The organism is Alphaproteobacteria bacterium (genome assembly GCA_020638555.1).
Taxonomy (GTDB): domain Bacteria; phylum Pseudomonadota; class Alphaproteobacteria; order Bin95; family Bin95; genus JACKII01.
Genome location: JACKII010000001.1, coordinates 1,311,203 through 1,358,451 on the forward strand (window position 1 = coordinate 1,311,203; position 47,249 = coordinate 1,358,451).

The 47,249-nt window shown below is 68.8% G+C and carries 40 protein-coding genes; 21 read left to right on the top strand and 19 right to left on the bottom strand.

Annotated elements, in window-relative coordinates:
• Window positions 1-499 precede the first annotated feature (499 nt).
• From H6844_06010 to H6844_06020, 3 genes are all read left to right on the top strand, one after another.
• The gene (locus H6844_06010; GenBank protein ID MCB9928951.1) at window positions 500-1,114 is read left to right on the top strand and encodes a cupredoxin domain-containing protein; all 615 of its coding nucleotides are present in this window, start codon (window positions 500-502) and stop codon (window positions 1,112-1,114) included.
• A 74-nt stretch (window positions 1,115-1,188) separates the two neighbouring features.
• Window positions 1,189-2,979, top strand: coding sequence for a copper resistance system multicopper oxidase (locus tag H6844_06015; protein MCB9928952.1), 1,791 nt, complete (start codon window positions 1,189-1,191; stop codon window positions 2,977-2,979).
• Between the two features lie 4 nt (window positions 2,980-2,983).
• Window positions 2,984-3,688 carry a copper resistance protein B gene (locus H6844_06020; GenBank protein MCB9928953.1) on the top strand — a complete coding sequence of 235 codons (705 nt, stop codon included), beginning with the start codon at window positions 2,984-2,986 and terminating at the stop codon, window positions 3,686-3,688.
• An 82-nt stretch (window positions 3,689-3,770) separates the two neighbouring features.
• Here H6844_06020 and H6844_06025 read toward each other — a convergent pair whose 3' ends face one another.
• Together H6844_06025 and H6844_06030 are read right to left on the bottom strand one after the other, a co-directional pair.
• Window positions 3,771-4,496, bottom strand: coding sequence for a response regulator transcription factor (locus H6844_06025; GenBank protein ID MCB9928954.1), 726 nt, complete (start codon window positions 4,494-4,496; stop codon window positions 3,771-3,773).
• A gap of 198 nt (window positions 4,497-4,694) precedes the next feature.
• Window positions 4,695-4,982: a DUF1153 domain-containing protein gene (locus H6844_06030; GenBank protein MCB9928955.1), complete on the bottom strand. Its 288-nt coding sequence runs from the start codon at window positions 4,980-4,982 to the stop codon at window positions 4,695-4,697.
• A gap of 318 nt (window positions 4,983-5,300) precedes the next feature.
• On the opposite strand from H6844_06030, the gene dksA reads away from it, so the two are divergent.
• The 4 genes from dksA to alaS all read left to right on the top strand — a co-directional run bounded on the left by dksA (window position 5,301) and on the right by alaS (window position 11,876).
• The gene (gene dksA / locus H6844_06035) at window positions 5,301-5,717 is read left to right on the top strand and encodes an RNA polymerase-binding protein DksA (GenBank protein MCB9928956.1); all 417 of its coding nucleotides are present in this window, start codon (window positions 5,301-5,303) and stop codon (window positions 5,715-5,717) included.
• Window positions 5,718-5,836: 119 nt separating this feature from the next.
• Entirely contained in the window at window positions 5,837-7,708 is a 1,872-nt protein-coding gene (locus tag H6844_06040) for a response regulator (GenBank protein MCB9928957.1), read from the top strand.
• Window positions 7,709-7,929: 221 nt separating this feature from the next.
• A complete protein-coding gene (recA, locus tag H6844_06045; protein MCB9928958.1) occupies window positions 7,930-9,039 on the top strand; it encodes a recombinase RecA in 1,110 nt (369 codons plus the stop codon).
• Between the two features lie 185 nt (window positions 9,040-9,224).
• Window positions 9,225-11,876 carry an alanine--tRNA ligase gene (gene alaS / locus H6844_06050; protein ID MCB9928959.1) on the top strand — a complete coding sequence of 884 codons (2,652 nt, stop codon included), beginning with the start codon at window positions 9,225-9,227 and terminating at the stop codon, window positions 11,874-11,876.
• Window positions 11,877-11,979: 103 nt separating this feature from the next.
• Here the strand turns inward: alaS and H6844_06055 are convergent, their stop codons facing one another.
• From H6844_06055 to H6844_06100, 10 genes are all read right to left on the bottom strand, one after another.
• Window positions 11,980-15,510 carry a cadherin-like domain-containing protein gene (locus H6844_06055; GenBank protein ID MCB9928960.1) on the bottom strand — a complete coding sequence of 1,177 codons (3,531 nt, stop codon included), beginning with the start codon at window positions 15,508-15,510 and terminating at the stop codon, window positions 11,980-11,982.
• Window positions 15,511-16,101: 591 nt separating this feature from the next.
• On the bottom strand, window positions 16,102-17,127 hold the full coding sequence (locus H6844_06060; protein ID MCB9928961.1) for a D-cysteine desulfhydrase family protein: 1,026 nt from the start codon (window positions 17,125-17,127) through the stop codon (window positions 16,102-16,104).
• Window positions 17,127-17,969 (bottom strand): DMT family transporter, encoded by an 843-nt coding sequence (locus tag H6844_06065; protein ID MCB9928962.1) that lies wholly within the window; start codon window positions 17,967-17,969, stop codon window positions 17,127-17,129. The genes H6844_06060 and H6844_06065 overlap by 1 nt, the downstream gene beginning before the upstream one ends.
• A 158-nt stretch (window positions 17,970-18,127) precedes the next feature.
• Window positions 18,128-19,021 carry a sugar kinase gene (locus tag H6844_06070; protein MCB9928963.1) on the bottom strand — a complete coding sequence of 298 codons (894 nt, stop codon included), beginning with the start codon at window positions 19,019-19,021 and terminating at the stop codon, window positions 18,128-18,130.
• Between the two features lie 436 nt (window positions 19,022-19,457).
• Complete coding sequence (locus tag H6844_06075; protein MCB9928964.1) at window positions 19,458-20,075, bottom strand: glutathione S-transferase family protein; 618 nt, start codon at window positions 20,073-20,075, stop codon at window positions 19,458-19,460.
• A 26-nt stretch (window positions 20,076-20,101) separates the two neighbouring features.
• A complete protein-coding gene (gene gtdA, locus H6844_06080) occupies window positions 20,102-21,148 on the bottom strand; it encodes a gentisate 1,2-dioxygenase (protein ID MCB9928965.1) in 1,047 nt (348 codons plus the stop codon).
• Between the two features lie 170 nt (window positions 21,149-21,318).
• Window positions 21,319-24,579: an error-prone DNA polymerase gene (locus H6844_06085; GenBank protein MCB9928966.1), complete on the bottom strand. Its 3,261-nt coding sequence runs from the start codon at window positions 24,577-24,579 to the stop codon at window positions 21,319-21,321.
• Between the two features lie 16 nt (window positions 24,580-24,595).
• On the bottom strand, window positions 24,596-25,021 hold the full coding sequence (locus tag H6844_06090; GenBank protein MCB9928967.1) for a type II toxin-antitoxin system VapC family toxin: 426 nt from the start codon (window positions 25,019-25,021) through the stop codon (window positions 24,596-24,598).
• Window positions 25,018-25,251: a hypothetical protein gene (locus H6844_06095; GenBank protein MCB9928968.1), complete on the bottom strand. Its 234-nt coding sequence runs from the start codon at window positions 25,249-25,251 to the stop codon at window positions 25,018-25,020. The genes H6844_06090 and H6844_06095 overlap by 4 nt, the downstream gene beginning before the upstream one ends.
• Before the next feature lie 38 nt (window positions 25,252-25,289).
• On the bottom strand, window positions 25,290-26,876 hold the full coding sequence (locus tag H6844_06100; protein ID MCB9928969.1) for a DNA polymerase Y family protein: 1,587 nt from the start codon (window positions 26,874-26,876) through the stop codon (window positions 25,290-25,292).
• Between the two features lie 140 nt (window positions 26,877-27,016).
• On the opposite strand from H6844_06100, the gene H6844_06105 reads away from it, so the two are divergent.
• The 5 genes from H6844_06105 (at window position 27,017) to H6844_06125 (ending at window position 32,179) form a co-directional block, all read left to right on the top strand.
• Window positions 27,017-28,057, top strand: a complete 1,041-nt coding sequence (locus tag H6844_06105) for a patatin-like phospholipase family protein (GenBank protein ID MCB9928970.1) — start codon at window positions 27,017-27,019, stop codon at window positions 28,055-28,057.
• Window positions 28,058-28,141: 84 nt separating this feature from the next.
• A complete protein-coding gene (locus tag H6844_06110) occupies window positions 28,142-28,786 on the top strand; it encodes an MBL fold metallo-hydrolase (protein ID MCB9928971.1) in 645 nt (214 codons plus the stop codon).
• A 241-nt stretch (window positions 28,787-29,027) separates the two neighbouring features.
• Window positions 29,028-30,005 carry an amidohydrolase family protein gene (locus H6844_06115; GenBank protein MCB9928972.1) on the top strand — a complete coding sequence of 326 codons (978 nt, stop codon included), beginning with the start codon at window positions 29,028-29,030 and terminating at the stop codon, window positions 30,003-30,005.
• 13 nt (window positions 30,006-30,018) lie between these two features.
• Window positions 30,019-31,179 (top strand): acetylornithine deacetylase, encoded by a 1,161-nt coding sequence (argE, locus tag H6844_06120; protein MCB9928973.1) that lies wholly within the window; start codon window positions 30,019-30,021, stop codon window positions 31,177-31,179.
• 10 nt (window positions 31,180-31,189) lie between these two features.
• On the top strand, window positions 31,190-32,179 hold the full coding sequence (locus tag H6844_06125; GenBank protein ID MCB9928974.1) for a hypothetical protein: 990 nt from the start codon (window positions 31,190-31,192) through the stop codon (window positions 32,177-32,179).
• A 181-nt stretch (window positions 32,180-32,360) separates the two neighbouring features.
• On the opposite strand, the gene H6844_06130 is transcribed toward H6844_06125, so the two are convergent.
• The 4 genes from H6844_06130 to H6844_06145 form a co-directional block, all read right to left on the bottom strand.
• Entirely contained in the window at window positions 32,361-33,347 is a 987-nt protein-coding gene (locus H6844_06130; GenBank protein MCB9928975.1) for an LLM class flavin-dependent oxidoreductase, read from the bottom strand.
• 574 nt (window positions 33,348-33,921) lie between these two features.
• Window positions 33,922-34,860, bottom strand: a complete 939-nt coding sequence (locus H6844_06135; protein MCB9928976.1) for a 2-phospho-L-lactate transferase — start codon at window positions 34,858-34,860, stop codon at window positions 33,922-33,924.
• 130 nt (window positions 34,861-34,990) lie between these two features.
• Window positions 34,991-35,752, bottom strand: a complete 762-nt coding sequence (cofE, locus tag H6844_06140; GenBank protein ID MCB9928977.1) for a coenzyme F420-0:L-glutamate ligase — start codon at window positions 35,750-35,752, stop codon at window positions 34,991-34,993.
• A 215-nt stretch (window positions 35,753-35,967) separates the two neighbouring features.
• Window positions 35,968-37,368 carry a hypothetical protein gene (locus tag H6844_06145; protein ID MCB9928978.1) on the bottom strand — a complete coding sequence of 467 codons (1,401 nt, stop codon included), beginning with the start codon at window positions 37,366-37,368 and terminating at the stop codon, window positions 35,968-35,970.
• Between the two features lie 372 nt (window positions 37,369-37,740).
• On the opposite strand from H6844_06145, the gene H6844_06150 reads away from it, so the two are divergent.
• Genes H6844_06150 through H6844_06160 form a run of 3 tightly spaced genes read left to right on the top strand, consistent with a single transcriptional unit; the run spans window position 37,741 to window position 40,362 of the window.
• On the top strand, window positions 37,741-38,679 hold the full coding sequence (locus tag H6844_06150) for an LLM class flavin-dependent oxidoreductase (GenBank protein ID MCB9928979.1): 939 nt from the start codon (window positions 37,741-37,743) through the stop codon (window positions 38,677-38,679).
• A 4-nt stretch (window positions 38,680-38,683) separates the two neighbouring features.
• The gene (locus tag H6844_06155; GenBank protein MCB9928980.1) at window positions 38,684-39,451 is read left to right on the top strand and encodes an SDR family oxidoreductase; all 768 of its coding nucleotides are present in this window, start codon (window positions 38,684-38,686) and stop codon (window positions 39,449-39,451) included.
• The gene (locus H6844_06160) at window positions 39,448-40,362 is read left to right on the top strand and encodes an NAD(P)-dependent oxidoreductase (protein ID MCB9928981.1); all 915 of its coding nucleotides are present in this window, start codon (window positions 39,448-39,450) and stop codon (window positions 40,360-40,362) included. The genes H6844_06155 and H6844_06160 overlap by 4 nt, the downstream gene beginning before the upstream one ends.
• Window positions 40,363-40,385: 23 nt before the next feature.
• Here H6844_06160 and H6844_06165 read toward each other — a convergent pair whose 3' ends face one another.
• Window positions 40,386-40,586, bottom strand: coding sequence for a hypothetical protein (locus tag H6844_06165; protein ID MCB9928982.1), 201 nt, complete (start codon window positions 40,584-40,586; stop codon window positions 40,386-40,388).
• Window positions 40,587-40,914: 328 nt separating this feature from the next.
• On the opposite strand from H6844_06165, the gene H6844_06170 reads away from it, so the two are divergent.
• Both H6844_06170 and H6844_06175 read left to right on the top strand, forming a co-directional pair.
• Entirely contained in the window at window positions 40,915-41,367 is a 453-nt protein-coding gene (locus tag H6844_06170; protein ID MCB9928983.1) for a host attachment protein, read from the top strand.
• Between the two features lie 119 nt (window positions 41,368-41,486).
• Window positions 41,487-41,885 (top strand): carboxymuconolactone decarboxylase family protein, encoded by a 399-nt coding sequence (locus H6844_06175; protein ID MCB9928984.1) that lies wholly within the window; start codon window positions 41,487-41,489, stop codon window positions 41,883-41,885.
• A 67-nt stretch (window positions 41,886-41,952) separates the two neighbouring features.
• Here H6844_06175 and H6844_06180 read toward each other — a convergent pair whose 3' ends face one another.
• On the bottom strand, window positions 41,953-42,618 hold the full coding sequence (locus H6844_06180) for a hypothetical protein (GenBank protein ID MCB9928985.1): 666 nt from the start codon (window positions 42,616-42,618) through the stop codon (window positions 41,953-41,955).
• 100 nt (window positions 42,619-42,718) lie between these two features.
• Window positions 42,719-43,339, bottom strand: coding sequence for a molybdenum cofactor guanylyltransferase (mobA, locus tag H6844_06185; protein MCB9928986.1), 621 nt, complete (start codon window positions 43,337-43,339; stop codon window positions 42,719-42,721).
• A 151-nt stretch (window positions 43,340-43,490) separates the two neighbouring features.
• Between mobA and moaA the strand changes: the two genes are divergently transcribed.
• The 4 genes from moaA to H6844_06205 all read left to right on the top strand — a co-directional run.
• Window positions 43,491-44,525: a GTP 3',8-cyclase MoaA gene (moaA, locus tag H6844_06190; protein MCB9928987.1), complete on the top strand. Its 1,035-nt coding sequence runs from the start codon at window positions 43,491-43,493 to the stop codon at window positions 44,523-44,525.
• Between the two features lie 8 nt (window positions 44,526-44,533).
• Window positions 44,534-45,301: an NAD kinase gene (locus H6844_06195; GenBank protein ID MCB9928988.1), complete on the top strand. Its 768-nt coding sequence runs from the start codon at window positions 44,534-44,536 to the stop codon at window positions 45,299-45,301.
• Complete coding sequence (locus H6844_06200; GenBank protein ID MCB9928989.1) at window positions 45,298-46,407, top strand: AbrB family transcriptional regulator; 1,110 nt, start codon at window positions 45,298-45,300, stop codon at window positions 46,405-46,407. Before H6844_06195 ends, H6844_06200 begins: the two co-directional genes overlap by 4 nt.
• Window positions 46,408-46,559: 152 nt before the next feature.
• Window positions 46,560-47,249 (top strand): CoA transferase (locus H6844_06205; GenBank protein MCB9928990.1); only part of this gene is annotated, 690 nt, incomplete at its 3' end.

Genomic DNA, 47,249 nt, shown 5'->3' on the forward strand with positions numbered 1-47,249 from the left:
ATGGTTCGCCCCCTTGTGGTCCCTGCCCAGTCTCAGGCGGCTGACCCTGGTCATTGCGATGGCCTTGGCTCTGTGCGTTGCGACCCTGGGCGGCAGCGCCGTTGCCTTCGGTCCGGTCCACCAGGCCGCGGACTGTTGCGATGGCCAGGGCGCCAATGGCGGTTGTGATCGCGGCGGTATGCACCGGGCGGGACACTGGGAGGTCAAGGCGCCGGTTTCCGAACATGATAAGGGCCGCGCGCACGAGTGCGGCGCTCTGGCCGGCCATTGCGGCGGCCCGGCCCTCGGCGCGGGCTCCGTTGCGGCGTCCCACTGCCCGATCGGCAAGGCGAAAGTGGCGCCGGCCGGCGATGGCCCCGCGGCCTCGCGTGTCCTGGACGTCGAGACACCGCCCCCTCGCGTCTAGCGTTTGCAGATGAGGGCTGCCGGCCGCCGGCCGCGCCTTCATTCGCGGTATTCGTCACCCATTCTGCAAATGTTTCGATACGAGGACCCACTTATGGGCAAATCCCCGATATTTTGTGCGCCGCGCATCCTGGCCGTAGCGGCGGTCGCCTCCCTCCTTTCGCTGCCGGCTCTGGCGTCCGGCTCCCATGCCGGCGGGCATGGCGACGGACACGGCGGCGGGCATGGGGGCGGCATGGCCATGCAAGGCCAGCCCGGCGAGGCGGCCAATGTCTCGCGCACCGTGAATGTCGTCATGCACGACAATTCCTACGAGCCGGGCAGCATCTCGGTTAAGCCGGGCGAGACGGTCCGCTTCAAGATCCGCAATGCCGGCGAACTGGTGCACGAGTTCAATATCGGCACCGCCGCCATGCACGCCGATCATCAGGAAGAAATGATGATGATGATGCAGCAGGGCGTGCTCATGCCGGACCATATCGACCGGATGGCGGCCCGGCACATGCAGAAGACCATGGGCCACGGCATGCACAACGATCCGAACAGCGTGCTGCTGGAGCCGGGCCAGTCCGGGGAGGTGATCTGGACCTTCCCGAAGCAGGCCGCGGCCGAGATCGAATTCGGCTGCAACGTGCCGGGCCACTACCAGTCCGGCATGCACGGCCAATTCCGGATGCCGGGCCAACCCCACACGAGCGGCGGTTCCTGACCGCCGGGCGAGGCATTCGGTGCATTGCGCCGGGTGCCCCCTCTCCGATCCAAGCTTCCAACAGAGGATAGACGATGGAGACCATCGGCTTTGTCCGGGCCTGTGCGCTCGGTCTCGGCCTGGTTGCGCTCCCCATGGGCAGCGCTTCCGCCGACACGTACAATCTCACGGTCGACCGGGTGACGGTCGACACCGGCGACTTCACCAAGACCGGCGTCGGCTTCAATGGCCGCGCGACGCCGACCGTCCTGCGCTTCCACGAGGGCGAGGCGGTCACGATCAACGTCACCAACAACCTGTCCGAGGATACCTCGGTCCACTGGCACGGCTTGATCCTGCCGTTCGACCAGGACGGCGTGCCGAAGATCAGCTATCCCGGCATCGCGCCGGGCCAGACCTTCACCTACCGTTTTCCGATCCGCCAGGCCGGCACCTACTGGTTCCACAGCCATAGCGGCTACCAGGAACCGGACGGGGCCTATGGCGCCATCGTCATCGCGCCGAAGGAGGGCGAGCCGGTCCGCTATGACCGGGATTATGTGGTGCAACTGGCCGACGCGCATCCGCACCCGGGCAACCGCATCATGCGCAACCTGAAAATGATGCCGGACTATTACAACCGCCGCCAGCGCACGCTGTTCGACTTCCTGCGCGACTCGGAGGAGAAGGGGCTGGGGCCCGCGCTCGCCGACCGCCGCGCCTGGGGCGAAATGCGGATGATGCCGACGGATATCGAGGATCTCCAGGGCTTCACGCCGCTGATCAACGGCAAGGGGCCGGACCAGAACTGGACCGGCCTGTTCAAGCCGGGCGAGCGGGTGCGGCTGCGCTTCATCAACTCCTCGGCCATGACCTATTTCGACATCCGCATTCCCGGCCTGAAAATGACGGTGGTGCAGGCGGACGGCAACGCTGTCGAGCCCGTGCCCGTCGACGAGTTCCGCATCGCCGTGGCCGAGACCTATGACGTGGTCGTCCAGCCCTCGGACGAGAAGGCCTACACGATCTTTGCCGAATCCATGGGCCGGACGGCCTTTGCCCGCGGCACGCTCGCGCCGCGGCCGGGCATGCGCGCCGCCGTGCCGGCACTGCGCCCGCCGGGGCTCCTGACCATGGCCGATATGGGCATGGCTCATGGCGACATGGCGGGCATGGACCATGGCAGCATGGCCGGAATGGACCATGGCGACATGGCGGGCATGGACCATGGCAGCATGGCCGGAATGGACCATGGCGACATGGGCCAAGGCTCGGACGCCCAGACGCACGCCATGCCGGACGGCAGCCAGATGCCGGGGATGGACCATTCGGGCCATGCCGGGATGGCGGCCGCCGCCAGGCCGGACCCGTTTTATGCGCCGGGCAGCGGCCTCGCCCCGCAGGCGGCGCAGGCCGGTGGCAAGATGCTGTCCTATGCCGACCTGAAGGCGCAGCGCCCGCTCTATGCCTACCGCGAGGCGACGCGCGAGATCGAACTCCGCCTGACCGGCAACATGGAGCGCTATATCTGGTCGATCAACGGCGTGAAATACGAGGACGCCGAGCCGATCCGCCTGCAATACGGCGAGCGCGTGCGCTTCAAATTCGTCAACGAAACCATGATGACCCACCCGATGCACCTGCACGGCATGTGGTCGATCCTCGACAACGGCAACGGCGCGTGGAACCCGGTCAAGCACGTCATCAGCGTCGCGCCCGGCACGACCGTCACCACCGAGACCGAGGTGGATGCGCCCGGCCAATGGGCCTTCCACTGCCATCTTTCCTACCACGCCGACAGCGGCATGTTCCGAAAGGTCGTCGTCGAGGGCGGTCCGGGCAAGGCCCGTTCCACCGCCTCGGCCGCGCCGGTCACCGGAGGCTGAAGCCATGCGGAAAATCTTGTGCACTGCCGCCGGGGCCCTGGCCGTCGCCATGGCCACGGCCCTGCCCGCCATGGCCGAGGAGCCGTTCTGGGGGGTCCAGGCCGAGCAATTGGAGGCCCGGCTGACGGAAGGGTCCGATGTCCTCGCCTGGGATTTCGACGCGCTCTATGGCACGGACGAACTCAAGCTGGTCTGGCGCAGCGAGGCCGAATACGCGACCGCGGACGACCGGTTCGAGAAGCTGGAAAACCAGATCCGTCTGCAAACCCCGATCTCGACCTTTTTCGACGCGGTGGCGGGGTTCCGGGCGGATACGCCGGCCGGGCCGGACCGCTATTCCGGCGTGATCGGCCTTCACGGCCTCGCGCCGCAATGGTTTGAGATCGACCTGGACCTGTTCGTGTCCGACAAGCCGTCGCTGCGGTTCGAGGCGGACTATGAGGCCCTGATCACCAACCGCATCACCCTGACGCCCAGCGTCGAGGTGGACCTGCCGTTCACGGACGACCACAAGCGGGATATCGGCGCCTTCGGCCCCAGGATCGAGGTGGGGGCCAGGCTCAGCTACGACCTGATCGACCGCCTGGTCTCGCCCTATGTCGGCGTTCACTACGAACAGAAGTTCGGCGAAACCGCAAACCTGGCCCGGGCCGCCGGCGAGGATTCCGGCACTGTCTACTTCGTCGTCGGAACCCGGATCCTGTTCTGACCCGAACCCCCGGCGGCGCCTCGCCGCCGGGGTCTTTCCCGGCCCCGCGAATTTCGGGCGCTCCTGCGACCCGGAAACCGCGTCAGGCGGCCGCGCGCGCGGTGGCCTTGGCGTCGGCCTTGTCCGTCTGCGGCGGCGGATCGCGCAGCACATAACCCCGTCCCCAGACGGTTTCGATATAGTTCTCGCCGCCGGTCGCCATGTTTAGCTTCTTGCGCAGCTTGCAGATGAAGACGTCGATGATCTTCACCTCCGGCTCGTCGATGCCGCCATAGAGATGGTTCAGGAACATCTCCTTGGTCAGGGTCGTGCCCTTGCGGATCGAGAGCAGTTCCAGGATCTGGTATTCCTTGCCGGTCAGATGCAGCGGCTGGTCGTCCACCTCGGAGGTGCGGGTGTCGAGATTGACGGCGAGCCGGCCGGTGCGGATCACCGATTCCGAGTGGCCGCGGGCCCGGCGGATGATGGCGTGCACGCGCGCCACCAGTTCCCGCCGGTCGAACGGCTTGGTCAGATAGTCGTCGGCACCGATGCCGAAACCCTTGATCTTGCTGTCCGGCTCGGCCAGACCCGACAGGATGAGGGTCGGTGTGTCCACCTTGGCCGACCGCAGCCGGCGCAACACCTCATAGCCGTCGATATCCGGCAGCAGAATGTCGAGAATGATCAGGTCGTAATCGTAGAGCTTGCCGATTTCGAGACCGTCTTCGCCAAGATCGGTCGTGTCGCACACGAAACCATCCGCCTTCAGGATGGCTTCGACGGTTCGCGCTGTCGCGTTGTCGTCTTCCACAATTAAGACACGCATTCGCCTTACCTCGGTTCGATTCGGTTCTCAAAGTGTCATGCTTAATATCACCTTATCTTTGCATTCTTAACAAGAACTAAATTTTTGGTTGTATTTCTGGATATACAGCGAACGACCGAGGTGCGCGATTTTGTTGTCATTTCGGCCGGTTGGTCGAAGCGACAGAGGGTACTACCCGCATAGGTTGTGGCGAATCGGTTAACCGTCGTTGGCTTGGCGGTACTGGCCGGCCCGCGTCGTGCGCAATCCGGCCAGACCGTAGGCCTCGACCAGGCGTTGCCAGGACGCGATTTCCTCCTGGCTCAGATTGTAGCGCGTGCACGCCTCGTCGAGGGTCAACAGCCCGCCGCGAACCGCCGCCACGACCTCTGCCTTGCGGCGGACGACCCAGCGTTTGGTGTCCGGCGGCGGCAGGGTTTCCAGGGTGAGCGGTTCGCCGGTCGGCCCGATGACGCGGCGTGGCGTTTTGGTGGCTTCGTGCTGCATGGTTGGTCAGAACCCGATTGACGGTGCCATGCCGTCCTGGCTCCCTCCGCTTTGGCCGGACTCTAACGCCGCAGGGTTGCCAAACGCCTAATGTCGGCGGATTTGCGATGAGATATTGGGTGCGGATGTCGTATTATGTTACTGTTAAGAAAAGGGTCCGGCGGATTGCGCTTTCTCCGTGTATGCGTACGGCGGTGCATGTTGCTGATTTCGTGGGCACAAACCGACCAAAACTGCCACAATCAAAGCGTTGACCCGCCGCCCGGAACGCGGTAACAGCCCCGCCTAGGCATTGTACTTTCGGCTAGGGGAGGCCGCATGGAAGTCGTCCTACCGCCGGACTATCAACCGTCCGAGCAGGAAGAGTTCATGAACCCGCTACAGGTGGAGTATTTCCGACAGAAGCTTCAGGAATGGCGCGACCAACTGCTTGAGGAAGCCGAGCAGACGCTGAATTCGCTGCAATCGGACAGCCTGGCCCAGCCGGACTGGACCGATCGGGCGTCGATGGAAACCGACCGGGCGCTGGAACTGCGCACCCGGGATCGGGCGCGCAAGTTGATCGTCAAGATCAACGAGGCGCTGAACCGGGTCGAGGATGGGTCTTACGGCTTTTGCGAGGAAACCGCACAGCCCATCGGCATCAAACGGCTGATGGCGCGGCCGATCGCGACGCTCAGCATCGAGGCGCAGGAACGGCACGAACGGATGGAGCGCTCGCACCGCAACGATTGATGCCGGTCAGCCCGAGGCGGCCGGCATTTTTGCGGTGTGGGTCTTCACGGTTTGTCAACCAAAACGGGTATGATTAAGGTGTTACGCACCTTTCCCTGCCCGAAGGTTGCGCCATCGCCATGCCGCAAACGCCTCTTTCCGCACGATCGGCGCCCGGCTCGCTGGAAGCGACCCGGGCGGTTCGCCGCGCCCTGACGGCCGGGATGGCCGGCGCGGTGCTGGCCGGTCTTTCGGCCGCCGCGCTTGCGGCCGGTGGACCTGTTGCGGTCGGTGCCGCCGGCGGTGCGGCCGGTGTCGTCCTGGCGCTGCTTGGCGGCGGCCGGGCCTGGAAGCGCGTCGGCGACCGCCCGCCGCCTGCCCCGCCGGTTGACGGCCATGCGCCGGTCATTCCCCGCCCGCCGGCCCCGAACCGCTTGGCGCCGGGCACCGGACCCTCCCAGCCGATCCCCTCGCTTTCCCCGTCCTCGCTTCCCCCGTCCTCGCCCCAATTGTCGCCGCCGGCACTGCGCGGCCTGTTCGAGGACGGCCCGATCGGCATCGCGGTCCTGGCCGACGACGGGCGGGTGGTCGAGAGCAATGCCGCCTTCCGCGACCTCGCCATGGACCGGAGCCCGGGAAATGAGGCCGGCAAGGCGGACGGCCGCAGCGGCGGCGCGATCTGCGACCGCATGGCCGCGCAGTCGGGTGAGGGCCTGGCCGAGCGCCTGACCGATCCCGCTCCCGGCAGTCTCGACGTGACCTTTGGTCGGGAGGACGAACGCTGCGGCACCCTGTTTCTCGGCCCGCCGGAAAGCGGGCGCCGGGTGCTGCACCTGATCGAGACCACCCACCAGAAAAAGCTGGAAGTGCAGTTCGCCCAGTCGCAGCGCATGCTGGCCGTGGGCAAGCTTGCGGGCGGTATTGCCCACGATTTCAACAACCTGCTGACCGCGATGACCGGGTTTTGCGATCTTCTGCTGTTGCGGCACACGCCGGGCGACCCGTCGTTTGCCGACATCATGCAGATCAAGCAGAACGCCAACCGGGCCGCCAATCTGGTGCGCCAGCTCCTGGCGTTCTCGCGCCAGCAGACCCTGCAACCGCGGGTGCTGACCCTGGCGGACGTGATCGCCGACCTTTCCAGCTTGTTGCGCCGCCTGATCGGGGCCGGCATCACGCTGCGGGTCGAGCACGGGGCTTCGGTCGCGCCGGTCCGCGTCGACCGGGTTCAGCTCGAACAGGTGCTGATCAATCTCGCCGTCAACGCCCGCGATGCGATGGCGGGGCAGGGCGAACTCACCATCAGCAGCCGCGACGTCCGGCCTGACCAGGTCAACGACCCTCCGCGCCAGCCGCCGCTACCGGCCGGACGCTGGGTCCTGATCGAGGTGCGGGACAGCGGCACCGGCATTCCGGCCCGGCATCTCGACCGCATATTCGAGCCCTTCTTCACCACCAAGCCGGTGGGGGAGGGCACCGGGCTCGGCCTGTCGACCGTCTATGGCATCGTCAAGCAGACCGACGGCTATATCTATGCGGAGAACGCGCCGGAGGGCGGTGCGGTCGTCAGCGTCTACCTGCCGGCCCATGACGGCGCGGCCGAAGCGGTCGATGCGGCCGCGTCGAACCCGTCCGACCTCACCGGCCAGGGCGCGGTGCTGTTGGTGGAGGACGAGGACCCGGTGCGCCTGTTCGCGGCCCGCGCGCTGCGCAGCAAGGGCTATCGCGTCACCGAGGCGCGGACGGGGCTGGCCGCCGTCGCGCTGTTGGAGCAGGCGACGGAGCCGTTCGACCTGCTCATCACCGACGTGGTCATGCCCGAAATGGACGGCCCGGCCCTGATCGAGCGGGTGCGCGCGAACTGGCCGCAAACGCGCGTGATCTGCATCAGCGGCTATGCCGAGGGCGCGTTCCGCGACAAGCTGAGCGAATTCGACGATGTGCGTTTCCTGGCAAAGCCGTTCAGCCTCCAGGAACTGGCGGGCAAGGTGAAGGACGTGCTGGCCGCGTGACGTCGGCCACGGCGATTGCGATTCGCCGGCGGTGATTTGGCGGGTCTTCGGCGCACGCCGTTTCATTCCCGTTTCATCCCGGAATAGGCCAATATATTGCTATTAAATCCTAATTTCTGGTGTGAAAATGGTGTATACAAAGAACATTGCGCGAAAGAACAAAATGTGCACAATGGGGCGTTGCCAACGCGCCGCGGCGCGTGCGATGATGGAGGTAGTGGATGACCGATACAGTTCTACGTTTGGTTGAGAGCCGCGACATGGATAAGAAAAAGGCATTGGATGCCGCGCTGAGCCAGATCGAGCGGGCCTTCGGCAAGGGCTCGATCATGCGCCTCGGCGACAACGACAAGAAGATCGAGATCGAAGCGGTGTCTTCCGGCTCGATCGGCCTTGACATCGGGCTTGGCATCGGCGGCTTTCCCCGTGGTCGCGTGGTCGAGATTTTCGGGCCGGAAAGCTCCGGCAAGACCACGCTCGCCCTGCATCTGGTGGCGGAGGCGCAGAAGGCCGGCGGGTCGGCGGCCTTTGTCGATGCGGAGCACGCGCTGGACCCCGGCTACGCCCGGAAGCTGGGCGTCAATCTCGGCGAATTGCTGATCTCGCAACCGGATACGGGCGAACAGGCGCTGGAAATCGCCGATACGCTGGTGCGCTCCGGCGCGCTGGACGTGGTGGTGATCGACAGCGTCGCCGCCCTGGTGCCGCGGGCGGAACTGGAAGGCGAGATGGGCGATTCCCTGCCCGGCCTCCAGGCCCGGCTCATGAGCCAGGCGCTGCGCAAACTGACCGCCTCGATCAACAAGTCGCGCACCATCGTCGTCTTCATCAATCAGATCCGCATGAAGATCGGCGTCATGTTCGGCAATCCCGAAACGACCACCGGCGGCAATGCGCTGAAATTCTATGCCTCGGTCCGCCTCGATATCCGCCGCATCGGCCAGATCAAGGACCGGGACGAGGTCGTCGGCAACCAGACCCGGGTCAAGGTGGTGAAGAACAAGATGGCGCCGCCGTTCAAGGTGGTCGAGTTCGACATCATGTATGGCGAAGGCATCTCCAAGACCGGCGAACTGCTGGATCTGGGCGTGTCCGCCGGCATTGTCGAGAAGTCGGGCGCCTGGTTCTCCTGCGAGGGCAAGCGGCTCGGCCAGGGGCGGGAAAACGCCAAGAACTTCCTGCGTGAGAATCCCGATATCGCCGGCCTGATTGAAAAGCGCATCCGCGCCAATGCCGGCCTGGTGGTCGACAAAATGCTGACCGGCGAGCCCGAAGGCGACGAGGGCGACGGCGACGGTGCCGAGGCGGCGGCGGGTGGCTCCCTGGTCTGAGGGGCGGCGCCGGCGGTCGTAAGGGGCGCGCGAGCGCGAGCCGGCGGCGGTCCGGCCTGCGCCTGCGCCAGTGGTCGCCTGGACACAAACCCGCTTGCGCGATAAGGGAAGGCTTGCGGCACGGCACCCCGTCGGCGACGGTGTGACGCGCTGCCAGCAATTTCGAACAACAGGCCCAGGCACCCATGGCGACGACCAGCGACATCCGCGCGACCTTCCTCAACTATTTTGCCAAGAACGGGCACGAAATCGTGGATTCGAGCCCGCTGGTGCCGCGCAACGATCCAACCCTGCTGTTCACCAATGCCGGCATGGTGCAGTTCAAGAACGTGTTCACCGGCGTCGAACATCGGCCCTATGCCCGCGCTACCACCTCCCAGAAATGCGTGCGCGCGGGCGGCAAGCACAACGACCTGGAAAATGTCGGCTACACCGCCCGCCATCACACCTTTTTCGAGATGCTGGGCAATTTCTCGTTCGGCGACTATTTCAAGGATGCCGCGATCGAGTTCGCCTGGAACCTGGTGACCGGCGAATTCGGCCTGCCCAAGCAGAAGCTGCTGGTCACCGTTTATTCCGAGGACGAAGAGGCGGCGCGGCTCTGGAAGCGGATTGCCGGCCTCTCCGAAGACCGCATCATCCGCATTCCCACCAGCGACAATTTCTGGGCCATGGGCGACACCGGCCCCTGCGGTCCGTGCTCCGAAATCTTCTATGACCACGGGCCGGAGATCTGGGGCGGCCCGCCCGGCTCGCCGGAGGAAGACGGCGACCGTTTCATCGAGATCTGGAACCTGGTCTTCATGCAGTACGAGCAGGTGACCAAGGAGCAGCGGGTCGACCTGCCGCGACCGTCCATCGACACCGGCATGGGTCTGGAACGCATCGCCGCCGTGCTGCAGGGCAAGCACAACAATTACGACATCGACCTGTTCCGCGCCCTGATCCTGGCCTCGGCCGAGGCGACCGGCGTCGATCCGGACGGGCCGCAGGCGGCCTCGCACCGGGTTATCGCCGACCATCTGCGCGCCGCGAGCTTTCTGATTGCCGACGGCGTCCTGCCCTCGAACGAGGGCCGGGGCTATGTGCTGCGCCGCATCATGCGCCGCGGCATGCGCCACGCCCATCTGCTGGGCGCGCAGGACCCGCTATTGTACCGGCTGGTGCCGGAACTGGTGCGCCAGATGGGTACCGCCTTCCCGGAACTGGTTCGCGCCCGGCCGCTCATCACCGAAACGCTGAAGCTGGAGGAAGAGCGCTTCAAGCAGACGCTCGGCCGCGGCCTGCGCCTGCTGGAGCAGGAGACCGACAGCCTCGGCGCCGGCGACCGGCTCTCCGGCGATGTCGCCTTCCGCCTGTACGACACCTATGGCTTTCCGCTCGACCTGACCCAGGACGTGCTGCGCGCGCGCGAGATCGCGGTCGACACCGATGGGTTCGACGCCGCCATGGAACGGCAGCGGGCCGAGGCACGGGCCGCCTGGGCCGGCTCCGGCGAGGCGGCGGACGAGGCGATCTGGTTCGACCTGCGCCAGGAACTGGGCGCGACCGACTTTCTCGGCTATGGCACGACCGAGGCCGAGGGCGTGGTGGTCGCCCTGGTGGCCGACGGCCAGCGGGTCGAGCGGGCGGAGGCGGGCCGGCAGGTGGCGATCCTCACCAACCAGACCCCGTTCTATGGCGAGTCCGGCGGCCAGGTCGGCGACACCGGCCGCATTGTCGGCGAGGATGGGCGCGCCACCGTGCGCGAGACCCAGAAAAGGCTGGGCGACCTGTTCGTTCACCTCGCGACGGTGGAGGAGGGGACGCTGGCCGTCGGCGATGCGGTCGCGCTCAGCGTGGATACGGCCCGGCGCAACGCCATCCGCCGCAACCACTCGGCCACCCACCTGCTGCACGCAGCGCTGCGCCGCGCCCTCGGCGATCATGTCGCCCAGCGCGGCTCGCTGGTGACGCCGGATCGGCTGCGCTTCGACATCTCCCACCCCAAGCCGGTCGACGCCGACGAACTCGCCCGGATCGAGGCGGAGGTGAACGAGCGCGTGCGCCTGAACGCGCCGGTCACCACCCGCCTGTTGCCGACGGAGCAGGCGATCGAGGCCGGCGCCATGGCGCTGTTCGGCGAGAAATACGGCGACGAGGTGCGGGTGGTCACCATGGGCGGCGACGACCCGGACGACGCCGACCGGCCCTATTCGGTGGAACTCTGCGGCGGCACCCATGTGCACCAGACCGGCGACATCGGTGCGTTCCTGGTGGTGAACGAGGGGGCGGTGGCCGCCGGCGTGCGCCGGTTGGAAGCGCTGACCGGCCAGGCCGCCCAGGCCTATACGGCGGAGCGGCTGCGCCTGCTGGAGCAGGCGGCGCAGCAACTGCGCACCACGCCGGACCATGTTGCCGAGCGCATCGCGGCCCTGCTGGACGAGCGCCGCAAGCTGGAACGCGAAATCGGCGACCTGCGTCGCCAGCTCGCCACCGGTGGCGGCGGCGCCAAGCCGGAGGTGCAGGAGGTCGCCGGCATGAAGTTCGCCGCCCGCAAGCTGGCGGACGTGCCGGCCAAGGATCTGCGCGGCATGGCCGACGAGGTGAAGAAGCAACTGGGCTCCGGCGTCGTCGCCATCGTCACCGTGGTCGAGGGCAAGGGCTCGCTGGTGGTCGGCGTCACCGACGACCTGAAGGACACGGTCAGCGCGGTCGACCTGGTGCGGGCCGGCGCGGCCGCCATGGGCGGCAAGGGCGGCGGCGGCCGTCCCGACCTGGCCCAGGCCGGCGGCCCGGATGGCGCCAAGGCGGACGATGCGCTGGCTGCTATCGCTGCCGCCATGGGCGGGGCCTGACCGGCTCTTTCCCCCGTCCGAGCGCGGTCATCGCAACGAAAACGCCCGCCCCTGGCACCAGGGGCGGGCGTTTTGCCTTGCCGTGTTTCAGGCCGGCGCGGCGTTAATGAAACAGGCCCAGATCGTCGACGATGACGCCGCCCGAGGCCGTGATCACGACATGGTCGACATTGTCGAACATCGCATCGCTCAGGTGCAGGCCGGTTTCCTTGTGGTCCTGGATGCGCACGGTTTCCGAGCCGACCAGCGTGCCGTTGTCATAGCCTTCGATCAGCAGGTCGACCCTCTTGCCGCTGACGGCGGTGAAGAAGCCGCTGTCGAAGTCGAAATGGGCGCTATCGCTGCGGGCGAAGCTGAAACTGTCGCCGACGCTTTCGCCGGCGAACGAGCCGCTGACCACGCCGGTCTGGCGGTTGGTCAGCACCAGGTTCGTGAAGACGAACCCGTCCTGGTCGGCGCTGCCGCCCTCGAAGTCGATCACCGTGGCGATCGGCGCCGGCGGCGGGGTGCCGGCGCCGGCAATGTCGACGGTGACCGTCGCCATGTCGCTGCCGCCATGGCCGTCGCTGATCTGGTAGGTGAAGCTGTCGGTTGCGGTCTGGCCGTCATAGAGGCTGTCGAAGGCGCCGTTCGGGTCGTAGCTGAAGCTGCCGCTGGGGTCGAACAGCACCAGCGCGCCGGAGGCCAGGGTGACGCTGCCGTCGGTGTCGCCCTCGACCGAGACCAGGGCGAGCGGGTCGCCGTCCGGATCGCTGTCCGCACCGAAGCCGTTGTCGGCCAGCAGGTTGCCGGAGACCGTCGCGGTTTCGGTCGTGGTGAAGGCGTCGCTGTGGGCGACCGGGGGCGTGTTGCCGCCGGGCAGGATCTCCGTGTGGGTGGTGAAGGCCAGGTTGTCCGCGTAGATCTCGCCCCTGGCGCTGATCTCGACCCGGTCGATGGAATCGAACGCGGTCGAGAATGCGCGGTCGGCACTGCGGTTGCCGAACGCGTTGAAGCTGTCGGTGCCCACCAGAACGCCGTCGTCATAGGCAGCAATGTCGACGCGCACCCGGCCGCCGGCGGAGATGAAGGACGCCGCGTCGAAGTCGAAGTCGGCGCCGCCGGCGGTGATGACGAACTGGCCGTCGGCACCGGTCGCGCCATAGGCCGCGCCCGAGAGCGCCGTGCCGGCAACCACGGTCAGGCCGGCGAAGATCAGATTGTGTTCGCCGGCATAGCCGCCGGCGGGCACGCCCTCGAAATCGATCAGCACGGGCTCCGCGACCGTCTGGGGCGAGACACCGGCGATGGTCAGGGCGACCGTGGCGCTGTCGCTGCCGCCCTGGCCGTCCACCACGGTGTAGGTGAAGCCGTCGCTGGCGCTCTGGCCGGTTACCAGCGCATCGAACGCGCCGTTGGTGTCGTAGCTGAACGTGCCGTCCGCGTTCACGGTCAGCAGCGCGCCGGACGCGAGGGCGATGGTGCTGCCGACGGCCGCCGCACTGCCGTTCACCGCCGCCACGGCGAGAACGCCGCCATCGGCGTCGCTGTCGTTCGCCAGCACATTGCCGGCAATCGGGCCGGCCTCGTCGCCGGAAAACGCGTCGTTGACCGCGACCGGGGCCTGGTTGTCGAAGGCGCCGTTGATGGTGATGGAAACGGTCGCCTGGTCGCTCTTGTTGCCGTCGGTGATGGTGTAGGTGAAGCTGTCGGCGCCGGTCTGGCCCACGTCCAGCGCGTTGAAGGCGCCGTTCTGGTCATAGGCGACGGTGCCGTCGGCATTCAGCGTGACCCGCGCGCCGGAGGCCAGCATCACCGTATCCCCGGCGATCACGGCCTGGCCGTCCAGCATGGTGATGCTGAGCGGGTCGCCTTCGGGGTCGCTGTCGTTCGCCAGCACCGCCAAGCCCGACAGCACCACGTCCTCGTCCACCGTCACGGTGTCGTTCACGGCCACCGGCGGCAGGCTGTCGAAGGCGCCGTCGATGGTGATGGTCACCGTGGCCGAGGCGGTATCGCTGCCGTCGCTCGCGGTGTAGGTGAAGCTGTCGGTGCCGGTCTGCCCCACATTCAGGGCGTCGAAGGCGCCGTTCTGGTCGTAGACGAAGCTGCCGTCGCTCGCGACCGTCAGCAGCGCGCCCGAGGCGAGGGCAATCGTGCTGCCGACATTCGCGGCCGAGCCGTTGACCGCGGCGACGCTCAGCGCCAGCGGCGCGGCGTCGGGGTCGCTGTCGTTCGCCAGCACATTGCCGCCCGTCAGCACCACGTCTTCCGTGACGCGGTAGGCGTCGTCGCTCGCCGTCGGCGCGATATTCGGGGCGAAGGTCGCGGCGATGTCGGTCCAGGAGACGGTCACGTCGGCGAACACCAGGGTCTCGACGCTGCTTTCCACCCGGTCGGTGTCGGCGGCGGTGACTTCCAGGAATTCGCCGAACAGGCCGAAGGAGTAGGCAGAGTAGTTCGCGGTCAGCACCAGCTGGTCGAGGCCGGTGCCGCCCAGATAGGTGTCGTTGCCGGCGCTTTCCAGGAAGATGTCGTTGCCGCCATTGCCGGTGAACGTGTTGTCGGCGGCATTGCCGGTGAAGACGTCGTCGCCGCTGCCGCCCTTGGCGTTCTCGATCAGCGAGCGCGCGTCGCCCTGATACTGCAGGGCATTGAACAGGTGGCCGCGGGCATAGGTGACCGGGTTGCCGGCATAGCCGAAATCCAGCATGGCCCGCTGGAAGTTGCCGTTGGCGTCCAGGTCGACATAGCCGCCGGGCGTCAGGTCGACATTCAGCGACGTGGTGTAGTTCGAGAAGTCGTAGGTGTCGTTGCCGTTGCCGTCCCAGACGGTGCGGAACACGCGGTTGCCGCCGGGCGTGCCGGTGCCGATGCCGTCGACGAACATCTCGCCGGTGGTGGTGGAGAACGAGTAGACCGTGTCGCCGGCATTGGTGGCGAAATTGGCGCCGTACATGCGCTGGATCGCGGCGACGTCCAGCATCATCAGGCTCTGCGAATAGCCCCAGGTCTCGTTGGCATAGCCGTAGGTCAGCGGCTTGCCGACCCAGGACCGGTAGGTCATGACGCTGTATTCCATCGAGTCGAACTCGTACGGAATCGCGCCCGGGCCGCTGGTATCCTGGCCGTGCTTCAGGCCGAGCGCGTGGCCCAGCTCGTGCAGGAAGGTGTGGTACTGGTAGTTGCCGATCTGCGGGCTGTTATAGCCCGAGGTGTTGAAGAAGGCGTCGCCGCCGACCGGGTTGGTGCTGGGATAATAGGCATAGGCGGTGCCGGGCGCGTCCGAGCGGGCGAGGCGCAGGTCCGCGTCGATCACCCGTTCGCCGGCATTGTCGCCCAATTCCTCGAATGTCAGGCCGCTGATGGCGGCATACTGGCCGAGCGCATCATAGGTGACGCCCATCTGGGTCGCGTTGAAGCCGCTGACGCTGGCGATGGCGGTGCTGTCGTAATAGTTCGCCTCATAGTCGGCGGCGCTGGAGGCGAAGCCGAAGGTCAGCGCGGTTTGCTGCCAGTAGCTGCCGCTGATCAGGGCATCGACGCCCTGGTCCGCATCGCCGGTGTTGGTGTCGTACGGAAAGCTGCCGCCGGTCGCCTGTTGCGAGTCATAGGTCGGAAGGTTCGCGTCAAAGTTGAATATGGAAATATTCAAATCGTGCAGCTTCTGCCACGCGATTGGGTCCATACCGTCGGGCGGCGTGCCATCGCGGCCGGGCGCGGCGAGATCGTCGAGCGAAAAATGCCCCTTCGCTTCATTACAGGCGCTACAACCGCATCCGTAAGATCCCGTATGCGCGAGCGAATATTGTTCGCCATCAGGCTTGGTCATTAGGGAACCCTTCTCCAGGTTATTCGCCGCTTTTGTGCGTTTTGGGGTATCGGCGGCTTGATCATAGGGATGGGCAGCCGATTGCCAATGGGCCTTCTATCATACGTATGGTTGTGTATAGAATAAGGGAAAGAGCGTAGCGCGACGGATGATGCGGGCCGGTTCCCGACAAAACGGGCGACGAAATTCCGGTACGACCGCAGGTGACGGTGCGCTCCGGACAAGTTTTGGTCCGAAAGCGAATAATTTCAGTCGACACGTACGGGTTGTCGGCAATGCATGCCCAACGCCTGTGGCGGCGCTGGGCGAGGCGAAATGCCACTCTCCGGCCGTGGGTCGGCCTCGGACCCGGTGGCCGGACCCGTCGGGTGTCAATGACGCATGGGGAACAGCAGAGACGGAGCGATTCTGGGCTCAGGCGGCCGGCCCGGCGTCCCACAGCCCCTGATAGGCGAACAGCGCCGGCGCCCCGCCGGTGTGCCAGAAACACACCCGCTCGCCATCGGGCAGGACATGGCGGCGGCGCAGCGCCAGCAGGCCGGCGAACACCTTGCCGGTATAGACCGGGTCCAGCACCACCCCTTCCGTCCGCGCCATCAGGGTGATGGCGTCCACCAGGGCCGGGCTCAGGCGGCCATAGCCGGGGGCGAGCGCGTCGTCGAACACGGCGATGTCGTCCTCGTGTACCGGGTTTTCCATCCCCAGCAACTCGCCGATCTCGCGGCAGCGGTCGAACAGGCGCGGGATCTGGGCGCCGGCGTCGCGGCGCACGCACAGCCCCAGCACCGGGTCCTGGCAGCCCAGCGCGCGCAGGCCGAACAGCAGGCCGCCATGGCTGGCGCCGCTGCCCGACGCGATCACATGCACCGTGTGCGCCCGGCACTGCGCGCGATACTCGATCGCCGCCTGGCAATAGCCGAGCGCACCCAGCGGCCGGTGGCCGGGGCCGAGCGGGATCACATAGGGTTTGCGGCCCGCCGCACGCAACTCCTCGGCCCAGGCGGCCAGCGCCCGGTCGGCGCCGGCCTCGTCCTCGCCGTGCGGATAGGCGCGCAGTTCCGCACCGAACAGCCGGTCCAGGAACACGTTGCCGCCCGTGTGGTAGAGCGGATCGTCGGTCGCGACGCGCTCTTCCAGTTGCAGGCAGACGCGCAGGCCCAGCCGCGCGCCGGCCGCGGCGATGGTGCGCAGCACGTTCGACTGCACGGCGCCGGTGATCAGCACTGTGTCCGCGCCTTCGGCTATGGCCTCGCCTAGATAGACGGCCAGTTGGCGCACCTTGTTGCCGCCCATGCCGAGGCCGCCGATATCGTCGCGTTTCAGCCAGAGGTCCAGCCCCAGCCGGTCCGACAGGCGCTGCGCCCGCTCCAGCGGCGTTGCCATGGCCTGGCCGAGCGGGGCTTGCGGGAAACGGGCGAGGGCGGAAGCGAGGTCTTGCATCACGAATTGCTCCGGGCGAGCCATAAGCCACTGGCAATGATGAGGGCAGAGCCGCCCAAGGTCCAGACCGCCGGCACCTCGCCGAAGGCCAGCAAGGCAAACACGGCGGCATAGACCAGGGTGGAATAGAACAGCGGCGCCAGCAGGCTGGCCTCGCCCTCGCGCATGGCGGCGATCATCAACACCTGGCCGGTGACCGTGATGGCGCCGATCAGCGCGATCAGGCCGGCCTGCTCCCAGGTGGGCACGGCCCAGACGAAGGGCAGGATGGCGGCGGTGATCAGCAGGCCGCCGCCATTGGTGTAGACCATGGCCGTGCCGACGGCGTCGCGCTGGGCGACGAAGCGGGCGCAGGTCACTTCCACGCCCATGGCGAGCGCGGCGGCGAACGGCACCAGCGCCATGGCCTGGAACGTCTCCGGCGTCGGTCGCGTGATCAGCAGCGCGCCGGCAAAGCCCAGTGCGACCGCGCCCCAGCGCGCGCCGCGCACCCGCTCGCCGAGAAAGAGCGCCGCCAGCAGCAGGGCGAAGAACGGGCTCGCGTAGGAGATCGCGGTGACGTCGGCGACCGGCAGATGCGCGACGCCGATGAAGATGCACGTGGCCGAGATCACGCCGCCGCCGGCGCGCAGCAGGTACATGGCCGGCACCGCCGAACGCGCCTCCGCATGCCGGGTTGCCAGCAGCGGCGCCACCAGCAGGAACCCGGCCAGATAGCGGCCGAAGGTGATCAGCAGCGGGTGGATCGGGTTTTCGGCCTGGGTTTCCGCCACCAGCCGCGCGACCACGTTGGTCGCGGCGAAGAAGGCGCAGGCGAGCAGCACAAGGAGAATGGGCCGCATGGGCGCCGACGGACCTTCCGCAGGAGTGAACCGCCCGAGAGCCTACCAGGGCGCCGCGCCAGGGGAAGCCCCCAAGTCCTCCACCCGTCAACCTTTCGGGAGGGCAAGGGGCGGGGTGGGGGCCGGGCGGAGGTCGGGCGGGTTGCCGGAACGCCGCGTCACGCGCGGGGGATGATGGCGCCGGGCGCCTGGATCACCCGCGCGGCGAGGCGCTGGCCGGCCATGGCGGCGGCCTCCGCCGGCTCTCCCGCCAGGCGGGCGGCGAGATAGGCGCCGTTGAAGGCGTCGCCGGCCGCGGTGGTGTCCACGACCGCCGCCACCGGCTCGGCCGCCAGCACCGTGCCATCGGACAGGTGGACGCCGCGCGCACCGTCCTTCACCGCTGCCTCCTGCACGCCGAAGCTCTGCAACTGGCGCAGTGCTGCGGCCGGGGTGGCCGAGCCGAACACCGTGCGCATGTCGTCCAGTCCCGGCAGGGCGATGGTGCTCCAGGCGAGCGCGATCTGCAGGGTGGAGGCGGCTTCGGCCAGGTCCTCCCACAATTGCGGGCGGTAATTGATGTCGAAGGCGACCTGGCCGCCGGCCTCCACCACTTCGCGCATGGCCTCGAACACGGCGAGCCGGCTTTCCACGTCCAGCACCGCCAGCGAAATGCCGGTCAGGTAGAGCCATTTCGCCTGGCGCAGGTCGGCCAGCGCGGCGGTCGCGTCGCGGCCGCGGAACAGGTCGCGATAGGGGGCGGCGTCGCGCCAGTAATAGAAGCTGCGCTCGCCCAGGGCGTCGGTGGCGATCCAGTAGAGGCCGGGCACGCGGCCGGGTATGCGTCGGACCGCGTGGCAGTCGATGCCCTCGTCCCGCCAGGCATGGATCATATCGGCGCTGAACGGGTCGTCGCCCAAGGCCGTGACATAGCGCACGTCCGCGCCGCTGCGGGCGGCATAAATGGCCGTGTTGAGCGTATCGCCGCCGAAGGCCCGGACCGCCGTGCCGTCGGGGCGCTCCGAGAGTTCCAGCATGCATTCGCCGACACAGACGAGCGGATGGCGGGACATGGGATCGGAGCCTTTCATCGCGAACGACGGTCTCCGGGCGAGGGCGCGCGGACAACCCGTAGGGACGGAAATACACGCGAACCGCCCCGGACAAAACCGGAAACCCGACAGGCTTCTGTACCCCGGAGGTGGCGGCGCCGCCATCCGGGGCCGGTCGCGGCGAGCGAACACTGGCGCCTTGGGTGTTCGATGACGGCCACCGGTCCCGGATCGGCGCTCCGCCCCGTCCGGGAAACACCGGGCGCCTCAGGCGTCGGTGGCGCGAAAGGAGGGGCGGTCGCAGAACTGCCTCGCCCGACAGGCTTCTGTACCCCGGAGGTGGCGGAGCCGCCATCCGGGGCCGGTTGCGGCGAGCGAACACCGGCGCCTTGGGTGTTCGATGACGGCCGCCGGTCCCGGATCGGCGCTCCGCCCCGTCCGGGAAACACCTGGCGCCTCAGGCGTCGGTGGCGCGGAAAGAGGGGCGGTCCACCATGCGGGCCTGCCAGGCGGCCAGGCGCGGATGGGCCGTGCGCCAGTCCTCGCCGATGCGGCGGTCGTAGAAGTCCAGCGCCACGGCGACCAGGATGCGGCCGAGGCTGATCTCGCGCGCTTCCAGCGCGTCCGCCTGCGCCTCCAGGGCATCGAAGCAGCGGCTCTGCCGTTCGGTTTCGAGGGCGACGAAGCCGGGGGAGCGCTCGTTTTCCGGCCGCCGCCCTTCGCGGGTGCGCCAGGCGATCGAGTCGAGAAAGGCGTGGGCGAAGCCGTCCAGCGCCTTGTCCTGCCAGTAGGCGGGGTCGCCCTCCGGCTGCAACAGGGACGGGTTGCCCAGCCGGTTCAGATAGTCCGACACCGCCGTGGACTCGACCAGCACCAGCCCCTGGTGCGGTCCGTCCTCCACCACCAGGCACGGCACCTTGCCCGTGGCGCTGTGGGCCAGCACCTCGTTTTCGGCGGTGCGGAGCTGCGACGGCACTTCGGTGATCTGGCCGGACAGGCCCTGTTCGTGGGCAACGATGCGCGCCTTGCGGGCAAACGGAGAGGTCGGGGAGATATAAAGGGACATGCGGGGCATGGGGGTTCGCCTTTGCGATCGGAGGGTCAGGGGGTGTTGCCGCGGTCCTCGCGCCAGAGGTCGAGCTTTTCCTGCACGACCCGGTCGGAGAAGCCGAAGACGACGGCGTCGGTGCGGGCGCGGTGGCGGCGCCAGGCCCAGCTGGGCGCGACCAGGACGTCGCCCGGGCCCCAGCGGAAGGTCTCGCCGCCGATCTCGCTCTCGCCCTCGCCCTCGGCCACGCAGAACACGGTGGCGTCGGTGGCGCGATAGGGCCGGGTCTCGAAGCCGGCGTCGAAGGCCTGGAGATAGGCGGCCATGGTTGGCATGGCGTGGCCGCCGGTCAACGGGTTGACATAGCGCAGGCGCCGGCCGTGGCAGGCATCCAGCGGCGCGGCGGCAACCGCGGCCTTGGAGCGGTCGTAAGGGTAGTGGAACACCGGCGAGGTCTGGCCCGGCGGGGTTTCGTCCGGCAGCATGGCGCTGCCATAGCGGGCCAGGCTCGCGCCCGGCGGCTCGGTCGGGGTGCGCGCCTTCTCGGCCGAGCGTTCGGCAAAGCTGGTGTCCAGCAACTGGATCATCGGAATGTCGAGGCCATCGAGCCAAACCACCGGCCCGTCGCCCAGATTGCCGTGGTCGTGCCAGCCCCAGGTGGGCGTGATGACGAAGTCGCCGGGCCGCATCGTGACCCGCTCGCCCGCCACCGTAGTGTAGCCGCCCTCGCCCTCGATCAGGAAGCGCAGCGCCGTCTGGGCGTGGCGATGGGCCGGCGCGATCTCGCCCGGCAGCACCAGTTGCAGGCCGGCATAGAGCGAGGTGGTGGCGCGGCTCAGGCCGGCCAGGCCCGGGTTTTCCAGCACCAGCACCCGCCGCTCGGCTTCCTCGGCCGAGATGATGGCGCCGGAGGCGAGCACGTGCGGCCGCACGGCCGGATAGGACCAGTGCACCGGCCGGCAGCCGGACTGCGGCTCCGGCGTGATCAGGCCGGCCATCACCTCCCAGAGCGGGGTCAGCGACTGGGGCCGGATCGTGTCGTAGAACGCGGCGCGCTCGGCCGCGGTGTCGGCGGGAGGAGTGTCGGCGGGTGGGGCCATGGGGCGGCGGGCCTCCCTCGCGGGGGGGTGGGAACAGGTGGTCAGCCTATCAGACCGAAACCGGATGCGGTAGCGCCGCGTTGGCCAGCCCGTTACCGGATTCGGGTCGGCGGACTTCGCCAAAATCGCCACGGGTTCCGTGGGATAAGGCCGTGGCGATGCCGGCCCTTTCAATGAAAATCCCGCGACGGCACCGGAAACCGCTTGCGGCCTTGCTCCGGCCGGACCGCCGTATCGGCGGGGGTGGGTGGGCCGTCCAGGTCGCCGAGCCAGTGCGAGCGGTCCTCCAGGCGCTCGGCCACCACGTGGATCACCAGCCCCTCGCGCTGCAACCGCCCCCGCACCCACAGCAGCCGCGCGCCCATGACGATGGCCCGGTGCGCCTCGAACACTTTCGGCCAGACGATGACGTTGGCGATGCCGGTTTCGTCCTCCAGGGTCGCGAAGATCACGCCCTTGGCGCTGCCCGGCCGCTGCCGCACCAACACCAGGCCGGCGACGGTCACCGGACGGTCCGCCGGCAGGTGCGGCAGGCGGTTGCTCGGCGCGGCTTCGGGCAGGCGCGGGCGCAGCAGCGCCAGCGGATGCCGGCGCAGCGTCAGGCGCTGGCGGCGATAGTCCTCCGCCACCTGCTCGCCCAGGCTGGCCTCGGGCAGAAGCACCGCCGGCTCCGCCCGGCCCTCGCCGGCGGCGGCGAACAGCGGCAGGTCCTCGACCGACGGCGGCAGCGCCCGCACGGCCCAGAGCGCCTGCCGGCGGTTCAGCCCCAGCGAGCCGAACGCATCCGCCTCCGCCAGGCGTTCCAGCGCGGCGGCGGAGAGCCCCGCCCGCGCCCGCAGCTCCGCGACCGCGCCATAGCCGCCGGCGGGCCGCGCCGCCACCAGGGCGGCGGCATCCGCCTCGCGCAGCCCCTTGATCTGCCGCAGCCCCAGCCGCAACGAGCGCTCCGGCCGGGCCGCGGTCACGCCCCAGCCGATTGAGCCCCGTGCCGGCCCCGGCCCGGCGCCGGGCTCCAGCGTGCAGTCCCAATCGCTGGCGTTGGCATCCGCCGGCAGCACGCGCACGCCGTGTTCGGCCGCATCGCGCACGATCTGCGCCGGGGCGTAGAAGCCCAGCGGCTGGCTGTTCAGCAGGGCGGCCGCGAACACTTCCGGATAATGGCATTTCAGCCAGGACGAGACATAGACCAGCAGGGCGAAACTGGCCGCATGGCTTTCGGGAAAGCCGTAAGTGCCGAAGCCCTCGATCTGCTTGAAGCAGCGCTCGGCAAAGTCGCGGTCATAGCCGCGCGCGACCATGCCGCCGACCATCTTGTCGTAGAATTTGCCGATGTCGCCGCCGCGTTTGAACGTGGCCATGGCCCGGCGCAGCCGGTCGGCCTCGTCCGGGGTGAAGCCGGCGGCGACGATGGCGATCTTCATCGCCTGTTCCTGGAACAGCGGCACGCCCAGGGTCTTGCCCAGCACCCGTTCCAGGTCCGGCGAGGGGAATTCCACCTTCTCCCGGCCCTCGCGCCGGCGCAGATAGGGGTGGACCATGTCGCCCTGGATCGGCCCGGGCCGGACGATGGCGACCTCGATCACCAGATCGTAGAAATTGCGCGGCTTCAGGCGGGCCAGCATCGACATCTGCGCCCGGCTTTCCACCTGGAACGTGCCGAGGGAATCGGCGCGCGACAGCATTTCATAGGTGGCCCAGTCGCCCTCCGGCAGGCTGGCAAGGCCCAGGTCGCGGCCATAGTCGGTGCGCAACAGGTCGAACGCCTTGCGCACGCAGGTCAGCATGCCGAGGCCCAGCACATCCACCTTCAGAATGCCGAGCGCGTCGATGTCGTCCTTGTCCCATTCGATCACCGTGCGCTCGGCCATGGCGGCGTTCTCGACCGGCACCAGCGCCTCCAGGCTGTCGCGGGCGATGACGAAGCCGCCGGTGTGCTGCGAGAGATGGCGCGGAAAGCCCATCAGCTCGCGCGCCAGCGTCAGGGTCAGGGCGATGCGCCGGTCGGTCGGGTCCAGGCCGGCCTCGGCCACGCGCTGTTCCACCACGTCGGTGTCGTGCGAGCCCCAGAGGCGGCCGCCGATCGCGCCCACCGTGTCCGGCGACAGGCCCATGGCCTTGCCCACATCGCGCAGCGCGCCGCGGCCGCGATAGGTGACGACCGTCGCCGTCAGCCCGGCCCGGTCGCGGCCATAGCGGCGATAGAGATACTGGATCACCTCCTCGCGCCGTTCGTGCTCGAAATCGACGTCGATGTCCGGCGGCTCGTCGCGGGCGGCGGAGACGAAGCGCTCGAACAGCAGGTCGATGCGCGCCGGATCGACCGCGGTCACGCCCAGGCAGTAGCACACGGCCGAATTCGCCGCCGAGCCCCGCCCCTGGCAGAGAATGCCCTGGCTGCGGGCAAAGCGGACGATGTCGGTGACCGTCAGGAAATAGGGCGCATAGCCCAGCGTCTCGATCAGGCGCAGCTCGCCCGCGATGGCATCCGTCACCTTGGCCGGCACGCCCGCCGGATAGCGCCGGGCCGCGCCCTCGCGGGTCAGGCGGGCCAGGGTCTGCTGGGCGGTCTCGCCTGCGACCAGGATTTCCGCCGGGTATTCGTAGCGCAGTTCGTCCAGCGAGAAGGTACAGCGCTCCGCCAACGTCCGCGTGTGGGCGAGCGCCTCCGGCCGTTCGCGGAACAGGCGGGCCATTTCCGCCGGCGGTTTCAGGTGGCGCTCCGCATGGGCGGCCAGAAGGAAGCCGGCCCGGTCGATGGGGGTGCGGTGGCGGATGCAGGCCAGCACGTCCGCCAGTGGCTTGCGGCCGGGGGCATGCATCAGCGGCCGGTTGGTCGCCAAGAGCGGCAGCCGGTGCCGGTCCGCCAGTGCTGCGTCCCCTGCCAAGCCGTCGCTGCCGTCGAAGCGCGGATGCGTGGCGAGATAGAGGTTATGGCCCAGTTCGCCCTTCAGCCGCGCCGCCAGCGCATCGGCGTCGTCCGCGGCGGGGATCGTCTCCGGCAGCAGGGCGAGTGCCAGCCCTTCGGCCTGCTCCAGCATGTCGGCGAGGTCGAGCCAGCAGGCACCCTTCGGCGCCCGCCGCCGGCCGCGGCTGATCAGGCGCGAGAGGCGGGCATAGGCGGCGCGGTCCTCGGGCCAGGCGAGCAGGCTCGGCCCGTCCGGCGGTCGCGGCCGCTGGTCCGGACCCAGCGGTTTGGCCGCGTAAGCCGCCACGTCCCGCACCAGGTCCAGCCGGGCGCCGACCACATAGCGCAGCCCCGCCCGCCGGGCCGCCACATGGCCGCGCACCACGCCGGCCAGGCTGTTGCGGTCGCAGATCGCCAGCGCCGAAAGCCCGAGCGCCGCCGCGGCCACGGCCAGTTCGTCCGGGTGCGAGGCGCCTTCCAGGAAGCTGAAATTGCTCTGCGCGCCGAGTTCGGCATAGGCGGCCATCGCACCCCGTCCCGGCTTATGCCGTCACCACGTCGCGCAGATGGCAGACCAGCGGCCCGGCCTCCGTGCCCTTCACCGCCGCCAGCAGGCGGGCGTCGACCGTCACCATGCGGCCGGCCACGTGCTGGGCGCAGGCGATGTAGAAACAGTCGTAGGACGGATGGGCGAGCCGGCGGCTCCACTGCCAGGCCGGCTCCGCCAGGTCGACGCCGGCGACGAGGCGGCGCAGGATCAGCGGCAGGGCGGCGGCGATCTGCCGGGCATAGTCCTCGGCCAGGTCGTCCTGCTGCCAGCGCTTCCAGAGCAGGTTGGTCAGTTCCGGCACGATCAGGTCCGGCGCGTACAGGGGCCGGTCGATCTCCAGCAACCGCATGGCCCGATCGCTGCCCGGTTCGGGAAAGAACCATTTCGCGGCAATGCTGGCGTCGACGACGAAGCTCACCGTCCGCGGCCCTCCCGGACCAGGGCGGTGCTGTCGCCGAACCGGCGGGGACCGGCCAGGGCGCGGATGCGCTGGCTGATGCGGGCGAAGTCGGCGGGCGGCGGCGCGGCCGCGGCATCGGTCAGCAGCGCGCGCAGTTCCGCTTCCAGCGAGCGGTTGTGGCGCCGGGCCTGCGCCCTCAGACGCTCGGCAACCGCGTCGTCCAGGTTGCGGATGGTGATCGTGGCCATGGTGTTCGGCTCCCTTGTCTTTATTCCTATGATCGAGCTCACCCGAAAATGCCGTGCACGAACCAGCCGGGTTTCGGCTTCCCGTCGGTTCCGCCCGCTCCCGCGCCGTCGTACAGCCCCTGGCGGAACACCCAGAGCCGCTGGCCGGCGGCGTTCTCCACCCGGTAATAGTCGCGGGTGCGGCGGGCGAGGGGGGCGGCCGGGTCGTCCGGCGGTGCCTCGCGCCACCATTCCGGCGTCAGCCGTTGCGGACCCTCGCCGCGGACGATGCGGTGCAGCACCTTGCCCCAGCGGATCGCGGCGGGCGGATAGTCCGGCAGCAGCGCCGTCGCCTCCACCGGCTCCGGCCGGGCCAGCAGGCGCAGCGGCAGCACCTCGCCCGGCGGCGGCTGCCAGTCGGCCCAGCGCGCCGCCACCTCCGCCGCCGCGTGGTGCAGGGCCGGCAGCGGTTCGACCCGCCGTTCCGGCAGGTGGCTGGTCACCGGCGCCATCCACCGCACCCGTTCCGGCCCCAGCCGCTGGCTGAGGCGGTCGATCAGCGCCGCCATGGCATCGTCCGTCGCGGCCCGGTCCTGCCAGAACCCGCATTCCGTCGGGGCGAGGCGTTCGGTTTCCGGCGCGCTCAGCACCAGGGTTTCGATGCCGAAGCCCAGGTCGCAGCCCTCCAGTTGCCCTTCCAGCAGGCGCAGCAGACGCGCCGGCTGGCGCACCGGCCGGCTGGTGCGCGCGGTGGCCCGGTGCACCCGGCCATCCATGGCATAGCAGGCCAGTTCCAGCCGTCGCGCGCCGCTCTCCGCCGTTTCCAACTGCCGGCAGAGTTCCGCCAGCAGCCGGTCGACGACGGCGCTCAGATCCTCCGCCCGGATCAGCGGTTCGGCCTCGTCCCGGCGCAGGCGGAAGGGCGGCGGCGGGTGGCGGGCCGCCAGCGATTCCGCCGTCCGTCCCAGCGCCTGGTCCAGCCGGCGCAGCAGTTGCGCGCCGAAGCGCCGGGCGAGCGGCGCCCGCGGCAGGCCGGCCACGTCGCCGATGCGCCGCAGGCCCACCTGCGCCAGGTCCGCCACCGTTGCCGCCGGCAGGCGCAGCGCGGCGAGCGGCAGCGGTGCCAGGGATTGCCGCAGCGCCGCCGATCCGCCCGGTGCAGTCCATGCCCGGCCATAGCGGGCCAGGGCCCAGGCCGCGCCCGGCGTTTCCGCCATCGCCGCCCGCGCCTCGAAGCCGAAGCCCTCCAGCCGCGCCAGCAGGTCGTCGCGCAATGCCGCCTCGCCGCCGAACAGGTGGTCGCAGCCGGTCGTGTCCAGCAGCAGCCCGTCCGCGCCGTCCAGCGCCAGCAGCGGCGTGTAGCGCTCGCACCAGTCGGCGAGCCGGCCAAGGCCGCGCAACTCCCGCAGCGGGTTGGCCGGGTGGGTTCGCAGCGCGGGGTGCAGCGCCCGCGCATCCGCCAGCGTCATGCCGGCGGCGATGCCCAACGCCGCCGCCGCGGCGTTGGCGGCGGCCACGCGCGGCACGCCGGCCGTCTCCGCCAGGGTGGCGAGCGGCTCCACCGTTCGGCCCAGCCGGTCGGTGGCGAACCGGGGCAGCCAGAGCGAGAGATAGCGTCGGCTCATTTTGTTCCTCCTGCCGGGCATTAAGTTCTATATATGTTCTGTTTTCAAGCGAAAAATTGGCACCGACCATTCGTCTTTCGCCCTCGCGGCAATCGCCCCGCTGGGCAGGCGGAGCGCGCCATGGCAGAGTGCGGTCGGTTTCCGTTCGATGGAGCAGCCCCTTGGCCTCGACGTCTGCGACCGCAAAGCCGATCAATCTCGCACTGCAAGGCGGCGGCTCGCACGGGGCCTTCACCTGGGGCGTGCTCGATCGCATTCTGGAAGACGAGCGTCTGGTGGTGGAGGCGATCGGCGGCACCAGCGCCGGCGCCATGAACGCGGTGGTCGCGGCCAGCGGCCTGATCGAGGACGGGCGCGACGGCGCGCGCCGCCATCTGGCCGCCTTCTGGACCGCGGTGGCCGAGGCCGGCCGCTCCAGCCCGCTGAAGCGCAGCCCGATCGACGTCTGGATGGGCAACTGGTCGCTCGACAACTCGCCGGTCTACATCCTGTTCGACCTGATGAGCCGCCTGACCTCGCCCTATGATTTCAATCCGTTCGACCTGAACCCGTTGCGCGACCTGGTGGAACGCCAGGTCGATTTCGCCAGGCTGCGCGAGACGCCGGGGGTCGACCTCTATCTTTCGGCCACGAACGTGAAGACCGGCCATGTGCGCGTGTTCCAGCGCGCAGAGGTGACGGCGGACGTGGTGATGGCGTCCGCCTGTCTGCCGCACCTGTTCCACGCGGTCGAGATCGGCGATCACGCCTATTGGGACGGCGGCTATATGGGCAATCCCTCGCTGTTCCCGTTCTTCCACCGCAGCGAATCCGCCGACATCGTCATCGTCCAGATCAACCCGATCGTGCGCGAGGAGGTGCCGCGCACCGCCCGCGAAATCCTCGACCGCCTGAACGAGATCACCTTCAACAGCTCGCTGCTGGGCGAGATGCGGGCCATCGAATTCGTGCATCGCCTGCTGGAGGACGGCCATCTGGCGGAGGGCCGGTATCGCCAGATCCTGATCCACATGATCGAGTCGCGGAAGACGCTGCGCTCGCTCGGCGCCTCGTCGAAGCTGAACACCGAGATGGACTTTCTGCGCTATCTGTTCGAAACCGGGCGCCGGGTCGCCGATCGCTGGCTGGCCGAGCATTTCGACGATATCGGCGTGCGCGGCACCGTCGACCTGAAAGCCGTCGTCAGCGGCCCCCGATCTTGATATTCGAAGGGCCAGATATGCCGGGTCCGATATCGGGGGCCTGATATCCCGCTTCCGGCCGCCGTTCCCCGTTAGGAGTTCTTAATGCAAGTCCGCATCGTCGTCGTCACGCCCTTTCAGCAGAATTGCAGCGTGTTCTGGTGCGAGGAGACCATGAAGGCCGCCGTGGTCGACCCCGGCGGCGACCTCGACCAGATCGAGGCGGCCATCGCCGCAAGCGGCGCCACCGTCGAGCGCGTGCTGCTGACCCACGGCCATGTCGACCACGCCGCCGCCGCCGGTGCGCTGGCCAAACGCCTGGGCGTGCCCATCGAAGGCCCGCATATCGGCGACAAATTCCTGATCGACGGCCTGCCGGAGCAGGCGGCGCGCTATGGCTTCGGCGACGCCGAGCCCTTCACCCCCGACCGCTGGCTGGAGCAGGGCGACACCGTCAGCGTCGGCAATCTGCGCCTGGACGTGAAGCACTGCCCGGGTCATTCGCCCGGCCATGTCATCTACAATATCGAGGCGTTCCGGGTGGCGATCGTCGGCGACGTGCTGTTCCGCGGCTCCATCGGCCGGACGGACCTTCCGGGCGGCGACCACGACCAGCTTATCGCTTCGATCCGCACCCAGCTTTGGCCGCTGGGCGATGACATCACCTTCGTTCCCGGCCACGGCCCCGCCTCCACCTTTGCGATCGAGCGGCAGACCAACCCCTTCGTCGCCGACCAGTTGTTCCGCTAAGCTGGCCGCCGTCGCGTCGACAACGGAATCCGAGCCATCTGTCTTGACGTCATTGCGAGTCCGCGGAGCGGGCGAAGCAATCCAAACCGGCGATCCGGCTTGGTTGAGGCGACGGCCTGGATTGCTTCGTCGCCCATGGCGCCTCGCAATGACGCGCGTTGGATGGCACGACAGTTGCCGCCGTCGCCGATCGCGATAGAGTCTGCAACTGTCACACTCCCGCAGAAAGACACCCGCCCCGATGATCATCGATTGCCACGGCCACCTGCTGCCGGAAGCCCTGCTGGAAGAACTGGCCGACCGGCGGAGCGACTTCCCCTCGATCCGGGTGGAGCGCCCGGACGGCAAGTGGCAACTCGGCTTTGCCGGCGGCGCGCTGACCCGGCCGATCATGCCGCGCCTGCGCGAGACCGAGCAGCGCTTCGACTGGATGCAGCGGGAAGGGCTGGAACACCAGGTCTGCGGCGGCTGGCTCGACGCCTTCGGCTATGAACTGCCGGCGGACGAGGGCGTGCGCTGGTCGCGCCTGACCAACCACCATCTGGCCCGCGCGGCCCGCGAGGCCGGCAAGGTCACGGCGCTCTGTACCGTGCCGCTCCAGGATGGCGCGAAGGCCGCCATGGTGCTGGCCGAGGCCATGGACGAGCACGGCTTTGCCGGCGCCATGATCGGGACCCAGCCCAAGGGCCTGGGCGGCAATCTCGACGACCCGGACCTGGCGCCGTTCTGGCAGGCCGCGCACGACCGCAACGCCGTCATCATGGTCCATCCGGTATTCGACGTGACCGACCGGCGGGTGCTGGACTATGACATGGTCAACGCCGTCGCCCGCCTGAACGACCTGACCACCGCGGTCGCCCGCCTGCTGTTCAGCGGCCATCTGGTCCAGTACGACGCCATGCGCCTCGTGGTGCTGACCGGCGGGGCGGCGCTGCCCTATTGCCTGGGCCGCCTGCTGCGCAACCACGAGAACCACCCGGAATACGCCGACCCGCGCGCCGGCTTCGAGCGGCTCTGGTTCGACAGCCTGGTGTTCGAGCCGGACGTGCTGGAATTCCTCTGCCGGCGCGTCGGCGCCGGGCGGGTGATGCTGGGCTCGGACTGGCCGTTCCCCATCGGCGACTTCACCCCGGCCAAGGTGGTCCGCGAGGCCAACTTGTCCGCCGGCGACCGCGACGCCATTCTGGGCGGCACCGCTGCCGAACTGCTGGGATTGTAACGCCATGGCGCCGATGGACCTCTCGCCCCGCGAACTGCTGGAAAAGCTGGTGAGCTTCGACACCACCAGCCGCAACTCCAACCTGGCGCTGCTCGATTTCGTCGAGGCGTATCTGGCGAGCCACGGGCTTTCCGGCTGGCGCGTCTATGACGAGACCGGGCAGAAGGCCAATCTGTTCGTTTCCGCCGGGCCGGACGAGCCGGGCGGCATCGTCCTTTCCGGCCATGTGGACGTGGTGCCGGTCGACGGCCAGGACTGGACCAGCGACCCGTTCACCCTGACCGAGCGGGACGGCAAGCTCTATGGCCGCGGTTCGTGCGACATGAAGGGGTTCGTGGCGCTCTCGCTCTGGGCCGTGCCGCAATTCCTGAAGCGCGGCCTGAAAAAGCCGGTGCATCTGGCCATTTCCTATGACGAGGAGGTCGGCTGTATCGGCGTGCGCGGCATGCTGCACCGCCTCGCGGCCCAGGATCAGCGCCCCGGCCTCTGCATTGTCGGCGAGCCGACCGAGTTCCAGCCGGTGGTGGCGCACAAGGGCAAGTGGTCGTTCCGGGTGCGGGTGCGCGGCAAGGAATGCCATTCCTCGCTGGCGCCGACCGGCGTCAACGCGGTGGAATACGCGGCCGAGGCGGTCACCTGGCTGCACCGCGAGGGCCGGCGTTTCGCCCGGGAAGGCACGCGCGACGAGCTCTACGACCTGGCGCACACCACGGTGCATGTGGGCACGCTGAACGGCGGCACCGCCCTCAACATCGTGCCGCAGGAGGCGAATTTCGTCTTCGAATACCGCTACATCGCCCAGGACAACCCCGACGACATCCACCAGCGCTTCCTCAAATTCATCCGCGAGGAGCTGGAGCCGGAAATGCAGGCGGTGGACCCCGCCGCCGGCTTCACCATCGAGACCATCAGCCAGATCCCCGGCCTGGAGATCGCGCCGGACCACGAGGTGGTGAACCTGGCCCGGCAACTCTCCGGCCGCAACGACCACGCCAAGGTGGCCTATGGCACCGAGGCGGGCCTGTTCCAGGAGATCGCGGCGATCCCCACCGTGGTCTGCGGCCCCGGCAACATCGCCCAGGCGCACAAGCCGGACGAGTATCTCGCGCTCGACCAGTTGGCCAAGGGCAAGGAATTTATGCTAAGATTGGCCGATCGCGTTTGCCGGGAATGAGGCTTGGACGGTGGCATTCGACCGTCGCTATCTGCTGCTGCTGATTTTGCCGCTGACGGTCTATGCCCTGGTCTATGCCGTGCTGGACCCGGCGCGGCCGATGCAGGTGACCTTTCCCGTGATCGACCGGGACGCGTTTCCGACGGTGGCGGGCGAGGAAGCGCGGCAACGCTATTTCTGGCTGAGCGCCTTCACCCTGCTGACCGCGGTGGCCCTGGGCATTGCGATGGGGGCGGCGCTGTCCGTGTGGCGGCTCGCGCCGCGGCGGGACCGGGGGCTGGTGTTCCTGCTGATGGCCGTGGTCCTGGGCGCGGTTGCCGCCGTCGAACTCTCCGGCAGCGTCACGTCCTGGTATGTGTATCTCGGCAAGAACCTGTTCCTGTCGATCTTCCCCTATATCCGGACCGGAGAGCATGCCACCGCCATGCAGGCCTTCCTGACCGGCCAGGCGGTGATCAAGATCGCCACCGCCGCGGCCCTGGTGCCGCTCGCCGTCGGCCTGGTGCTGACGCTGTCGCGGCCGGCCGAGGGCGCCACCCTGGCCGCCCGGGCCCGTTCCCTGGCGAGCGCGACGGAGCAGCAAAAGGCGTTTTTGCGGCACGCTGCCCTGCTGTACGTGCTAGCCTTGCTGGCGGTTTGGGCCTGGATGTACTGGCCGATCCCTTTCCTGAAAGACCCGCCCGGCTCCACGACGGTCACCGATGCCTATAACGGTCTCGCCACCGGGGCGTTGTTGTTGCAGGGGGTGGCGTTCAGCATCGGCGTTGCCGCCATCTACCTGCCGCCGGCCCTGCTGCTGCGCCACCGCGCCGCCCTGCTGACCCGGCAGATCGAGGACGATCCGTCCGACGATGGCGACGAGGACGCCGACGCGGTGCTGGCCTTCCTCTCGGTCCATCCCATCGACTATTTGCGCCAGGCGCTGGCGCTGGTGCTGCCCGCGCTGGTCAGCCTGCTGCCCTCGCTCCAGAGCATCGCCAGCGCGCTGGCCACCGGCTGAGCGAGACGGCGCGGGCGCGCTCACCGCCCTTCGCCCCCATTCCCCGCCCGAGCTTTCCCGGCCGGAGCCTGCCTTTGGCAGGTGCCGAGCCGGGACCTCCCGCCGAATTCGCTCCTGCGCCGCGCGCCCTCCCGGCCCTCCCTTCCACTCCGGCCGGGACAGCGGGGCAGTGGTGCCGGCATCACGCGGTGATCGCCTGCGCCCGTTCGATGCTTTTCAGCGTCTGGGCCGGATCGAGGCCCGGCCAGTGCATGCGCAGGATCACATGGTCGCCGCCGGTGGACTCCACCACGCGCGCCACCTGATCCTTCACCTTGGCGCGGTCGCCGACGATGAAATGGCTGTCGACGAAGGCGTCGAAATTCGCTTCCAGCGTATCGCCGCCGACATTCTTGTTCCCCCAGCTGGCATAGGCCTTGTATTTGTAGAGCAGGGCCGCGCGGCAGATTTCCAGCGCGTCGGCCCCGTCCGGCCCGATGAAGCACTCGCGGCAGACCGGCCGGGTCGCCGGCGCCGGCAGGCCCGCCTCGGTCCGCGCCGCGTCGTAGTCGCGCTTCAGGCTCGCCAGTTCGTCGAAGGTCTGGCTGAAGCTGGTGATCCAGGCGTCGCCGATCCGCGCCGCCCGCCGCACCGAGGCCGGCACGCTGCCGCCGACCCAGATCGGGCAGCCCTCCGGCCGCACCGGCCGCATCGACAGGCCGACATCGTCCAGATGGTAGTATTTGCCGTGATGCGTCACCCGCTCCTCGGTCCAGAGCCGGCGGATCACCTCGATGCTCTCCACCATGCGCCCGACCCGTTCGGAGATGTGGGCGCCATGGATCGCGAATTCCTCCGGCCGGTAGCCGAGGCCTGCGGTCAGCACATAATTGCCGCCGGACAGCCAGTCGAGCGTCGCTGCCTGCTCGGCCACGAACACCGGGTTCTGCACCGGCAACAGCAGCACCGCCGGCCCGATGGTGGTGTCCGGCACCTCGGCGGTGAGGCGGGCCATCAGCGTGTGCGTGTCGAACATGCGCACCGGGTTGGTGGCGAAATGGTGCGGCAGCCAGAGCGACGAGAAACCGGCCCCCTTCGCCGCCCGCGCCTGCGCCAGCAGCCCGTCCAGCGCCCGTTGCGGGTCGCCGTCGTTGGGGAATTGCGGGTTGAGATAGAGACCGTATTGCATGGCGTGGCGTTCCTCGAGGCTGGGCGTTTTGGCCAGAGCCTGCCACACTTCCCGCGCGCCGTCATGGCGAACAACCGAGCCTCCCACCCGTTTCGCCTTCCCGGCCTCGCGCCGGGGTCTCCCGCCCTTTCCAAGCTTTCCCGGCCCCGCGCCGGGACCTCTCCTCTTCCAAGCTTTCCCGGCCTTGCGCCGGATCTCCTGCCAGGTTCGCTCCCCCGGCCGGAAGGTCCAAGATCCCGGCTCTCCCCGGATCAAGTCCGGGGGGTCCAGAAAGGGGAGGGGAAAGCGGGGAGGCCGGGACCCGCAGCCTTTCCGGCTTTCCGGCCTCGCACCCGGACCTCTCGCGCCTTCAAGCTTTCCCGGCCTTGCGCCGGGATCTCCTACCAGGTTCGCTTCCGCGGCCCGGAAAGATCCCGCTCTTTCCCCGGACCAAGTCCGGGGTCCGGCCAGGAAAGCGGGCGGGGCCGGAAAGCAAGGCAGCGGGAAAGCGGATCAGCCGGGGAAAGCGGGGAGGGACGGCTCCACTCCGGCCGGGGCGGCTTGGGGGCGGCTGCCGGGTCGACGCCGCCCGCCGCTAGCCCTTGTGCTCGGCAATCGCCTCGGCGAGGCGCAAGGCGATCTCCGCGACCCGGTGCCGGTCGGCGGCGGTCTGCATCAGCGTCCCGGTCACGGCGGTGGCGATCGCCAGCCCGGCGGAGTCCGCCGCATCGGCCTCGTCGATCACCAGGCCGTCGAGCCGGTCGCCATACTGCGCCACCAGCCCGGCATTGGTGACGTCCAGGCCCAGCTCGGCGAACATCTTCGCCGTCGGCCCTTTCACCGCCTGGCCGCCGATCAGCGGCGAGACCGCCACCACCGGCGCGCCCAGCCCCGTCAGCCACGCGGCCATGCCCGGCACCGCCAGGATCGGCCCGATGGAGATGAACGGGTTGGAGGGACACACCACCACCGCCTCCACGTCCCGCAACGCCCGCAGGGCCGCCGGCACCGCCGCCCGCTCCGCGTCACGGTGGGTGAAGCCGGTCACCACCGGCGCGCAGCGCTCGCGCACGAAATAGTGCTGGAAGGCCAGATCGCCATGCCCGGCCGTGTGCACCACGGTCGGCACCGGCGTCTCGCTCATCGGCACGATGCGGGTGGCGATCCCCGCCGCCTCGCAGAGCGCCGCCGTCACCGCGCTGAGCGGCTCGCCGGCACGCAGCCGCCGCGTGCGCTCCAGGTGCAGCGCCAGGTCGCGGTCGCCCAGGTTGAACCAGGTCTCGGCGCCGATCTCGCCCAGCGCGGCCATGCAGTTCCAGGTCTCGCCGGCCCGGCCCCAGCCGCGTTCGGTGTCGTTCCAGCCGGCCAGCGCATAGAACACGGAGTCGATGTCGGGCGCGATGTGCAGGCCCAGATGCTCGAAATCGTCGCCGGTGTTGGCCACCACCACCAGGTCGCCCGGCGGCAGGATGTCGGCCAGCCCCGCCACCAGCTTGGCGCCGCCGACGCCGCCGGAGAGTGCCACCACGGTCATGCGTTCGCTTCCCTTTCATTCGAGCGTTTGGGCTCGGCCCTCCCCCCGGCTTCACCGCGAGTGGTCGGGGATGCCGGCGTATCGAGGGGCGAAGCATCGGGGAGGGAAGGCAGAGATGTCGCCAGCCCCCTCACCGGAACATGTCGTCCAGGGCGGGCCGCACCAGGGCCGCCGCCGGCAGCGGCGCGGGCTCTGCGGACAGGCCGCGGATCAGCACCGCCGGCGTGCCTTCCGCGCCTTCGCCCATGGCGACGCAGGCGGCGGCGGCCAGCTGGTCCGCGTGGCCGACAATGGAGACTTTCAATTCCCGCCCCATCATGTCCGCCTGGCCGCGAATGTCGTTGACCGCGCGGATGCCGGCGCAGCCGATGGCGATGCCGCAGGTGCCGATGCGCCAGGCCCGGCCGACGCTGTCGGTGATCAGCACCGCCGGCCGGGTGCCCGTCAGCCGCTCCAGCGCGCCGGCCAGCGCCTCGGCCGAGCGGTCCGGGTCCTCCGGCAGCAGCAGCACCTGGTCACCGGCGCCGTCGATATTGCTCTGGTCGATGCCGGCATTGGCCATGACCATGCCGAGCCGCTGTTCCACCACCAGCAGGTTGTCGCGATAGCGCAGCACGTGGTTCGACTCGTCCAGCGTCACCTGTACCAGGCGCGGGTCCTTGCCGGTGCGCCGCGCCCAGTCCTCGGCGGCCGCACCGGGCGTCACCGCGTCCAGGCGGCGATAGCGCCCCTCGGCCTTGGAGACGACCTTCTGCGCCAGCGCGACCACGTCGCCCGGCTGCAGCGCCAGGCGGTTGGCGGCGAGACAGTCGGCGATCTGGCGGGCCAGATCGTCGCCGGGCTGCACGCGCGGAAAGCCGGCGAGGGTGTGATAGGTCAAGGTCGGGGCCATGGGCTGCTCCTGGTGCGGGTCGGCGCATCGTTCCCTGCCGCAGCCGGTTCGGCAAGAGCGTCGCGGCCGCACCGGGCCCTTTCCGGCCCGCAAAATGCCCCCGCTACGCAAAACGGCCCGGATACCCGCAAGGTATCCAGGCCGGAGCGTGCGGGAACCGCCCGCGCCTCGAGGGGAGCCCCGCAAGTGGAGGCCGAGGCGCGGGGGAACTCGCGCTAGGCGCGGCGGCGCCGACGCAGGGTCATGCCCAGCCCCAGCAAGCCCGGCACCAGCAGCACGAGCGTGGCCGGCACGGGGACGCCGGAGGCGGGAATGTTGGTGCCAATCGGCGTGATGGTGATCTGGCCGCTGCCGATGGTGTTGAACGTCACCGCCACCGGGAAGGCCATGGCATTGTTGGGGTCCAGCATCAGCGACGGGTCGATGCCCTGAACGCTGAAGAAATCGACCGGCGAGCCGAACGTGTAGCTCTCGCCCGCCATCAGGGTGGCGATCTGGGTCAGCGTGCCGCCGACGTCGATCAGCAATTCATAGCCGTCCATATCCGGCACCGTCGCCAGCGACGGCATGGTGACACTCGCGAACAACAGGTTCTGGATCGCATAGTCGAATCCCGTGGTCACCACCGGGTCCAGCCAGAGCGGCGTATCCGGGGAGTCGACCGTGATGTCGAACACGAAGGGCGGTTCGTTGTTGCCGGGCAATAGCGGCAGGGATTCCGAACTGCCGGGCGCCGGCGGCACCGCATTGCCGAACAGGGTCTGGGTCAGATAGGTGGCCGTTTCCCCGGCGGCCAGCGAGTAGTTGTTGTTGAACGCCAGGGTGACGTCATAGGCGTTGTCGATGAAGCCGTCGCCGTTCGTGTCGCCGGCGACCGTGTCGTTCAGGGTGCCGCCCACCGCGACCTTGTTGCCGAGACCGGAATAGGAGGAAACCTCGAACCGGCCGGGCGGGCTCTGGTCGCCGCCGTTGGCGGTGATGCCCACGAAGGTCGTGGACTGGCTGGGGCTGTCGGCCGAATCGGTCTCGAACAGGACCTGGTTGCCGCCAAGGGTGATGATTCCGCCGCCGTCGGCGATGGATTCGTCGAATTCCAGATCGCCGTCCAGATAGCGCTTCAGCGCGAAGCTGTTGGGGACCGAGGCGGTGTTGGTGATGCGGTAGCTCTGATTCAACTGCGAACCGATGCGCGTGCCGGAGCCGTCGAACGAGGACACCAGGGTCTGCGTCAACCGAAAGTCCAGCGAGCCGAGTTGGAAGCTGCTGGTGGCGCTGGTCGGCGAGCTTTGCTGAACCACCAAATCCGGCAGGCCGCCGCTGCTACGGATGGAGCCCGTGGTCAGGAAGGTTCCGGGGCCGCTCAGATACACGCCGCTTTCAAAGGTCGTGCCGCTGGCGCTGGCGCTGCCGACCGGCGTGTAGAACGCGTCGCCCGTGCCGTTGCCGCCGACCGCAAGGCCGAACGAGCCGTAGCCGTCGACATCGACGGTCACGCTTCCGGGGCCGGTGCCGTTCGTCAGCGTAATCGCCTGTGCCGGTGCGGCAAGACCGATTGCGATGGCCGCGCCGATCAGGGCGCTCCTGCACATCGGTCGGTCCATGATCGGAGTTATCATTCTGTTGGTCCTTTCGCGGTATCGATCCGTCTCCTGATGTGGGCCAATGAAGCAATTTGTGTGCCAGTGTCGCGGGTGGAGCAGGCGCACAGATCGGAACCGCTCGAACCTTTCGGCTAGGCGAATGGTCTGTCGCACCAATCCGACGGACCCGTTTCTGTCGCGGGGCGGCGTGCGGAGCCGGGTTCGACGCGGCGGGCGGGTGCAAGGTGCGGCTTGGGTGTAAAGTCGGCGCCATGTGTTAACGGAGCGTTACAGTTCGGACGGGCTCCCGCTGCCGGACGCCGCCGGCGGCGGGGGCCTTGGCAGCGGCGGGAAAATGGGGCGACAATGCCGGCCAACCCAAAACGCCCCCGGAGGACCCGCCCGCCCATGCCCGCCCAAATCGGCTATCTCATCCCCACGCGCGAGGCGATCATGGAAGGCCGGCCCCAGGCCGCGCCCCTGCTCGCGCTTGCCGAGCAGGCCGAGGATCTCGGCTATGACTCGGTCTGGATCGGCGACTCGCTCACCGCCCGGCCGCGGCACGAGCCACTGACCCTGCTGGCCGCCATCGCCGGCCGCACCCGGCGGGTCAAGCTCGGCACCGCCGTGCTGCTGCCGGCGCTCCGCAACCCGGTCCTGCTCGCCCACACCGTCGCCACTCTCGACCAGGCGAGCGATGGCCGGGTGATCCTCGGCTACGGCATTGCCGGCGACGTGCCCAACATCCGCGCCGAGTTCGAAAGCGCCGGCGTGCCGTTCGACAAGCGCATCGGCCGCATGATCGAAGGATTGCAACTCTGCCGCGCCCTCTGGAGCGGCGACAAGGTCGACTGGAACGGCCGCTGGAGTCTGTCCGGCCAGCAGATCGGCCCGACCCCGGCGCAGGCGGGCGGCCCGCCGGTCTGGATCGGCGGCTCGCACCCCAACGCGCTGAAGCGCGCCGCCCGGCATTTCGACGGCTGGTTCCCGACCGGCCCCGGCGCGGATGTCTGCGGCCAGCAATGGCGGGAGGTGCAGCAGCACGCCAAGGCCGAGGGCCGCGCCGACGGCGCCATGAGTTTCGCGGTCTACCTGACCCTCGCCATCGACGACAGCCATGAGGCCGGTGTCGCCCGCATCGACAAATTCCTGGAAGCCTATTACGGCGTGCCCGGCCACATCCTGCGCCGCCGCATGGCCAGCTTCGGCGGCCCGGCGGAGGAAGCGGCGGCCTTCGTCAAATCCTATGTCGACCAGGGGGCGAGCCATGTTTGCATCCGCTTCGCCGGCGACCACGAACAGTCCCTGAAAACCATGGCGGCGCTCCGCCAGCAGATGGGAGGCTAGGCCCATGCGTTTCGAGAACAAGATCGCGCTCATCACCGCCGCCGGCGCCGGCATCGGCAAGGCCACGACCGAAATCCTGGTGCGCGAGGGCGCCACCGTCATCGCGGTCGAAAACCAGCAGGACCGGCTCGACGCCCTCGTGGCCTCGCTGGACAACCAGCCGGGCCGGGTCGTGCCCCGGTGCATCGACGCCATGGACGAGGTCCAGGCGCGCCAGTGCGTGCAGCAGGCAATCGACGAATTCGGCCGCATCGACATTCTGGTGAACGCGGTCGGCGGCTCCACCATCATTCCGAAGCCGAATGTCGACATCGACCAGATGCCGCTCAGCGACTGGCAGAAAATCCTCGACTTCAACCTGACCGCCACCTTCCTGTTCACCAACGCGGTGGTGCCGCACATGAAGGCGAACAAGTACGGCAAGATCGTCGACCTCGCCTCCATCGCCGGGCGCGGCACCAGCTTCGAGTCGTCCTCGCCCTATGCGGTCGCCAAGGGCGGTATCATCGCCATGGTGCGCCGGCTGTCGTTCGAACTCGGCCCCTATGGCATCTGCATCAACGCCATCGCCCCCAGCCTGACGCTTACCGAGCGCATCACCCCGCACTGGGAACGCCGCTCGGCCGAGGACAAGGCGAACGAGCTGAAACGCTTCCCGCTCGGCCGCGTCGCCGTGGCGGAGGATCAGGCCAAGGTCATCGCCTTCCTGGCCTCGTCGGATGCGGATTTCGTCACCGGCGTCACCATCGACGTGAACGGAGGCCAGCTATGAGCCTGCCGGATCGGAACGACACGCTCGGCATTGTCGGCGTTGGCGTCATGGGCGGCGGCATCGCCGCGAACCTGCTGAAGGGCGGCGCCAAGCTGGTCGTCTACGACCAGAACCCGGCCCGGGTGCAGCACTTCGCCAGCCTCGGCGCCTATGCCGCCTCCAGCCCGGCGGATGTGGCGCGCCAGGCGTCGACGCTCATCAGCATGGTAGAGACCACGGCCCAGTCGGAAGAGGTCATCATGGGGCCGGAGGGCTTCCAGTCCAAGGCCCGGGCCGGCGACGTCATCCTGTCGATGGCCACCATCGACCCGCTGGCGGTCAAGCGCTGGCACGCCGAACTGAAGCCCCGCGGCATCGACCTGATCGACGCGCCGGTCTCCGGCGGCCAGGAGCGGGCGGAATCCGGCGACCTCTCCATCATCTGCGGCGGCGACGCCGACGTGGTGGAGCGGGTGAAGCCGCTGCTCGGCGCCTGCGCCCGCCAGGTGTTCCACATGGGCGAGGTGGGCCAGGGGCTCGCCATGAAGCTGGTCAACAACATGCTGATCCAGGTCGGCACGGTGGCGGTGGCCGAGGCCATGGTGCTGGGCGCCAAGGCCGGGCTGGAGCCGCAGGCGATGATCGACGTGATCCGCCAGTCCACCGGCCATTCGGTGGCGTTCGAGATGCGGGCGCCGCGCTATCTCAGCGGCGATTTCGAGCCGGGCGGTACCGTCGACATCACCTGGAAGGACCAGACGCTCCAGACCGATTTTGCCAACGCGCTGGGCGTGCCGCTGTTCCTCGCCAACACCACGCGCCAGATTTTCCAGTGGGCGCGGGGCCTTGGTCTCAACAAGAAGGACAGTTCCATCACCGTCACCCTGTACGAAAAGGCCGCCGGCGTGAAACTCGGGCCCCGCGAGGACTGAGAGCCCTTGCCGCCGGTGCCGACTTACGGCCCGCTATAGGCGAACTTGCCGACCAGCGACGATTTCCCCGGATGGGCAAAGCGCATCCGGGGGTCGCTCAACTGCATGGTGGCCGCCCGCCGCACGAAGGTCGGCCCGGTGTGGAACGGGACGGCCAGCCCGCTGACCTCCGGGTCGAGCGGTGCTTCGCCATGGCGGCTGGCCTTGATGTGAAAGCCCAGCATCGCCTCGCATGTCCCAAGCGATGCTGGCCATGGCATTTTCCTCCCGTTTGCAAATCGTCCCCGTGTTTCGGATAATGATTGGGAAAAATACCACAAAATCCTGCCGAAATCTTTATCGGAATACCGCTAATATGATATGATAATTGGCGAGTCCTTGCTCCCTTTACCGCCTTTACTCGCGCGGGGATTTCTGTTGGTGTTGATGCGGTCAAAATCGCGTGCGTACGGGCGGCGCCATGGCCATCGCGATCCCATCTGATCTGGGTCAATGGCGCCGGCCCGGCCGAGCGCTAGCGTGGTGAACGGTCAAGGAAAGGAAGGCCATCCGATGACGCTGAACATTCCGCACAACGCCTGGATTCTGGTGGGTGATGGTGAGCGGGCGCTGATCCTGCGCAACGACGGCGACGAGAAATTTCCGAACCTCGTCACGCAAGAGGCGATCCGCCACGAGAATCCGGCGACCCGTGAGCAAGGCACCGACCGGCCGGGGCGCTTTCCGGACGGGCCCAGCGTGCAACGCAGCGCCGTCGAAAACACCGACTGGCATCGGGTTGAAAAAGACCGGTTCGCGCGCGAGATGGCGGCGCATCTGCGCCAGTCCGCGCTCGACAACGCGTTCACGCACCTGATCGTCGTCGCTCCGCCCCAGGTGCTGGGCGAACTGCGCCAGCAGATGGACAAGGCGGTGCAGGCCAAGGTGCTGGCCGAGGTCGACAAGGACCTGACCAAGCACCCGGTGCACGAGATCGAGCGCATCCTGGTCCAGAAATCCGGCTGACCGCCCGGTTGGTCCTTCCCGCGGGGCCGCCGCCTGCCATGGACAGGCGGCAGTCCGCGCCCGATGATGGAGGCAGGCCGCATTTCGTGGCGTCGTATCCAAGGGAAGGAAACCGACCGATGGCCAATTCGGAATGGCTCGATCAAGGCATTGCCATGCGCCGCCAGCTTTACGGCGAGGCGGCGGTGGAGCGCTCCAACGCCGCCAATTACGACGACCCGATCATGGGCAAGTTCATCGACTATGCCCAGGAAGCGGTGTTCGGCGGGCTGTGGGGGCGTCCCGGCCTGGACCTGAAGACGCGCTCGCTGATCTGCGTCGTCTCCGACACCACCATGGGCCGCGAGGACGAACTGGCCATCCATCTGCGCTTCGCGCTGCGCCAGGGCTGGACCGAAGACGAACTGACCGAGGCGATCCTGCACCTGGCCGGCTATATCGGCCTGCCGCTGGTGCGCGGCGCCATGCTGAAGGCGCGTGAGGTGTTCGCCGAGATCCGCGCCGAAGGCGGCGCCTGAGCGGGGCCTCACCTGCCGGGCCTTAACCCGCCGGGCCTTGCCGGTCGGGTCTTACGGGGCGGGCCCGCTATTCCGCAGCGGCGGCCAGCGCCGCCGGCTGCGGCAGGGTGAGGTCCGCCAGCACCATATTGTCCGCAAAGCGCCATTGGATCGTCGCGCCCGCGTCCTCCGCCTGCAACCAGGCGAGATGGGCCAGGATCACCCGGCTGTCCAGGTCGCCGGGCGGCACCTTGCCGGTCACGGTCGAGGCGACGCGCGGGTTCAGCGCCGCATTCTGGCCGCTGCCGATCAGCGACAGGGTCAGCGTGCCGTCGCCCCGGCTCAGTTGCACGGTCAGCACGCCGCCGCGCGCCATCGCCTCGGCCACCAGCAGGATCAGGTTCAGCACCAGCTTGGCGCCGCGGCCCTGCACCGCCGTCACGTCCGGCTCAGCCCGCCAGTCCAGCCGCACCTTGCCGTCGCGCAGCATGTTCTGCGCCAGCTGGCTGAGTTCGTTCGTGCCCCAGCCGTCGCGGCCGCCGGCCGTTCCGAAGGCGACGCGAAAGAATTCCAGCCGCCGCCACGCGGTGCGCGCGCTGGTATCGGTCAGGTCGATGATATCGGGGTCGGCGGTACTGCCCATTTCCCGCAGCAGCTCGATCCCGTTGGTGGCGGCGCCGATTGGCCCCACCATGTCGTGGCAAAGCCGCGAGCAGATCAGCTCGACAATGCCCAAGTCCACCGGAATACCCATGCGCCGAAACCCTGGTTGAAGACGTGCCTGGCCTCATTCTGTCGGTGCCGATAGCGCACCGTAGTATGGCGAAGCCTCGGCCCACTGTGCAACCCGGGGTTTAAGGGCGCGTTAACAGCCGCACCAGCGCGGCCAGGTCGTCTGGCCGGTTGATGTTGGCGAAGGCGTCGGCCTCGGCAAAGGGCACCGCCACCAACCCCTGCGTGCGGATCGCCGCTTCCAGTCGGCGTGCGCCCGCCCGGACCGCCGCATCCAGCCGCAAGGCCGCGGCGAGCGGCCAGCAGGCCGTGCCCCAGTGCAGCCGCCCGGCCGCCTCCGCCACCGCGACCGGTTCGGTTGCACCGCTGTCCCCCTCAGCCATGGCCGCCGCCAGCAGGCGGGCCACCAGGTCGCCGGGGGCAGGGGTGTCGACCGGCACCGTCACCAGCCAGCGCACGCCGGGCCAGGCCGCCGCCGCATGGGCCGCCGCCGCGGCGATGCCGGCCAGCGGCCCCGCATCCGCCACCCGGTCGGCCACCACCGGCAGGCCGAAGGGCGCGAACCGCGCCGGCTCGCCATTGGCCGAGAGCACGATCCGCCCGCCCTGCGGCCGCAGCCGCTGCAGCAGATGGGCCAGCAGCGGCCGGCCCGCCGCTTCGACCAGGGCCTTGTCGGCGCCGCCGAGCCGCCGGCCGCCGCCGCCCGCCAGGACGGCCAGTGCAACAGTGTCTTGCAAGCGCAACCTCCGCCAACCATCTGGAAACTGTGGGCTGTCGCCGCTATGCTAAGGGTAATCCGATCCGGCGGCGAATGTCCGGCGCCGGACTTGGCGTCCCAGCCCGCGTACACCACCCCGCCTGGGTACCGTATCCCGAACCATGGGCGACAGCAGCATGGCCACGACCTACACCGAACCCACCACCGCCGCCAGCGGTCCCGTCATCGACCCGTTCGGCCGCGCCATCACCTATCTGCGCGTGTCGGTCACCGACCGGTGCGATTTCCGCTGCGTCTATTGCATGTCCGAGAACATGACCTTCCTGCCGAAGAAGGACATTCTCAGCCTCGACGAGCTGGACCGGGTCTGCAGCGCCTTCGTGCGCATGGGCGTGCGCAAGCTGCGCCTGACCGGCGGCGAGCCGCTGGTGCGCCGCGGCATCATGAACCTGATCGAGGGGCTGGGCCGCCACCTCGAATCCGGCCTGCTCGACGAGCTGACCGTGACCACCAATGGCAGCCAGCTGGAACGCTTCGCCGAGCCGCTCTATGCCGCAGGCGTGCGCCGCATCAACGTCTCGCTCGACACGCTGGAGGCGGACACGTTCAAGGCGCTGACCCGCTGGGGCCGGCTCGACCAGGTGTTGCGCGGCATCCAGGCGGCGAAGGACGCCGGCCTCGCCATCAAGATCAACGCCGTCGCGCTCAAGGGCGTGAACGAGGGCGAACTGGACCGCCTGATCGGCTGGTGCGGCGACGAGGGCTTCGACCTGACCCTGATCGAGGTCATGCCCATGGGCGATATCGGCGAGCAGCGGGTGGACCAGTACTGGCCGCTCTCCATGGTGCGCGCCGATCTCTCCCAGCGCTGGACGCTGGAGGAGTCGGACTACAAGACCGGCGGCCCGGCCCGCTATTACACCGTGGGCGAGACCGGCGGCCGGCTGGGATTCATCACGCCGATGACCCACAATTTCTGCGAAAGCTGCAACCGCGTGCGCCTGACCTGCACCGGCATGCTCTATATGTGCCTGGGCCAGAACGATTCGGCCGACCTGAAGGAGGTGGTGCGCCAAGCGGAAAGCGACGCGCCGCTGGAAGACGCCATCCGCGCGGCCATTGCCCGCAAGCCCAAGGGCCACGACTTCGTCATCGACCGGCGCCGGCGCCGGGCCGCGGTGCCGCGGCATATGTCGACCACCGGCGGCTGACCCGCGGGATGTCGCGCCCCGCGCTTGCCTTCGTCGCCTCCTCTGCCGACGCCGCCCAGCGGGCGCTGACGGACCTCAGCCAGCAGTATGAGACCGTGCCGCCGGAACAGGCCGACGTCATCGTCGCCCTGGGCGGCGACGGTTTCATGCTGGAGACGCTGCACCGCTATATGGGCCGCGGCGTGCCGATTTTCGGCATGCACCGCGGCACGGTCGGCTTTCTGATGAACGCGTTCGAGCCGGACGGCCTGCCGGAACGCATCCGCCGTGCCACCGCCGTCGAACTGACGCCGCTGCGCATGACCGTGGAGACCACCGACGGCCGCCATGTGGACGCGCTGGCGATCAACGAGGTTTCGCTGCTGCGCGAAACCCGCCAGACCTCGCACATCTGCATCAAGATCGACGGCGTCGTGCGCATCGAGGAGTTGATGGCCGACGGCGTGCTGGTCGCCACTCCCGCCGGCTCCACCGCCTACAATCTGTCGGCGCACGGGCCGGTGGTGCCGCTGTCCTCGCAGGTGCTCTGCCTGACGCCGATCAGCGCCTTCCGGCCGCGACGTTGGCGCGGCGCCCTGTTGCCGAGCGACGCCGTGGTGCGGTTCGAGGTGCTGGACCCGGTCAAACGCCCGGTCCTGGCCGTGGCCGACTTCACGGAAGTGCGGGACGTGCGCTGGGTCGAGGTGCAGGAAGACCGCAATGTCTCCTTCACCCTGTTGTTCGACCCGGAACACGACCTGGAAGAGCGCGTGCTGAAGGAGCAGTTCGTGTCGTGAGCCGCGCCACCGGTGGCGCCGGTTCCTCCACCGGCGGAGCCAAGTCCTCCATGACGGCCCGCACCCGGGCGGTTCTCATGGCGCGCACGCTGGCGGTCGGCGCGGTGGGCGGCGCGGTTTTCGCCTATATTGGCACGCCGCTGCCCTGGATGCTGGGGGCGCTGTTCGCGACCATGGTCGGCTCGATGAGCGGCCTCACCCTCTACATCCACCAGATGTTCCGCCGGCTCTGGATCATCGTGCTCGGCGTCACCCTCGGCTCATCCTTCACGCCGGACGTGCTGGAGCATCTGCATCTCTGGATCACCAGTTTCGTCGGCATGTGCGTCTTCGTGCTGTTCGGCACCTGGGTCAGCTTCCAGGTATTCACCCGGCTCGGCCATATCGACCGCATCACCGCGTTTTTCTGCGCCTCGCCCGGCGGCCTTGGCGAGATGATGATCCTGGGCCCCGCGCTCGGCGGCAACGAGCGCACCATCGTGCTGATCCATGCCACGCGGGTCGTCATGGTGATGGCGATCATCCCGCCCGCCTACAGCATTCTGGCCGGCTATGTGCCGCCGGCCAATCTGGGCGGCAGCGGCTTTATCTGGCATCTGCCGCTCCGCGATCTCGCCATTCTGGGGGGCGCCGGCGCGGTCGGCGCCATCATCGCCAAGCTGCTGAAATTTCCCGCCTGGCAGATGATCGGGCCGATGATCGCCAGCGCGGCCATCCATATGACCGGCCTCACCCAGTCCCGGCCGCCCAGCGACCTGATCGCCATCGCCCAGCTGGTGATCGGCGCCGGTGCCGGCTCGCGCTTCAGCGGCGTGCGCGTGCACGAGCTGGTGCGCCCGATGCTGCTGTCGGGCCTGGCCACGATCTGCCTGCTGAGCCTCGCCGCCGGCGTCGCCTACGGGCTTGCCTCACTCACCGGGCTGGATTTCCGCGCGGTGCACCTGGCCTATTCGCCCGGTGGCTTTGCGGAAATGAGCATGATCGCGCTTTCGCTCGGGATCGAGGTGCCCTTCGTCTCGCTGCACCATCTGGGCCGCATGATCATCGTCGTCTCCAGCGCCACCTTCGTCGCCGGCCTGATCCGCCGGCGCATGGCCAAGCCTTGAGATTTCGCGAATCGGTTCGCGATTTGCCGGCGTGCGCGCCTCGGCGGCGTCCCCTGGCCCAGGCGCCATCGCACGCGGCCTCTGGTCAGACGCTTTCACGCTGCTAGTCTTGTACGAAAGCATCACCCTTTCGCTCGCGAGGATTCCCGCCAATGCCCGGCCCGTTTCACGGCCTGAAGGTCGTCGACCTGACCACGGTGGTCGTCGGCCCCTACACCACCCAGTTGCTCGCCGACATGGGCGCCGACGTGACCAAGGTCGAGGCGCCGGAGGGCGACATGACCCGCATGGGCGCGCCGCGCCGGCATGCGGGCATGGGCAATACCTTCCTGCAACTGAACCGCAACAAGCGCGCCATCGCCCTCGACCTGAAGACCGAGGCCGGGGCGGAGGCGCTGCGCAAGCTCATCGCGGGCGCCGACATCTTCATCCACAACATGCGGCCGGAGCCGCTGGCGCGCCTGGGCTTCGACTATGAGAGCGTGCAGGCGCTCAATCCCGGCCTGGTCTATTGCAATATCTGGGGCTTCGGGCGCGAGGGCCGCTACGCCGGCCGCGCCGCCTTCGACGATGTGATCCAGGGCACCTGCGGCCTGGTCGCGCTGGAGGCATTCAACGGCCGCGAGACCCGCTTCGTGCCCATGCTGATCGCCGACAAGACCACGGCGCTGTTCGCTGCCTATGCCATCGCCGCCGCCGCCTACCACAAGCTCGCCACCGGCGAGGGGCAGGAGGTGGAGGTGCCGATGTTCGAGAGCATGACCAGCTTCACCATGATCGAGCACCTGGCCGGCAACACGTTCGAACCCTCGCTCGGCCCCTCCGGTTCGGAGCGGCACGCG

What these genes read in the sequence shown, in the direction of transcription:
- H6844_06025 (MCB9928954.1), bottom strand. Translation starts at nt 4,496, where the DNA reads ATGCGTGTCTTAATTGTGGAAGACGACAACGCGACAGCGCGAACCGTC.
- gtdA (MCB9928965.1), bottom strand. Translation starts at nt 21,148, where the DNA reads ATGGCCCCACCCGCCGACACTCCTCCCGCCGACACCGCGGCCGAGCGC.
- H6844_06170 (MCB9928983.1), top strand. Translation starts at nt 40,915, where the DNA reads ATGACGCTGAACATTCCGCACAACGCCTGGATTCTGGTGGGTGATGGT.
- H6844_06175 (MCB9928984.1), top strand. Translation starts at nt 41,487, where the DNA reads ATGGCCAATTCGGAATGGCTCGATCAAGGCATTGCCATGCGCCGCCAG.
- H6844_06085 (MCB9928966.1), bottom strand. Translation starts at nt 24,579, where the DNA reads ATGGCCGCCTATGCCGAACTCGGCGCGCAGAGCAATTTCAGCTTCCTG.
- moaA (MCB9928987.1), top strand. Translation starts at nt 43,491, where the DNA reads ATGGCCACGACCTACACCGAACCCACCACCGCCGCCAGCGGTCCCGTC.
- H6844_06065 (MCB9928962.1), bottom strand. Translation starts at nt 17,969, where the DNA reads ATGCGGCCCATTCTCCTTGTGCTGCTCGCCTGCGCCTTCTTCGCCGCG.
- H6844_06115 (MCB9928972.1), top strand. Translation starts at nt 29,028, where the DNA reads ATGATCATCGATTGCCACGGCCACCTGCTGCCGGAAGCCCTGCTGGAA.
- H6844_06180 (MCB9928985.1), bottom strand. Translation starts at nt 42,618, where the DNA reads ATGGGTATTCCGGTGGACTTGGGCATTGTCGAGCTGATCTGCTCGCGG.
- H6844_06010 (MCB9928951.1), top strand. Translation starts at nt 500, where the DNA reads ATGGGCAAATCCCCGATATTTTGTGCGCCGCGCATCCTGGCCGTAGCG.
- recA (MCB9928958.1), top strand. Translation starts at nt 7,930, where the DNA reads ATGACCGATACAGTTCTACGTTTGGTTGAGAGCCGCGACATGGATAAG.
- H6844_06160 (MCB9928981.1), top strand. Translation starts at nt 39,448, where the DNA reads ATGAGCCTGCCGGATCGGAACGACACGCTCGGCATTGTCGGCGTTGGC.
- H6844_06145 (MCB9928978.1), bottom strand. Translation starts at nt 37,368, where the DNA reads ATGATAACTCCGATCATGGACCGACCGATGTGCAGGAGCGCCCTGATC.
- argE (MCB9928973.1), top strand. Translation starts at nt 30,019, where the DNA reads ATGGACCTCTCGCCCCGCGAACTGCTGGAAAAGCTGGTGAGCTTCGAC.
- H6844_06100 (MCB9928969.1), bottom strand. Translation starts at nt 26,876, where the DNA reads ATGCCCGGCAGGAGGAACAAAATGAGCCGACGCTATCTCTCGCTCTGG.
- H6844_06130 (MCB9928975.1), bottom strand. Translation starts at nt 33,347, where the DNA reads ATGCAATACGGTCTCTATCTCAACCCGCAATTCCCCAACGACGGCGAC.
- H6844_06060 (MCB9928961.1), bottom strand. Translation starts at nt 17,127, where the DNA reads ATGCAAGACCTCGCTTCCGCCCTCGCCCGTTTCCCGCAAGCCCCGCTC.
- H6844_06020 (MCB9928953.1), top strand. Translation starts at nt 2,984, where the DNA reads ATGCGGAAAATCTTGTGCACTGCCGCCGGGGCCCTGGCCGTCGCCATG.
- H6844_06155 (MCB9928980.1), top strand. Translation starts at nt 38,684, where the DNA reads ATGCGTTTCGAGAACAAGATCGCGCTCATCACCGCCGCCGGCGCCGGC.
- H6844_06110 (MCB9928971.1), top strand. Translation starts at nt 28,142, where the DNA reads ATGCAAGTCCGCATCGTCGTCGTCACGCCCTTTCAGCAGAATTGCAGC.
- H6844_06015 (MCB9928952.1), top strand. Translation starts at nt 1,189, where the DNA reads ATGGAGACCATCGGCTTTGTCCGGGCCTGTGCGCTCGGTCTCGGCCTG.
- H6844_06195 (MCB9928988.1), top strand. Translation starts at nt 44,534, where the DNA reads ATGTCGCGCCCCGCGCTTGCCTTCGTCGCCTCCTCTGCCGACGCCGCC.
- dksA (MCB9928956.1), top strand. Translation starts at nt 5,301, where the DNA reads ATGGAAGTCGTCCTACCGCCGGACTATCAACCGTCCGAGCAGGAAGAG.
- H6844_06070 (MCB9928963.1), bottom strand. Translation starts at nt 19,021, where the DNA reads ATGTCCCGCCATCCGCTCGTCTGTGTCGGCGAATGCATGCTGGAACTC.
- H6844_06150 (MCB9928979.1), top strand. Translation starts at nt 37,741, where the DNA reads ATGCCCGCCCAAATCGGCTATCTCATCCCCACGCGCGAGGCGATCATG.
- cofE (MCB9928977.1), bottom strand. Translation starts at nt 35,752, where the DNA reads ATGGCCCCGACCTTGACCTATCACACCCTCGCCGGCTTTCCGCGCGTG.
- alaS (MCB9928959.1), top strand. Translation starts at nt 9,225, where the DNA reads ATGGCGACGACCAGCGACATCCGCGCGACCTTCCTCAACTATTTTGCC.
- H6844_06040 (MCB9928957.1), top strand. Translation starts at nt 5,837, where the DNA reads ATGCCGCAAACGCCTCTTTCCGCACGATCGGCGCCCGGCTCGCTGGAA.
- H6844_06095 (MCB9928968.1), bottom strand. Translation starts at nt 25,251, where the DNA reads ATGGCCACGATCACCATCCGCAACCTGGACGACGCGGTTGCCGAGCGT.
- H6844_06075 (MCB9928964.1), bottom strand. Translation starts at nt 20,075, where the DNA reads ATGCCCCGCATGTCCCTTTATATCTCCCCGACCTCTCCGTTTGCCCGC.
- H6844_06165 (MCB9928982.1), bottom strand. Translation starts at nt 40,586, where the DNA reads ATGCTGGGCTTTCACATCAAGGCCAGCCGCCATGGCGAAGCACCGCTC.
- H6844_06030 (MCB9928955.1), bottom strand. Translation starts at nt 4,982, where the DNA reads ATGCAGCACGAAGCCACCAAAACGCCACGCCGCGTCATCGGGCCGACC.
- H6844_06135 (MCB9928976.1), bottom strand. Translation starts at nt 34,860, where the DNA reads ATGACCGTGGTGGCACTCTCCGGCGGCGTCGGCGGCGCCAAGCTGGTG.